Raw genomic sequence first — 57,671 nt, 5'->3', positions numbered from 1 at the left:
ATTTATAATTAGAGATAGTTTTTATTATCCACTATCATTATTCATTATTCACTATCAATTATCAATTAATGAAACACCTAAATAAGAAACCGGGTTTATTCCTCTAATTATTGTTTTTCAAACCACCAAATTTATTTGATAAACCCAGTTTATGCGTAAGTATTACTCTATCCAAATAAAATATTAAAAATCTCGATCTATTCTAATGAGTTATTGTTTTAATCCTATCTGCAAAAATCCACAAAACTCTCCGAAGGCTGAAATTTGTCAGAATTGCAATTCACCATTATTACTAATTCCTCAAGAAATAGAAACAAAGAAAATTATTCCGTCAGTAGATAATAATTCCACAATAACTAACCAGTCTCATTACCGCATCCTTAAACTTATTGGATATGGTGGTTTTGGTAGAACTTTTTTGGCAGTAGATGAAGCAAATACTCCAGAAAAAGTTTGTGTAATTAAACAGTTTTTTCCCCAGAATAAAAATTATCATCAAAATTATCCTCCATCCTCAGAAAAAATTTCTGGTAGTCGGGAACTTCAGGTAAAAACAACCTCTGAAAAAGCTGTTGAATTATTTCAGCAAGAAGCGCAACAATTAAAAACTTTAGGCAGTCATCCTCAAATTCCTAAGTTGTTCAAATATTTTCAGCAAGACGAACAACAATATCTCGTTCAAGAATATATTGAAGGTAAAAATCTTGCTCAAGAATTAGCCGAAAAAGGTGTCTTTACTGAGGCTAAAATTCGGGAATTATTAAATGATTTATTGCCAGTATTACAGTTTGTCCATAAATCTCAAGTTATTCATCGAGATATTAAGCCAGAGAATATTATTCGTCGCACTACAGGTAAACTTGTTTTAGTAGACTTTGGTGCTGCTAAGTTAGTAGAAAAAAAAGGTTTACCTCAAACAGGTACTATTATTGGTAGTGCTGCTTATACCGCTCCCGAACAACTTATGGGTAAAGCAGTTTTCGCCAGCGATCTTTATAGTTTGGGTGTGACTTGTATTCATCTTTTGACTCAAGTCTCACCCTTCGATCTATTTGATAGTAGAAATAGTAAATGGGTGTGGCGAGATTATTTAAAAGTGTCTGTTAGTGAGGAACTTGGTAGAATTTTAGACAAAATGTTGCAAGGTGCGACTAATCGGCGTTATCATTCTGCTGTTGCTATTATGAGACATCTGAACCCTCAGTCTACTTATATGGAGACTGTTTATTTTTCTACTTCTTCAACAGTTCCGAAAAAGTTAACTCTACAAGCAGAAATTCGACGAGAGTTGCAGGAAGTTTTAGCTTTTGAGTCGGTAAAAGTTCAGGTGAGTCGCGTCAAGAAAACCTTAACTATTGTGATTAGTAGAAAATCAGACAAAAAGGTTAATTATGCTCAAATTTTAAAGATAATTTCAGCTAAGTTGACTGATTTGAATTTGCCGAATATAGATAAGGTAAAATTGTTAGGTAGAGCTAAGGATAAGACTGTACCAGAGTGGCAAAAAATATTGAGAATTGATCGTAAAGCTAGATGGAAAAATAAAATTGTGAGGCTGCAAAAAACAGAGAATTTTATCAAGCTATCACAATTAAGAACTCAGAGTTTTTGGTTAGCTAGATTTAGGGAAAGATAATTTTGGTTAGATGCTTTGATGTTTGGTTTAGTTGGATTTATATTTGGTTATCGAATAATTATTTGGCATCCCCTAATAGCTGTGATAATTGCCTCAGCTTTTATGACAGTTAAACATCAAGTGGGAAAACAGAATAAATTAGCAACTAATAATTTATTTGCTACAGTGGCAACCGTATTTTTAATAGTAGGTTTGTTAGGTTTGAGATTTTGGATTGATGATATTTTTGGGTTACTTTTAGGTTGTTTATTTGTAGCTCTACCAATATTTTATGTTAGGGAGGAAATGGGAATTTAAAATTTATAATTTATAATTTTTAATTTATAAACTATGAAATCAGGAGTCAGGATGAATAACTTCGATCCCATTTCTTATTGTGCAAAAAACTGTAGGGCTTTGGTCTCCAAACCCCATTTTCCTTGCTCCTTCCTTCTTCCTTCCTCCCTCTTCCTTATTCCTTCAACTAAATGACAAACACACCCAAAAAATCTAGTTTAGTAATTCACATCACCAGTCCGAAGTTAGATTGAGCTATGAGTAATTTTCCCGAAAATATTCCCTGGCAAAGTTGGAATTTCAGACCAGAGCTATCAACTCATATACTTTCCTTCCTCCCTCTTCCTTATTCCTTCAACTAAATGACAAACACACCCAAAAAATCTAGTTTAGTAATTCACATCACCAGTCCGAAGTTAGATTGAGCTATGAGTAATTTTCCCGAAAAACAATACCAGAAATATTTTCATCTTCTGAAGCTCCCAGAAAAATATATGCTTGTTTTCCCATCATCAAATCTTTCCATCCATCCCTCCTCAGTGGAAAAACAACAACATTTTCATTTTCTCAAGCTACCTAAAAATTTCGCGCGTCAAAGGATTTTTGGTTGCATCCTCACAATTTTTGTGATATGATAAAAATTATTGGGGGTTGTTCGCCTATGCGCATGATTTTTTATTCAACTAAATTTCCTTGCTAAGAGACAATCAAGCATTCAGAAATTTTCCCCATGATCGATACCAGAAATATCTTCATCTTCTGAAGCTCCCAGAAAAATATATGCTTGTTTTTCCCATCATCAAATTTTTCCATCTATCCCTCCTCAGCAGAAAAACAGCAACATTTTCATTTTCTCAAGCTACCTAAAAATTTCGCGCGTCAAAGGATTTTCGGTTGTATCCTCACAATTTTTGTGATAGGATAAAAATTATTGGGGGTTGTTCGGCTGTAAGCATGATTTTTTATTCAACTTAGAGCGGGATAGAACTCAGTTCTGCTTTTCGGCTGTCGCCGACATGTTTACGGAGCATTGTCAGGAAAAGGCGGAGCAAGTGCGACAGCTATATCCCTCAGGTTATAGAAAGGAAAATCAATGTAAAAGATGCCAAATGAATTCTATAGACTCATATACTTTCCTTTTTCCTTCTTACCTCAAACAAATGACAAACACACCAAAAAAAATCTGATTTAGCAATTAATATTATCATTCCGAATTTAGGTTTAGCTATTAGTAATTTTCCTGAAAATATTTGCTCTAAAACTTGTAATTTCAGACTAGAGTTATAGACTCATATAATTTTCTTTTTTCTTCTTCCTTCTACCTTCAAACAAATGACAAATACAGCAAAAAAATATGGTTTAGCAATTCATACTACCAGTCCAGAATTAGGTTTAGCTATTAGTAACTTTACCGAAAATACTCGCTCTCAAACTTGGAATTTAGGGCGAGACCTATCGACTCACCTACATCAAAGAATACAAGAGTTTATGCCACCTCAAATTTGGCAAGATTTAAGCTTTATTGCTGTTGCTAAAGGTCCGGGAAGTTTCACAGGTACTCGTATTGGTGTAGTCACAGCTAGAACTTTAGCTCAACAGTTAAATATTCCACTATTTGCAATTTCAACTTTAGCAACTATAGCTTGGTCATATAAACATAAAAGTCAGCATTTATGTCTACAAATGACTGCTCAAAGAGAGCAATTATTTACCGCTATTTATCAGGTAGAAGAAATGGGTATCAATCATCTTTTAGAAGATACACTAATAAATCCCGCAGCATGGAAAAAAATATTAGAAAACTGGGAAACTTCTTATCAGTTAATTCAGGTTGAAAATAGTTTAGGAAAATCTGTTGTAAGTCTATTAGAATTAGCCCATTTAGAATGGGAAAAAGGAAACAGACCCCATTGGTCAGAAGCATTACCTTTTTATGGACAACATCCTGTAGAAAGATAATAGATTAATTGTCATGCTGCTGAAGTAAAAAAATCTAGGTTTTATACCAATTTGAAAAAATAATGTTACGAATAGTAAGGGGGAGAAAAACATTTTTCAGAAGATTTCTGTTTTCTAAAAAATGGTATTAAAGGCATTCATTATGACTACTGACTCCTAACTCCTAACTCCTAACTCCTAACTCCTAACTCCTAAAAAATTCCCTAGTTATTTGTAGGAAACATTTATCAAAATGGTATTAGGCAACAAGTAATACCAATTCCCATGCATTAATGCTATACTTGAGTGACACTTCAGTTATCAAGTAATTAACACAGGTAAAATAAATTATTACCTAATTATTAGTCAGTTAATGTTCATTATTCTTCTGTGTACGGACGCCCTTATGCAACGTCCCTTCCCCCCACCTCCCACACTCCCGTACGGACGCCCTTATGCAACGTCCCTCCTCCACCTAATCAAATATAGCAAGGTTTTTGATAAATGGTATAACAGTTCATTAATGGATAATCGATAATCGATAATTACCTCTGGTTAAAACCGTTATTGATTGAATAGAAGGAAATATCCTAGCACTTTTTTTCTCTTTAAAAGGAGAGACTTTATACCTTTATTTTTCGGTAAAAGATAACAGAGAATAATAATAGAAGTACTACTTAATCATTTGAGAAATTCTCAAAAATTGGAGTAGAAATATTAGAGTCGGGAAAGGCTTAATTTTTACATTTCTGCCAGATTAATTTAATTTTTCTTTGTTGTTCTGATGTTAACTGACCGTAAACTTGAATCATTTCTTCATGGGTATAGTCAATAATAATTGCACTTAATTGATTAGCACTTTTTGCTTGTAAGATTAAATATTTTAATTTTACTAATGCTGCTTTTTGCTTGATAACCATAAAGATAGGACTACCCATTAAGGTGGTGTATAGTAATGGTATAGGGAGTGTAGAAAAAAATGTATATTCTCACGCCTTAGCAAGCAGGACTACCAGGTATTTTACATTGGCACAAGCTAAAAAGCTATTGTAGTAAAGTTTTATATGGGTGGTTTTTGCTTTTTGCATTCCCCGTACCAGTATAGAGAGCAGAGAGAATAGATAATATCATCTCTACTTAAGATAGGTAGGTCAAATTATAACAGTTTTCACTAACATAAAATACACATTATAGGTACTATAAACTGTAAGGGTTTAGTAACTAAACCCCCAACTTAACAATCTTTATATCCCAATTGTTTAAGCTATCCTAATCTTTTTCCTTCTCAGAATCTCTCAATTTTTTATCTTGATTATTTGCCTCTATTTCTGCTTCAACTTTTTCTTTTTCCTCCATTTTTTCTTGCCAATCATTCAGTTGCTTAAAAAGTTTTTGGTTAATCTTAAATACTGGTTTTTCTGACATTATTTTTGCCTCATATTGAACAAAAGTCAAAATTAGATAGAATCTATTTTCACTGACCTCTATCTAAATTTATTATAGCTATGAAATAGTTTTCCATAGAGGTAGTATTATTCCTACCAAAGCACCTATAAGTAAAACTAGAGTAGTTAAAGAACTAATACCAAACCCTAGAGTTCGTTTCTCCGCCGCCTGATAATAACCCCAAGCAAATAATATACGCCCAAATACCCAAGTCGCACCGATACCAGCACCCCAAAGTGGACTAACAAACAGAGAAAAAAGCCACAAAGAAGGTAAAAATAAAATTAATTGTTCTAGAGTATTTTGCTGTACTCGTACTACTCGCTCAAAATTTTCGTCTCCCGTCATTTGAGGAGGCATAATTTTGTATTTAGCTCTAGCTCTACCAACATTGATAGTTACTACAAAATACATTAATAAAGTGGCAACTGTTACTAAACTCGGCCATAGAATTTCTGGTGTTTCTACCATAGCGATAACTTTTCAAAGATAATCTATTTGGTCAAATTTAGTCACATCATAGTTCTGATATTTAGTTTTGACAAGTAAATTATAGTTGCCGTTTTATTTTTCAGAAAAAATTCCCTATCAATACTCAAAATTTGAGCGGTAAAATAGGAATTCCTGCTATTATTTTTTAGGGATTATAGTTTTTTTGAATCTTTTAGTATTGAGCAACTATGATTTTAATAGTGGCAAAAAAACAAAATTATTCATTGGCAAAAATCAGTGATTTTATTTCCGAGATAAACACCTGATGATCTACTATTGGCTTACCCATAAAACCATCCGCCCCACTAAGTTCCATATAATGTTCACTATCCTTTGCAGTACCAATTGCCGTGACTAACATAATAGGCACTTTAGCTGTATGGGGATTTGCTTTTAACAATTTAGTAATTTCAATTCCATTGATTGGTTTGCCATTATAATAACTATTTTCCAGACAAATATCCATCAGAATAATGTCTGCTTTATTTGCTTTAACAATTTCTATGATTGTTTCTACATCTTCACTAAGTTGAGCAGCAAAACCACCCAATTTTGTCAAAACTTTTTCAAAGACTTTCCAGTTAAGTAGATTATCTTCAACCACCAAAACATTTGTCATCTTATCCTCCCTTGTTCTGATTTCTATGATTATTATTTTGCTACATTAATCAAGATTTTGCTACATTAACAATAAAATGTCTACATAATATAGTCGTAATTTTATTAAATAATGTTACAAAATTGTCTTTAAAATTAGATATTTGTAGCAAATATTTATCCAAACAGTATAAATTCAAGAATTGGCCGATGATAAAGTACCTATAATATTACAAAATGTAAACTACTATCAAGTTAACCTTTCAAAAAATAGAAAAGTGCAGGTATCCTATCAAATAATTGAAACAAAATTTGTTTGCTATAGCGCTACGCGCAAGTCAAAAGTCACTCATGCAAAGGTTAAAAGTAATCTCTGACTGAGTTTTTCCTGGGGAAATGCTCCGAAACAGAATTTAGCAATGTTCTAACCTATTTGCGTAGCGCTATATAAACAGAGTTATAATTTAGTTTTTCTTATCCCATCTTCCAGTTATTTTATACTTATTAAAAAAAACTATATATAATATTCATTTGTGTTATTAATCAGAATATAAAAGCCGAATAACTTTGATCGTAAATAATCAAGTTATTCAATTCTAATATCAAACTTCATATATTAGTTGACTAAGTAATTGCTAAAGTTAATGTTACTCACAAATTATAATTTGTGTTCAATTTTACGACAAATTGCCCATAGCATCGATCGCTATGCCGATGTATACACTTTTGTAATTTTAGGGAATAGGAAAATCAAAAAAATACTATACCTAATTAAGATTAGAACCGCCATATATTTATACTAAAAAATAAATTATCAGTAATTATTTAATTAAAAATCATCCGTATTAACACTTAACTATAGACTTTGTGTTGAGAGTATCTCAGTATATTAGTCATCCCAAAAATTTGCCTTACTCTCAAATTCTTTACCAAATCTTCATAAAAGCTAAGTTATTCCAGACTATAATCTAATTACCAGGGTGTAACATACATTATATCAAGTTTTTTCTGTCTTGGATATCTATTCCGCCGTGAATATTTGGCTGTAAATACAAATATAAATAATGTTTCATATCGGAGTAATTAAACTTACTATAATCATCTCAAAGATTTTTGCTTAACTACTCTTATTAATATCTTTTAAATCACAATCTAACATTTATGATTAAGATTTATCCCAGTTAATATAATAATTTATTTGCACAAAAATCAAGTCTTTTTAAGACATCTTGAAATTAGTTTATAATTGATTTCAGGGAGTATTATACAAATGTCAAACTATTTATCAACTAAAAATAATCGTAAATCTACTAAAGAAGAACAGCTACTTTATCAGCATTTACAACATTTAGCCCGCCACCAAGAACCTGAAGGCTCAATTGATAATTTTAAGACCCTATTTATTGATGCTTCAGAATACTTTATCCCAGAAATTTGGCAGGCAATGGAAACAATTATTGATGCCGATCCTGATGAAGAAGATTTTCATAATATTCTCAACAGAAGTTGCTACATATTAATTAACCGTTGGTTACAAACCCCACAACTGCAAAAATCAATTCCAGACTTAGTAAATCTTTTCCAGGTAAAACCAAATCGCCTGGCTACTTCTTGGACCTCTAAACGTATACGCACTCTGACTAGCAGTTTTACTGAAACTGAAAAATATTTGGCCTTACAACGTTTGGCTCGGATGTTTATCAGAGAAGTTGAAGAAAATACAAAAATTGAAGATAAGACCCTAGGAAAATTAATTAATAGATATCCATATCTATATGAAAATAGCTTTATTAATGAAGATACCAGTGATGAACAGCGAGAAGAAATTATAAAAATGAGACAAAAGGAGCAAGAAAAATATGAAGTAGATTTATCTAAATATATTACTTATCAAAGGTTGCCCAGAAAAAGCAATTCTGTCGAAAATCCTACTCTAATGAAAAACAAAGAATTAAATGATGCTATTCAGTATTTTACTGGAAAAGTTGATGGTGGTCAAACATTGCGAAACCAAGCTGAAAAGTTTCGTTGTTATTGTGACTTAACTTATTCTTATCGCAGTTTTAAAGATGGTTTATATGAATACTTAACTGATACAATTGACTATAGTTATGGCAAACGTAAATTTAATCATAAACTATATCATAATTTGCAAAATACCTTGTCTAAAAATAATAGTAATAAACCCAATGATTTTCTAATTTTAGGTACTTGTAAAAAGTTATTAAATTTTATAGTTATCGATAGTCTAGAACAACCTAAACATTTTGTTTTTTATGACTTAATTAATAATCTGGGGACGATAAGAGTTATTGGTATATTATTGAAAATTGTACTCTTTTGTCGCCAAGCCAAACCTTATTTAGAACAAAAGTTTTCCATTCTGTTTAAGCATTATCAAGGATCTACTTCTGGTAAGGTTTGGTGGTTAGTTAAATCTATGGAGACTCTCAATGTTGCTTTAAGCACTAATTGCGGAGGAATTAACCTGTGTTGCTTTTAATAAATACTGATTCAATTAAATATAGTAGACCTCTGGTGAAAAAGATATAGACTTTTGGCAAGAGTAGGGAACAGGGAATAGGGAATAGGGAATAGGGAATAGGGAATAGATTTTCACGCCAAAGATACAAAAAATGATGTTGTAAGTAACTTTTACAAGTCTAGCTTATGTTAAATTAAAGAGCAAGTTTATTTTCTGGAGATATCTAGTGAAAGTAACAGAGAAGGAAGAAATAAAAAGGAAGAAAGTTTAAAACAAGAAAAAAACGTGATGGTGGTGCATAGTAATGGTATAGGAAGTGTGGGAAGTGTGGGAAAAAAATATATATTATCACCATTACTATGCAGGACTACCAAAAACTTAAATTGAAGTAGATATTAGCAAACTGTTTACACAAATAGGTACTTATACAGCAGTTTCCGCGCGTTATGAGATAAATATATTGACGGTTAAGAATTGAGAATTGAGAATGCACGAGTTGATAAGTTATCCAGAGTATGACTACTACGAAGTTTACCAGAAATGTTTGCAGAGTCAGTTAGCTAGTTAAGAAATTGGCGATCGCGTAGGCTGCTGTCAGGTCTATCCCATAGAACCAATTTAAGGTATATTTAAAATTGCTGGGAACTTTACCTACTCATCAGTTATTAGTCATCATTTATATTCACTCAATATAATTTCTGATAATTCCTGCGTTGACAGCAACCTACAAACCTTAGTCTTCAGCAAATACAGGAAAAGATTCCATTTGCATTTCCTCTTCTCCTTCATGGTGTTCAGCAAATGAACCTTCTGGTTCTTTCAAGAAGAAAGCACAGACAAATGCTACAATTATTGACAGGACTCCAAGAACTTCAAAGAAAATCTTATTACCGATAGCACCTTCGGGTAACAAACTAAATAAAGTCAGATAAACCACTGCACCCACGTTACCATAAGCACCAACATTACCAGCAATTTGACCAGTCACTCGGCGTTTCACGAGGGGAACTATCGCAAAAGTAGAACCTTCAGCCGCTTGGACAAAGAAAGAACAACACATTGTGAGCAAAACAGCACCAGGTAACCACCAACTTTCACCTACATGACCAAATGTCAGATAACCAATTCCCATTCCAGCAGTCAATACTGTCATTGTTAACTTACGACTACCTAGCTTATCAGAGATTAAACCACCACCAGGACGAGATGCCAAATTCATAAAAGCATAACTAGCAGCAATCATTCCTGCCATTGCCTTACTTAGACCAAAAGTATTTTCAAAGAAAGCAGGGAGCATCGAAACTACTGCTAACTCAGAACCAAAATTCACAAAATAAGTTAATTCTAAAATTGCTACCTGAGAGAATTTATAGCGATCGCCAGGAGGATAGTGTTTTTCTCCAGCAATTAACTCTTTATTAGTTGCCCAACAGTTATAAGTTTGGAAAGCATACAAACCTAATAGTAGTAACCAGACAATATAAAGCTGACCTTGGGATAAGAAACCAACTTTACTCAACCGCCAAGCTAACAAACAGAGAACACCCGTTAAAGGAATATTCATCAAAATGAGGAAAAGGAAATCTTTTTGGGTAGTAACTTCTAAACCTCTAGCACGTTTCGGTTTTTGATATACTTTCCCAGGCGGTGTATCTTGAACATTAAAGAAATAAAACGCACCATAAAGTGCAGCAATGATACCTGTCAAAGCGATCGCTAACCGCCAATTTAAAACATCACCGGAACCAAAAGTTAACCAAGCAGCTATAGTGGGAAGTGTGAAGGCAGCGCCAGCAGAGCCAAAGTTACCCCAACCGCCATAAATACCTTCTGCCAAACCTATTTCTTTAGGTGGAAACCATTCAGCCACCATGCGGATACCAATAACAAAACCAGCACCGACAATACTTAATGCCAAACGGCTAATCACCAACTGGCTAAAGTTTTGAGCAAGAGCAAACCCAATACAGGGAATAGCTGCATACATCAGCAAGAGTGAATAGGTAATTCTTGGTCCGTATTTATCTAGTAACATTCCGATGATAATTCGGGCAGGTACTGTGAGTGCAACGTTACATATAGCAAGAGTTCTTATTTGAGAAGTTTCTAAACCTAAGTCTGCTTTTAATGATGTTGCTAATGGTGCTAAGTTAAACCAAACAACAAAAGAGAGAAAAAAGGCAAACCAAGTTAAATGAAGGATGCGGTAACGACCGCGAAAAGACCAGAGTTCTGTTAACATATTTTATGTAAATTATACTAGGTTATAGAAATCACGAGATTAATACTCGTATAGGGTAAAGAGCATTTATCAAAAAGAGGAGGAATATTACTTTTGATTATTTAGATTTGTTTGTAGTTAAACTTTAGCCTCTAAATATTTTTTGGTCTTGCATAAATGCGAGATGATTTTAATAGTTTTGTGGAATGGGCATCTTGCCCGTTCCTTATATTTTCTGACAGGCAGGATGCCCATCCCACTCACATTCATCCCTTAATTCAGCTTGTATAGAACCCATTTAGTATCAATGCCAGCGATATTGATTTTTGAGGAGTGGAGTCATCCATAGGATATAGGCGATATAGGAATTAAAGGTAAAAAAATATTCTAAGATCATCTCCGAATGATTAGGTATAAATAAAATATTTGGCGATCGAGAGGATATATTTTAATTTCTCCCCATCTCCCCATCTCCCCATCTCCTCTACTCCTCCACTCCTTCTTCAGCCATCCATTGATTAACTTGAAGTACACCATCGGGAGTGAGTATCACTAAAAATTCTGCAGTTGCTTTGCTAGCATCTTCTAGGTTCGTAGTAGTAAAGTTAGTCAATTTTTCTAAAGGAGTTTCTGCAATATATTTGGAAGCTGCTTTATTGACGTGCTGATATTCAGCAATATTTCCAGCAGAATTCATTGTAACTCGATAGACTAAATTTTCCGAAAAAGTAGGATATTGTTTCCAACTTGTGTCTATCTGGTTATATAGTACCGAGGTTAATTTGTCAAGGGTATCTGAATCAGTAATTTTTGGTTTTGCTTGAGTTTCTGGAACTGTCATAGTTACCTCAGTTACTACTGGAACAGTTTCTTCTGATACTGTATTCACTTTTGAAGTTGATGTAGCAACAGTAGTTTCAGCTTGTTGCTTTTCAGCATATTCTGCTAAGGAACGCTGCCAACTATTGACATAAAAGCCAGTAAATAATGTCAAGCCAATAACAGATATGATTTTCAGACCTAGAGACTTTGCCGTTTCAGAACCAGTATTTGAGGGATTAATTGTAGTAGACATTGTTAATATTATCCTTGTTATAAAACTTTTGACTTCTTTGTTGCTGTTGTGATTAATCAATTTGAAAGAATGAAAAAAATCAATTTCAGTATTTTAAGCCTATAAAATCTTATTTTTGACTTTTGACTTTTGACTTTTAACTTTCTAAAGGTTTAGCAGCAAAATTTTCAATTAACAAATTCCTTAATATTGGTTTGAGGTCTTCGCAAGGAATACCTTTTTGCACACAACTGCCAAGTTGAGCATCCTTACCAACTTTACCGCCCATGTACAAATCAACACCCTCAACCATTTTCCCATCTTTGCGAGCTTTCGTACCCATCAAACCAATTTCTGCAACCTGGGGTTGTCCGCAAGAGTTGGGGCAACCAGTCCAATGAATGCGTACTGGTTTTGGCATTGATAGTTCTGTTTCCAGTTCTTTAGCTATTGCCAAAGCGCGATTTTTAGTTTCAATTAGGGCAAAGTTGCAAAATTGCGCTCCTGTACAGGAAACTATAGCCCTAGTTAATGGTTGAGGATCGATAGAAAATTTTTCTAGGAGGGGTTCAGCTAGAAATGCTTCTAGTCGAGAGTCAGGAATATTAGAAATGATAACATTTTGTTCAACTGTCAGACGAATTTCTCCATTGCCATAAACTTCAGCTAAACGAGCGAGGTCAAACATATCGGCAGCATAAAATCTACCAACAGGAATATTTAACCCAACATAGTTTAACCCTGGTTGCTTTTGTTTATAAACGCCAATGTGGTCGCGCTTTTCCCAGATAATTTCGTCTTTGAGGGCTTCTGTTTCTAAAATTTGCCCCATTTGTTGCTCAACTTCTGAGCGGAATTTTGCAACTCCCCATTCATCAATGAGCCACATTAACCTTGATTTTTGTCGATTTCCCCGGAGTCCGTAATCACGATATACTTCTAATAGAGCGCGGCAAAGGACTACAACTTGATTCGGTTCTACCCAAGCATTTAGAGGAATAGCGGCTTCGCACCGTTTGGCTGAGAAAAAGCCACCCACCAGAACATTGAAACCAAATTTATCGTTTTTGTAGGCAGGAATAAAGGCAATATCATTAATTTCCGCATGAACTGAGTTATCAACACATCCAGCGATCGCTATATTGAATTTTCTTGGTAGATTAGTAAATTCAGGGTTGCCTTTGCTATTACCAGTAATCATATCTTGGACTTGCTGTACTAACTCACGGGTATCATAAAGTTCATTAGCATCAATACCAGCAACAGGGGAACCCGTGATATTTCGTACGTTATCCATACCAGATTGAACACTGGTTAAACCAACTCGTTCAAATTTATTGAAAATGTCTGGAATATCTTCAATTCTAATTCCTCGCAGTTGTAAATTTTGTCTGGTGGTAATGTCGGCGTTACCATCATCCCCGTAGCGTTGGACTACTTCTGCCAAGACTCGCATTTGTTGACTGGTGATAATTCCATTAGGCATACGCATCCTTAACATAAATTTGCCTGGAGTTACAGGTCGAAAGAATATACCCAACCATTTAAGTCTGTGGTTGCGGTCTGTTTCGTCTATTGCTTCCCAACCTATTCTGGCAAAATGTTCTATTTCTGTTTTTACTGCTAGACCATCTTTTTCTGCTTTGATTTTCTCAAACTTATTTAGTTTTGTTTGGCTTTCTATAGTGCCAGTCATCTATTTTTCCTTATTTACAGACTTTTATTTCTATGCCAAAACCTAATTTTAGGTCTAGTTTTTAGTTAATTATTTATTTTTTTGAGATGTTTACTAGGATGAAAAACTTTTTTAAGAGATTCTATGTTTTCTGAGCATATCTGTTTAACTAATTTTATTTGAATTTGTTGTTGACCAATTTAGAGGAAGGCAAATAAAGAATTCGTAGCTTATATTACAAAATATTTATTTTGATGCGGTTTATGTATTTAAAAAATGCGTTTATTGCATAATTTGACGAATATATCTAACGAGACTTTAGAAAAAACATGACTTACGGAGGCAAAGGAAGAAGGACAACAGAGGAATACTTACAGCGCTTTTCACATGAAACGCGACATGAATGCGCAGCATTCCGTAAGGAAAGCAATCTCAGTTATGCGAGATTGCTTCCTATCGTCGCAATGACTATTTTTCAAGATTGTATGAGCAAGAAAAAAACTTAAATTTCCTGTAGATATTCACCCTAACTTTTACAAGCTCCGATACCAGCGGACATGATATAAATTCTATTTGTGGAGTATTTGAGCAGCAAAAACTCAGTCATAAATCACTTTTGAATTTTGACTTTTAATATAAAATCCGGTTATACAGTAATCGCAAAATTACTTTCTCTTAATACAGATGTTCTATAGAAGCCCTAACCGTATCTCCAAAAAATAGGTCCTGGTGGAGAAGTAATTGATAAAAAATTGGTAATAATTGATTTAATGATTGGATTTGGGGAGATATCTAATACACCCCATCTCCCCATCTCCCCATCTCCCCCTCTACTTTTAAATAGAAATAGATCCCAAATGGGTTCTATATGGGCAAATTTAAAAATTCATGCTCTAAATCTTTTCTTTCTCCTGACTCCGTACGGACGCCCTTATGCAACGTCCCTACCTCCTGACTCCTAGAGCGATACAATAAGTATTTAACCGGATTCTATATAATTAGATATCTTTGAAAAATTCCTATCTACTTAAATAACTCTACCCCATCCCTGCCATCAATATCTTGCACATAAACCTTCACCTGCTCTTCTGTAGCAGTAGGTAATTTTTTACCTGTAAAATCTGGATGAATAGGCAATTCCCGATGACCCCTATCCACCAAAACAACTAATCTAATTACTTCTGGGCGACCATACTCCACAACTGCATTCAAAGCAGCTCGTACTGTTCGACCTTTATAAATCACATCATCAACTAACACCACAATCTTACCAGTAATATCCACAGGAATTTCTGTTTTAGCTGGTGTTCGTATTCCCACTTGATACAAGTCATCCCGATAAAAAGTAATATCCAATGCTCCGACAGGTACCTTAACTTGTTCTAGTAATTCAATTTGATTTGCCAAAATTTTTGCTAGTGGAACTCCTCTGGTATGAATACCTAATAATACCAGTTGAGATAAATCTCCTGACTTTTCAATTACTTGGGAAGCTAGACGAGTAACAGTACGTCGTAACTCCTCTGCTGATAAAATTTCTACTGTATTGCTCATTTATTCACCCACCACAAATACAAGTTAAAATTCAAAGTTCAAAAGTTATCTGTGAACCGATAACTGTAGGGACGTTGCATGCAACGTCCCTACAAACCGATAACTGATAACTGATAATCCCAACCATATTAAAAAGCAGTACCGAGTTAACCGTAATGCTCGATCGATCGTTTCTGCTGTAATTGGATGAGTGGCGTCTCCCAATAGTGGTTTATTTTTAACCACCCCCTTGTAAGAATTAGCACCACCCATTTGCACCTCTAATGTTGCAGCATAAGCGCACTCACTCCAACCAGCATTAGGACTTGGGTCTTTCACTGCATCCCTTTGACATATCCTCCAAACGTATAGAGGTTTGCCAGAGAGAAATGCTATAGTCAGCACATTTAACCTACAAGGTAGCCAGGTTAAAACGTCTTCTAGTTTGGCACTAAACCATCCTAGATCGGTATAAGGTGCTTCTTTATAGCCTACCATTGAGTCTAATGTACTGGCAGCTTTGTAAGCAAAGGCCAGAGGTACACTGCCAACATTAGGTATTATCGCCCCTACTAAAGCATAAAATAATGGTGCTATTACTCCATCTGTAGCATTTTCTGTTACTGTTTCCAAAACTGCACGAAATATTTCTGAAATTGATAAGTTTTCTGTATCTCTACCTACATACAAACTTAATGTTTGACGTGCTTGAATTAAATTACCATTTACAACAAGTTGAAGTACATCTTTAGCTGCGGTATTTAAACTTTTACCAGCAAAACAGCTAGCTAATAGAATGCTCTCTAATATTACTGTTAATAAAGGAAATTGGACAAAATTTATTCGTAAAGCTTGAACAATTAACCAACTAATAATTCCACTACCGAAAACAAGAGTGACTGCCAATAAAATACCTACCAATCTCAGTATAACTACAGGGAAGTTCTCTCTATGACGTTTACTGATTTGAAAAATCAGTTGAATGTAATGAGTAATTATCCAACCCATGGCTTTTACAGGATGTGGCCAACTCCAAGGATCGCCAATCAAATAATCTAGGTAAGCAGCTATAAAAACAACAATAAAGCTATAGTTATAAGTCACAGTAATTAAATAATTATAAATTTATTTTAGTGAATCATCATTGTCAATCATCTAAATGCTGATTAACTTTTACAACTTTACACTCAAGCTATCAAAAACTAAACAACAAAATTTGTTTCTTCTCCTACTACAGCTTGCCAACTACGGACATCGTAGTATAAGTCTTCTAGGGAAATATTGTAAAGAGCTTCAGAAAGTTTTTTATGGAGTCGATGCCATATACAATAAGTAACCCAGTCTTCTGCCTGGTTACTATCAGGAGCATATCGAGGCAAAGGTTCGATTGTTTCACCAACAGATTCTAGTATTTGTCCTAGAGATATTTGAGCTGGTAATTTAGCTAGTTGATATCCACCTTGAGCGCCACGAAATGATATAACTAAACCTGCACGACGCATATCTATTAATAACTTTTCAAGATAGGCTACAGGTAGGTCTTGACGTAGTGCTATTTCTTTGACAGATACTGGAGTATTACTTTGTTGTAAGCTTAAATCTAAAAGTGCCTTAACACTGTAATGTCCACGAGTAGTTAACTTCATTGTATTGTTATTAATTATAAAGAGGTTAGAGTAATTTATAGCTGTAACTATATCAAATGGCCATTCAACTAAACTCGTTAATAGTTAATAGTTGATAGTTCAATGCTGATATTACATACTATATAGATGATTACTGAGTGTAATAAATTCCTATTCTTAGATTATTGTCTAAAAAATTTAATCAAATATGTGAATTTTTTACATAATTAGTGTAATATAGTTTTACAAGCGAATATCAAGCTATTGTTTCTTGGAACTAAAAAAAGCTAAGACAAAAGTTGATAACTGTAGTAAAGTGTTATAGGACTGAAAACATGGGTAAAAAGAAAAATCCTGAACCCTTACAAGGGGAAGAATTACTTGAAAAAGTCAAAAACTTAGGTAACAAAAGTAAGGAAGATAAAGCTAGAGAATGTGGCTACTACACTGTTACTAAAAGTGGTGTTGAACGAGTCAACATGATGAAGTTTTTGAATGCCTTGATTGATGCTGAGGGTATTGAGTTAGATGGAAAACAAAATGGTAATGGACGTGGCGGACGTTCTGCTAGTTATAAGATTAGCGTGCAATCCAATGGTAATTTATTAATTGGTGCAGCTTATACTAAACAAATGGATTTACAGCCTGGAGATGAGTTTGAAATTTCCTTAGGACGTAAACATATTCATTTGCGTCAAGTAGAGGGAGATGCGGATGTCGATATTGAAGAAGAAGAGGATCTAGAAGACGAAATGGCAACGGCATGATGTTAAGTTAAAGCTAAATACTTCAAATATTTACTATTTACGCAAAAGTGAGATTGGAACCCCCGTCTGTTTCAGATCGGGGATGAAAACGAGCAAGCAAAAATTGCTTGAGCTGCTTTAGCTCTCCTGTCTTAATAATTACCGCAAGCAAGCCATAAGAAGCTTTTACACAATCAATCTTTGCTATTGGAAGTGAAATTTATGATGGTTATTAGCTTCCTCGCCGGAGTTGCCCCAGATTTGTTAACGCAGATATTCCACAGAAGACAACAGGCAAACGCCAGTCTCACTGTGGGATTAATTCTGGTGGAGGATGTTTTACAATCAAAATAGAGAAGAAGCTAAAAATACTCCTTTGAAATATACAAGCAAACGCTGGAGGTGTAGGTGCGTCACGAGGAACAAAGTTTCCCAACATACCCTCAAGAGGTCTTCAGTTAGATTGCTTTTCTGTTGAATGCGGCGTCAATTTTCCAAGTCCTAAGGGACAACTTTCGGTAGGTAATAAGTCTTTAATTTAACGGCATGATTAACTCAAAAACAAAAACTAAGAAACTGTGACAGAACCCAGTAATCTTTCCACAATTGTTTGAGGCAGTTTTCCCCCTCCTGTTATCAAGCGATGAGAAAGCACATAAGGAACAAGAAACTTCACATCATCAGGAATAGCATAATCTCTTCCAGAGAGAAAACCTAACGCTTGAGTCGCTCGGTGCAAAGCAACTGTTCCACGAGGACTAACACCTAGTGTAATTTCTTCATCTTCCCTTGTTGCTCTAACCAACCTGAGAATATACTTTTGCAAAGACTCATCTACTTTGACCAAACTGCACAAACGACGTAACTCTTGTACTTCCTCTAAAGTAATGCAAGCTTTTAGTTGACTAACCCCTGAACCCTCAGAGATTCTTTGTAGCATCTGAAGTTCTTCGGACTCTGTAGGATAGCCTAATGTCAGAGATAAAGTAAAACGATCCATTTGTGCTTCTGGTAATGGAAATGTCCCTTGATACTCAATTGGGTTCTGAGTTGCAATAACAAAAAATGGGTCAGGAACAGAACGTGAAACCCCATCTACAGTAACCTGTTTTTCCTCCATCACTTCCAAAAGAGCAGACTGAGTACGAGGTGTTGCACGATTAATTTCATCTGTTAATAGTACATTCGCAAACACCGGACCAGGTAGAAATTCAAATTCTCCACTGCGAGGGTTCCAAATATTAGTACCAGTAATATCAGTAGGTAATAAGTCAGGAGTACATTGAATTCGCTGAAACTTTCCTGCGATCGAATGAGCTAGAGATTTCGCTAGTAAGGTTTTACCTACACCTGGAACATCTTCTAAAAGAACATGACCTCCTGAAAGTAATCCTACTAATACTAATTTGATGGCATCTTCTTTACCAACAATAGTTTGGCTGAGATTTTGTTTCAGCTTTTCAATACTTTCTTTCATAAAATTATTATTTGCTGTATGTAATGATTACTTTCCACAAGGTGTTTTTATTGATATAATACTACCTAATATTATTGACTTAACACTTCTCGAATTATCAATTATACCACTTTTAAAAAATAATTATACAAAAATGGAACTCTCGGTCAGATATGCTTAAAAATAACTACTTAAATTCATTTTAGATAATTATCTAATCGCGTTTTTGCCTTTTTTTTAATATTTATCCCTTATTTCTTCTTGCTTCTTCCTTCTTTCGTAGGGACGCCCTTATGCAACGTCCCTACAATTTGTAACAAACACTTATCATGCTTGCTATGACAATTATATATTTTTGGTAACACTACTAAGGTAGTTACATCTTAGTCAGTTTTGTATACTACATTCTGGAAGTTCAGATATGTGAAATGTTGTACATTTTTGCTCTTTTTCCCTCTTTTTCCCTCTTTTTTTATATACTTTTCTTCACCTGTTCCCTATTCCCTGTTCCCTCTTCCATAACGCTCTACAATATTTTATGAAATTAGTATGATTAATATATAGCAATAGTTATGGGTTTCATCAATTTTGGCACAGTAAATATTGACTGAAAGACCTCATATATCCTGACTTCTAACTCATAAATTAAGATTCCCTAATTCATACCAAAAATTAATAGACTTTATAGCAAAAGTCGGGAACAGAGAACAAAAAAGAGAAAAAGGAAGGAAAAAGAATTTATTTTTACAATTACTGCGAGGTTTCATACTTAAAATAACCGCGCGATCGCGGTGCAAATCAGAAAAAGTATAAATAAAATTGTAATTAACTTCAGAATATAAAAGGAATAGGATTAATTCCCATCCCTTGAATTGAATTTGATCTGACTAAGATATTTTAGTAGTCACGAGAAGAGCGCTCTCTTCTACCGCCACCACCTCGTCGGTCTTCTCGTGGCCTGGCCTTATTAACCTTGAGATTACGTCCCATCCATTCTGCACCATCGAGTGCTGCAATTGCTGCTTCCTCTTCCTCTTCAGTCTCCATTTCTACAAAAGCAAAGCCTCGAGGGCGACCAGTTTCACGGTCACTAGGAACTTGAACTCGCTTAACCGCACCGTATTCAGCAAAGACTGTCTTTATATCCTCATCTGTTGCATCGTAGGAAAGGTTACCAATGTAAACCGACATAATTGACCTCCAAAATAGGAATTTTAGAAATTTAACGTAGAGAGATTTCGGAAGGCCAGCAATGCCAGATGAAATATCATCAAAAAGCTCATCACTCAAAACAAAAACTGAAACCTATACCTATTCTCAAACTAGATTCTATCATAGAGAGTTTTGGTTAATATTTATACAAAAAAAACTTTCTTCCCAGTGAAAATAGGCATTCAATAATGGATAATGGATAATGGATAATTGATAATTGATAATTACCTCTCCCTAAAAACGGATAGGATTGAATAAAAGGAAAATATTTTCTTGTTTCTCCTTGATCATGAGAGGCTTTATACCTTAATTATTCGGTAAAGTGTTTTAGATTTTAGCCGTATAAAAGTTCTATTAAACCTCTGGACTAAAATTCTCAGTGAAATCTTGCAACTCAAATTTAGGACTGCTATATTTTTTCATTTTTTCATAATTATCATAATCATGTTTGAGAAATAATTAATTCAAAATGAATCATAAATTAAAGTTATGCACAATTAACCCATTACCAAATTATTTTCCCTTGACATAATGCCATTTTTTTTACCTTATAAAAAACAAGGTTGACAGTAATATGTTCGACTGAGAATTAAAAGGGACTGTAGATTTTAATCTATCAAACCTATTTGAGCAATTTTTCCTACAAATTCTTAGAAGTTAGGAGTCAGTTCATTAATTATCCATTGGTAAGGTCTCCGTCGAGTTGGCGATGTATAGGAGTCAGGAGTTATAATTTAGCAATCAGGAGGCATGGCTTTTAACCATTCCTTTTTGACATTTTCTATCTGTTTTTTATGTATTTTTGATCTATTGACAACTATATAAGTATCTTTTAATCACCAATGTTAGACTGAATTTTTTCATTTGACATAAATCAAAAATTAAGTGATTAAAGAACTTAATTTATCTGTAACATTTTTTTGAAAAATGGTATTATAGTTTAGTATTGTGAGGTGATAAAGTAAGGGCAATAGCTATAACTACTGCTATACTAACTTTTAGTAGCACCTAAGAGGATGTTTGGAAAGTATTAATTTTGATTTAGTTCCCCCTAGCTCCCCTTGAAAATGGTGAAATACAACGGAAAGTCCCCCTGATTAAGGGAGACCATTGAGGGATAGATTACTTCTCAAACAACCTCTAAGAAATTTTTCTTTGGTTAACTAAGAAGAAACAAAGGAAGGCCAATTTATCCCATTGCTTGGGTCAGCAAATAACCAGGTCTATAGATAAGTAGGGAACTCTCAAAATTATACAGTTTGATTTGTCAGTATACTTCTAGCAATTCTACAATCTTCATGTATTTGAGCTTTCAGTAAATCTACAGAAGCAAATTTTTGTTCAGGTCGCAAAAACTCTATCAAATTTACAGTTAAAGTTTGACCATATAAATCTCGAGACCAGTCTAATAAGTGAACTTCTACAGTTGGGTGTAAACCATTTAATGTAGGGCGAAAACCGACATTCATCACTCCTAAGTAGGGTCGATCACCAGAAAATATTTCTTGGGGTTGCTTCTGAGCAGAAATATAGACTTCCACAGCATAAACCCCAAAATGAGGCAAAACTTTTTGTGGTGGTAGCTGGAGATTAGCTGTAGGAAATCCTAATGTTCTACCTAATTGTTGACCCTGGACTACTTGACCCACTAAACTGTAGGGGCGACCTAACAAACGATTTGATTTCTTCAGATCTCCTTCTTCTAAAGCTTGGCGAATTATAGAACTGCTAATACGTTCTCCATTTTCACAAGTATATAGAGGTACAATTGTTACACCTATATTATAATTAGCAGCGATCGCCTGTAAATCTTTTGCGTCTCCTGCCCTCTTGCATCCAAAACGGAAATCCCATCCTACACTTACTCTATATGCTTGTAAATGTTTTACCAGAATTTCTTCTACAAATTGAATAGGAGTTAAATCTGCTAATTCTTGATTGAATGGCAATAATACTACTTGGTCAACTCCGATCTGTTGGAAAAGAGCTAATTTTTCTGCTATTGGAGCCAACAATTTTTTTGGTTTTCCACTAAAAAACTCTTGGGGATGAGGATTAAAACTAACAACGGTGGAATAAATTTTTTGCCCTTGGTCATCATCATTATTGCCCAATTCACTTTGGCAATGCCATGATGAGAGTTTTAACTCTTGATGGAAAAATTGCAGCTTTTTGCCTTCATCTACTTCTGTAGCTGTTGCCAATTCTGATGGACAGACAGAAAGTAAGTTGGAGCTATTACTATTGTTTAAGTTTAAAATCGGTTCAACTACTTGCCAATGTCCTCGATGTAAACCATCAAAGTTTCCCAAGGCAACTGTAGTTGGAGTTAGAGCCGTAGCTAAAGAAGAAGTTATCCACACACCTTATATTTTCATTGATTTAGTCATCTTTTACCAGATTTAATCTGTTTTTTCTAAGTTTTTTGTTAGTTTACTAACAAAATTAAAATTAAGCAGAAATTTTAACTTCTTTTACAGTATTTACTTCTGAATTCTGTTCTTGACCATTACAAGGAGGTATTAATTGAATTGATAGACCTTCTCTTGCCATCAAACTATTAGGAAATTTCTCAGCCACTTGCTCTCCCACCTTATCTAAAAATTCATCATTGTGCATAGGATCGTGGTGAAAAATCACCAATTTTTTGACTTGAGCTGCTTTAGCAATTTTTACAGCTTCCTGCCAAGTGGAATGGCCCCAACCTATTTTACTAGACTTTTCCGAGTAATATTCTTCATCTGTATAGGTCGCGTCGTAGATTAAAACATCTGCTTGACGAGCCAAAAATAAAACATTTTCGTCAAGGCGGTCTGGGAAATGTTCTGTGTCTGAAACATAAGCAGCGGAATATCCTTGCCAATTTACACGGTATCCTACTGCTTCTCCTGGATGATTCAGCAAAGCATTTTCTATAAGTACATCATCAATTTCAATTGACTTACCTATTTCCAGATCAAAAAATTTGAGTTCTGCCCCCATAATTTGTAGAGGTACTGGAAAATTAGGGTTGAGCATTTGGTCATTAAGTCTTTGTTGAATAGTAGCTCCATTAGGAGCTACTGGCCCATATATAAGGAAACGATTACTTTTAACAAAGGCAGGTACAAAAAAGGGAAAACCTTGAATGTGGTCCCAGTGGGTGTGAGTGAATAACATATGGGCATCTATTGGCATTTGAGACAGAAGGGATTGACCCAGAACTCTTAGGCCAGTACCACCATCAAAAATGAAGCGATGTCCACCAACTCGCATTTCTAAACAAGGTGTGTTGCCTCCATATCTGACTGTTTCTGTGCCTGGGCAAGCAATACTGCCTCTTACGCCCCAAAATTGAATTGTGAATTGATGTTGTTTAACCGACATGAGTTTTATCGCAGAATTTCTTCAGTGAGTCCATCGAGGAGATTTTACTTATGAGTCAAATTTTTGCCACTAATATGGATCTGCCTAAGAATAAATATGTATACTTCAATAGTATTTTAACTGTTATCTTCCGTAATTTACTATCAGTAAATTTGAGGCAGTAATTTCACTCAGTTTAGTTTGATTAGGTACGGTAATAGTATCAGTTTGGGAATATTGAAAAGACCACATTTTGGGATAGTGGTTATGGTTCTAGTCTAACGCGTGCAAGAATAGGATTGGTAAGTATCTTGATGATAATTGGGTTAGTTTGGCGATTTTGGGCATCTCATAGGGCACGGCAGTCAAAAGTCACAAATCAGAAGTCAGAAGTGATATTTGAATTGCTTAAAGTATATATTGTACAGTAATTTGAGGTAAGAATCAAATATGAGAATTTGATTCCTAGTTGCCATATATATTTGATTTGACAACTAAAAAAATATTTATGGTGATTTTGATTAATATAGACCACTATCAGAAGGTCTTTCATTCATGGATAATGGATAATGGATAATTATCTCTGGTTAAAACCGTAACGGAATTGAATATAAGGACATATCCTAGCACTTTTCTCTTGGTAGAATGACTAAAAGTAATTATAGTTTTCTCACAGATTACCAAGTCACCCGATCGCTTAATTTATCTAACATTTTAGGTCCAATTCCAGATACTTGATCCAGGTCTGCTAAAGATTTAAAGGGTTTATTTTTTCTTGTTTGAATAATCCGTTCTGCTAATTTAGGTCCGACGCCAGGTAGTGTTTCTAATTCTTCCGCAGTAGCAGTATTTAGATTAATTTTCTTGTTAGTATCTATTACCGAAGTTTCAGTTTCTGTTAATCTATCCCCACATTCTTTTTTCTGTTTCTCAACTTTTTTGATCAACCAGGATGGTATACCCATAGTTGCTGTTTGATAAAGTCTTTGAAATTCACGGTCAAAATGAGCTGCTACTGTGGAATTTTCTATTACTAATAAAGTTTCATCATTGTTCTGGTTAGCTGCTTCCGTCCAATTATGAGAACCAGTAATTACAATGGAATTATCAATAATTCCAAATTTATGATGGAGGCGATCGCCAGGGGGTAAGTTAGGTACGCCTACTGTGGATATAGGTTTTTGCCAAGGGCGATTATCAGTTTCATATTTACATTTATTTGCTAGAGCAATTCCCATCATATCTAATCCTTCACTGTAGTAACGATAGGCAAAACTAGGGTCAATTAAACCTTGAATTAATACTCCTTTTAGGGATTGATTTTCTAGGTTATTAACTAACTTTTGTGATGAGAATACAAATAGGGATAAATTAATAGATGTTTGTGCTTTTTCTAATGTTTGATTTATTAAACCATTTACACTTTTTTGCCAATATTGACTATTAGAAATAGGAGAAAATTGTACTGCAACTTTTGTCTCACCAACTAATACTTCTCTTGTATCTCTAAATGTTTTTTTTACACCAAATTTACTATCTGGTTTACCTCCAGGACCATCTCCCCATAATAGATTAAATTCTTCTGTGAATATTTCAGCTAATTCAGAACTTTCTATTTTTAAAAGATTATTAGCATTTCCTCGACTCAGAGGTTCCGAAAAATCTCCATGAATACCACTGGTAGTAAAATTAGCCGAGGTGACAATAATAGTTTGACCATCCACAACTAAAAATTTGTGGTGCATCAGACCACTACCCTTAGAACCATCAGCAGTATCATCAATCAAGGGAACTCCTGCATTACTTAAAATTATTAGAGCATCCCTACGATTAATTTCATCTTGACTAATTTCCCCATCCATGTTAATATCAGTAATCTGAATAAATTCATCATAGCGGTCGCGCTCCCGTTCAGGAAGTTGAGCGACCTCAGATGGACTTAAACTTCCCCAGGGACGATTGTAGGTATTTTCAATAATAACTCGCACTTTGGCCCCTGCTTGATACCGTTCGACCAAAGCTTGAGCGATGGCTGGTAAACGTAACTCTTGAACCGCCACATCTACACTAGAAGTAGCATCAGCAATAGTATTAACAATTATTTCTTCAAGATTGTCTCCCAGTCGGGTTTGCTGACGTAGCGTTTCAGTATAGCTTGAAGCTTGGGATTGATTAAAGTAAGATTCAATTAAAGGGTCTTGTGGCAATGGGGATACAGGAGGAACTAACTGCTGAGGTTGATTCAGACAAGCAGTTAGGCTAAAAGCCAATAGTAAAACATAGCCAAAGCACAGTTTAATAGAAGAAAATAGCACTGATATTACCTATTACTTCATCTAAAAAAATTGGTAGTAAGTACACCTAGAGCAATTTTAGTGATAGCAGCTACCAGAGAAGTTAGAACATTCTCGCACCTCTCAAATTTAGTCGGTGCTGGGAATTTAATTTCTGACTTCTGACTTCTGACTTCTGACTTACACTATATAGGCTTCCTAACAAAGTATAATCTATAGTAAGCTACAGTGTGGGCTGTAGCTTAAATATTTCTCAATGTTAATTCTACTGAAATTTGAGCAAGAATGAATTTTGAGGATTGTGCCATAATCCCTGATAATTTAGAGTGATAGTTAACTTAAATATTCCTCTCTGTAGAGATGTTTTCTCTATTGTCCATTTGCTATGCTATTGGGAAGTAAGAATGATAGCCAAAACTGAGAGAACCTAGTGACAACTAACTTTGCTGTTTTATGCCGAAAAGAAAAAGGACTTTTCCGTGTGGCCATAAAGGATATGGGAGAAAATGCCATCGCTGTGAACAAGAGCAAATGGTACAGCAAAGAGTTGACAAAAAAATCGCGGAAAAGCGGGAAAAAAAGTTAGAGTGGGAAGCTTCCTTTGATGGTGATTTGATAGACTTAAAGGGTCTACCAGACTATGTAGTGGTTAAAGCTAGAACAATTATTTCTGGATTAAATAATAATCAAAGCTACCGGGAATTTGGAGGTAAACGACTTCGCCACAATCGTTTTATTGTGAGTATACCTGTTACGCGAAATTATAGAATGATTTGCCAAGATTATGGGACTTTTGTTGTACCACAGAAGGTGATGTCCCATGAAGATTATAATGTTTGTAAACCTAAATAATTAGAAAGTAGGGAAATTAAGCAGGGAAACTTTCCTGGTCTATTTCTTTAAATTGGATAATTTATTTTTTGCTATTCCTTGTAGGGGCGCTACGGGCAACTGAAAAGGTAAAAGGCAAAGCTATTGATTTAGTAAAGCTTTAAGTATTTTATTGTTGATTGGTTGGTTGTTTCCATGGTAGTGCATTAATCTACAGAAAATAGAGAGTAAGGAGTAGGTAGTAGGGAAAATAATTGATTATTTATCTCCGATAATTGATTTAATTATTTATTATTGGAGATGTATATTAGTAATTTTTCGGAATTGAAAACTTAAAGGTTAGAAATATAACTTCAGTCAAAAGTTAAATTATTGCTGTAACTATATTTGAGAAGAGCAAGAATGTCCGCCCCAGTAATTATGAGTGTTATATCAGAGAATATTTCAGAAGTTTAAAATATATAGCAATCCTAAATTGGTCTTCAATAATTAATAATTAATAATTACCTCTTATTATCAAGAAGAGGATTGACTAAAAGGATTTGTTTTTCTTCTCTTGGTCGATTGGATATGGCGAGGGAACCTCGCCATCTCTCGACCGCTTTTTTCTCCATGAATGGAGAGGCTTTATACCTTAATTTTTCGGTAACAAGTTTTAGAATAATTAAAAAGAGCTAAAAACCTGGAAAATTTTGAATCCTGACTCCTAACTAATCCTAAAATACTACAACCTAAATAGGATTACTATATATAGCATTGGCATTTATTGAAAATTGAATGCTCAGAGATAACATGAAAAATTAGAAGGTAATCTAAGAGTTTTTATTACAGATAACAATTAAAATCTAGTTTCACAACTTATATGGAAACACTATATATGGGAAATATTCAAATTTCTATAAATAATTAAAGAAAAATTAGTGATCTTGGTGATTTTTAAGCTAAAATAAATCTTGAACAAAAATAATAAAATTCTGGAATAAGAGCCACTCAGTCAGAAAAAGTAAAGTCGGAGTAATTCAATTTTATCTAAACAAAATTCAAAAATTGTTCTAGAATTATTGCCTGATTAAAATTTAATTTTTGGATATATTTAAAACTCAAAATCAAAAATGATTGGTATTCTCTGGATGTCTTAAAAGTTTTGAATATTAAGTTATGAAATATTTCTTCTGAGATATTCAGTTAAACTATTTTTCTCTAATTCTTAGCTCACATAAACTAACACTTTTTTAAGTATATTTCGACAAAATTAGCATAAGAAAAAAAACGGACAAAAGATGATGCAAATTTATCTAGACTATAGTGCTACAACACCAACAAGGCCAGAAGCGATCGCTCTTATGCAGCAAGTTTTTACCCAACAATGGGGTAATCCATCTAGCTTACATACATGGGGCCAAAGGTCGGCAACATTAGTGGAAAGGGCAAGAATAAAAGTAGCGAATCTTATTAATACAGTGCCAGAATCAATTATTTTTACTTCTGGGGGAACTGAAGCTGATAATATGGCAATAATGGGTGTAGCACGTTGCTATGGAAAACCTCAACATATAATTATTTCTAGTGTCGAACATTCTGCTATTTCAGAACCAGCAAGAATGTTAGAAAACTGGGGTTGGCAAGTGACAAGATTACCTGTTGATAGACAAGGAAGGGTAGATCCTCAAGAACTACAAGCTGCATTACAATCGAATACAGTTTTAGTTTCCATAATTTATGGCCAAAGTGAAGTTGGCACTCTCCAACCTATTACAGAATTAGGTAATATTTGTCGTTCTCATGGGGTTTTGTTTCATACTGATGCGGTTCAGGTGGTGGGGCGTTTACCATTAGATGTACAAACACTGCCAGTAGATTTGTTATCTTTATCTAGTCATAAAATTTATGGTCCTCAAGGTGCAGGGGCGCTTTATATAAGAAACGGTGTGGAGTTAGTCCCTTTATTGGGTGGTGGAGGCCAAGAGATGAAATTACGTTCTGGTACTCAAGCAGTGGCAGCGATCGCTGGTTTTGGTGTGGCTGCAGAATTAGCTAATGAAGAGATAGCTACAGAAACACCAAGGTTAAGTAGGTTACGCGATCGCTTATTTGCACATATGGCAGATAACCCTTATGTAATTTGTACTGGCGATCGATTATACAGATTACCTCATCATGTTAGTTTTTGTATTGTGCCTGGTGAAAATGAAATAGATGATAAGGTTACTGGTAAAACTCTAGTGCGACAATTGAACTTAGCTGGAATTGGTATTAGTGCAGGTTCAGCTTGTAATAGTGGCAAAATAGCTCCGAGTCCGATATTACTGGCAATGGGATATACTGAAGATGCTGCTATTAGGGGTATTCGTTTAACGTTGGGACGAGAAACAACGGAAGCTGATATTGATTGGACGGCGATGGTACTGAAGCAAATTTTAGCAAGACTTATGCCTAATACTAATTCTCAAAAGTTTGACTATGTATCTTTGTGATGGGGTCATTTCATTTATCAGTTACCAGTTATCAGTTATCAGTATCTTTATGCTTCAGCTAGAAGCTTGAAATACAGAATCTTCTTTTTTTTATCCTGTTATATAACATCAGATTGAATAGTTGTCCGAAGCGACGATAGTAAGCAATCTCAAGAGTTTCGCGAGATTGCTTCCTTCTTCTCCGTTCCAGTCGCAATGACTAATGACTTAAGTAGGGTTTTATGATATAGATCAGGAATTACGCACCAGACCACATATATAGCGCTTAAAACTATAGCGCTATAGTTTTTCAACTGTCATATATAGTACCTTTGCGTAAGTCCTGTAGATATTAAAATGTCTCAAGTCTCCTGCTTATAACAAAAGGTACTGATAACTGATGACTGATAACTGAATTCCCTACTCCATATTTTCAGGAAATTATAAAAATATTATATAATTTGAGTTTTAATTTTCAACAGGAACTAAGATCGACACAGAAGATTTACTAATGAGTTGTAGTCTCAAATTTAGGAGTAGATAAATTGAAAAGTCAACAACAAAGTTTACAAACATTAATATTAGCAACTGCGTTATCTGTAATATTGCTACTTGGCTTTAATTCGTTTGTAATTATTAACCCTGGTCAAGCAGGTGTTCTGAGTATTTTAGGTAAAGCTAGAGATGGAGCTTTGATAGAAGGAATTCACTTTAAACCTCCTCTTATTTCTGAAGTTGATATATATGATGTGACTGTGCAAAAGTTTGAAGTTCCTGGTCAAAGTTCTACAAAAGATTTACAACAATTATCTGCTAGTTTTGCGATTAACTTTCGTTTAGATCCATTGCAAGTAGTAAAAATTAGAAGAGAACAAGGCACTCTACAAAATTTGGTTGCTAAAGTAATTGCACCACAAACTCAAGAATCTTTTAAAATTGCTGCAGCTAGAAGAACTGTTGAAGAAGCTATTACAAAAAGAGTAGAATTAAAATCAGACTTTGATAATGCTTTGGGTTCTCGCTTGGATAAATATGGAATCATTGTGTTAGATACTAGCGTGATTGATTTAACTTTTTCTCCTGAATTTGCTAGAGCGGTTGAAGATAAGCAAATTGCTGAACAAAGAGCGCAAAGAGCAGTGTATATTGCTGAGGAAGCAGAACAAGAAGCTGAGGCAGAAATTAATCGTGCTAAGGGTAAAGCAGAAGCTCAGAAACTATTAGCTGAAACATTAAAAGCGCAAGGTGGTGAGTTGGTTTTACAAAAAGAAGCTATAGAAGCTTGGAAAAAAGGTGGTTCTCAAATGCCTAAAGTTTTAATTCTTGGCAGTGAAAAGTCTCAGAACGTTCCTTTTATTTTCAATCTCAGTAATATGGATGAAAATGAATAGTTAAAAGAAGGAAGAAGGAAGAAGGAAGAAGGGAGAAGGAGGAAGGAGGAAGGAATAATTAAGTATAAGAGAGTATTCAGTTGGGAATTTAATTTGAGCTGAATACTCTCAAATTTTCCAATAGACATCTGCAAAAATTAATCTCAAACTTTGACAATTCCTAGGCTAAAATAATGGCGAACTTCACCTCAACCAAACCTACAAATATAATTAAATTTAATCACATATCCCTTTTTGTTCAATTTTCCAATCAAGCCATTTTTTAATAACATTAAAAATGAAATTTTGTGCCTCAGACAATGACATTGGATTTTTCGGAGGTTGTTGTTTATTGCTACCATGTCTTGCTTCATAACCAATTGCATCTGGATGATTGGCAGTTTGTGTAAAATCAGAAACTGAAAATTTTTCCCTTGTCACCCATCCTTCTATTTTTTTACTTTTTTTACCGCCTACTTCATCTTTAATAATGTCGTAAATTTTGTATAGATTTATAAAATCATGTTCGTATGAAGTTAACAAATGAATAACTTTTTTCACTTGCTCATCTTCCTTTGTAAGTAACAACAAATCTTGAACATGATACTCAAAAGGTAAATACTGACCTTTGCCTTGAATTTCTACATCAATTAGAAGTCTAATTGGATCTACAATATTGCAGTGAGCTTTAAGATTGTGTTCACAAGTTTGTTTTCCAGTTTCATCAATTTCACAAACAACATCAGGTTGAAGAACAGGAAATCCTGAAAAATAAAGCATGGCAAGACCACTTATATTCTCTAGATTATCTTGACCCCACTTATATACTTGTTCCAAACTGTTCATTAATTCAAAACTTGAATGAACTAAATAATAACGACCATCTTCTTCTATCAAACTATACTCATTACATGAACTAAGAAATTTAGATAAATCTAAAAATTGAAATCCTGTAATTCTCAATAAAATTCTATATTTCATAAATTAATACATCCTACTAAACAGAAAATCATTCACTTGTAAGTTGAGTTAAGTGACAGGGCAACCCAGCAAAAATCTAGATATAGCTTTTACTTTTTTCTTGAGTTTGATTACTTCAATCCTATCTAGAAAGTATACTATTAATTCTAACTTCTGACTTGAATAAAATGTTGGGTTTCGTCACCTCAACCCAACCTACAAATACTTCTTAACTTCTGACTTATGACTTATGACTTCAATAAAGCGTATTCCTTTGTTGATAATTTCTCCCCAAATCTCTAATAGCTTCCTGCAAATTTTCTACCTGCATACAAGTACCTCCCAAAGCACCTGCCATTGTGGTAATATGTTCTTCCATTAAGGTACCACCAATATCATTACAACCCCATTTTAATGCTTCTTTTGCTCCATCCAAACCAAGTTTAACCCAACTCGGTTGATGATTAATAATCCAATTTCCTAAGAATATTCTCGACACTGCAGTTAACAATAAAACATCCAACAAAACAGGTTGGTCTCGCCCTACCCTCCGACGCAAAGGTGCAGGTGCTTCTTGTCCGACAAAAGGTAATAAAATAAACTCCGTTATTCTTGCTGGATAATCTTTTTCAATAGCAGTTTGTTGGAGAAAACGCAACCTTTCTAAATGTAAAATTTGCTGTTCGGGAGTTTCAATATGACCGCATAACATGGTACTTGTAGTTGGCATTCCCAAGCGATGCGCCGTACCTACTATTTCCAACCAAGTCGCTGTATCAATTTTTTCCGGGCAAATAACTCGCCTGACTGCATCATCCAAAACTTCGGCAGCAGTACCTGGCATCGATCCGACACCAGCATCCCGCAAAGCAGCAATTACATATTCATAACTCACCCCATCCTCCCTAGCAATAAATTGCACCTCCTGGGGAGAAAAAGCGTGTAAGTGCAAATGGGGAAATTCGTTTTTAATCTCTGTTACCAGTTGCAAATAATAAGGTAAAGATTTTCCGGCAACTTTAGCTTGAAGATTTAATCCTCCCTGCATACAAATTTCTGTTGCTCCACGTTGCACCGCATCATTAGCTTTTTGTAAAATTTGCTCAGTATCTAACCAAAATGCACCTGTGTCACCTTCATCTCGGCGAAATGCACAAAAACTACAATGTTGTTCGCAGATATTGGTGAAATTTATATTGCGGTTGACAACGTAAGTTACTGTATCGCCTACTTGTTTTTGTCGGAGTTTGTCTGCTGTTTTTTGGATAGCGGTTATTTCTGGTGGAAGTTGAGTTAAGGTAAGTTGGCTGAAATTAGGTTGAGTAGTTGGAGATAACAATAAAAGTGTCTCTGCTGGAGATAGGTCGTCACCTTCGAGAGCGCGATTTAAAATTGTCTCTAAGTTTAAATCTAGGTTTTGGTTTGTCAAATTGAAAGTAGTCATGTTTATTTGGTAATATCAAATCTCAATAATTAGTTATTGGGTAGTCATACATAGTAATAGTATGCAGCAAAAAGGAATACCTGGCACTGGAGCAAGATGCTCCCACTGCCGTGTTTCATAACAAACATTGTCGGACAATACACGATCATTAACAATGCACCACCACCAGTTATTGTAGGTCATTGCGACTGGAATGAAGTGAAAGGTTTGCGGAGCATTCCGGAACGGATAGCAATCTCATAGCTTAGGTGAGATTGCTTCCTATCGTCGCAATGACAAATTATATACAAAAGGTTAAAGTAAGAAAGTTTATAGCAGTTTTCATCAAAGTAGGGGCGAATGGCCATTAGCTACGCACAACTTTCCTATCGGAATGCTCCGCAAACGTTAACGCCCCTACAGGGTTTTAGTTGTGATCTGAACTCATCTGCAGAAAATGTCTTTTTAAATAATTGCAGTGTTTTTTTAATGGGTAGACGACTGTAGGGGCGATTCGCGTAATTAGGAGCATTCCGGAACGGAAAACGCATTTTTGCCGGTGCAACGTCCCTACTGTGGTTTACCCAAATGAAAAATGCTGTAAAGGGAGCAAGATGCTCCAACTACGATTATTCTTTCCTCACTTTTTCTGGTACTCCCACTGGAGATAAACCAGCGATCGCTTTTAAATTTTGAGACCTAATTAACTCTGTAAAATTAAAATTATTCCGCCCTTCAATTTTGGCTACATTTTCAATTCCTTGTAATAAATGATTAGCTGCTTCTGGTGCTTCATAACCCCTTCTAGTTGATATTCTAATTGCCATTTCATCTGCTGCTAATTCTGTTTCTGTACTATGATTACTCTGCCAAATTCTTGTCAAACCAACTACACTTAAACCACTAGCAACTAAAATTCCAAGTGCATCAGTTTCTGCTAATTGGGACATTATTCCTACTAACCCAACTCCCAAAATAACTTGATTTATATTTGGTTTAAACCATTGAATTTCACATAACCAACTTACAGTTCTTAACATAATTAAATCTCGTTGTTCTTTGGGTAAATTCATCCATAAATCAAAATTTAGATAGATCGTCCGATCGTTTTTCCATGGTACAGGAAAGGTTGTTTTAATAATTGTAGGTTGTTCTGGTTTTCCTACTATTTTTGTCATCATTCGCCCAGAAGCGGGCATAATATCTAATAAACGGCTAGTTTCAGAAAGTTCAGAACCCATATTTTTAACTCCTCCCAAAGTATTATAGCAATCAGGAATGAGATGTGAGAAAAAACTGTAGGGGTTTGGTCTCCAAACCCTCGCTAAGATGGGATTTGGAGACCAAACCCCGTTAGATAAAATATTACAAATTCTCACAAATTACAACTGATTGCTATATATAAAGTTTGATAATAAATTTGCTTAAAACAAAAGTACAACAGATTCTAACTATAGCAGTTACCAAAGTGTTTAGAATATTCTTCCGCTTCTCAAATTTAGTAACAATAACAATTTAACCTCTGTACGCTGCCAATTTAACAACTTTCCCTTATCTAACTTCTGACTTCTGAGTTCAATTTATTCCTCTAGCTTTTAGATTAGCTAAATTCAAGCTAAAATTCTCATATAGTAGGTAAATTTTTCCTCTAGTTTTGAGTTAAAATCTTGACAGAAGTAAAATTATATGATAAGAGAGTAAACAATGGAAGCTTTTAATCTAACTCCTCCCCAATGGACTGAATCGGCAATTCATAGCTTTGATTTCTTCTGTCCCAAATGTGGGGCAAGTACAATGGAAGCAAAGGCAGTATGGATTAATCGACGATCGCCTGTATATACAGAAAATAGTCGTCGCAAATGGCAAGAATTTTATCATTGTCATTGTAATACCAGTTGGTGGGCTTGGAGTAGCGATCGCCCACCTTCTAAGTATGCTAGTAGTGAGCAAGATGATGATATGGGTGATTTAGATTTAGATATAGACATTTAAGTCAAAATTCTAAACTAATAATTTCGGTATTACTGAATAAAAGTATTATTTTATAGGAATCAGGAGTATTTGAGGGTTTATTTTCTGTTTACTCCTGATACTTACTTAGGGCTTGCTGAAAAAGTCTTATGGGTAAGTGTAGGAGTCAGGAGGTAGGGACGTTTTGCTGCGCAACATTCCGGAACGGAAAACGCATTTTTGCCGGTGCAACGTCCGTACGGAGTCAGGAGAAGTGGGAATTATAGAGAAGGCAGGAGGAAGAATAGTAAGAGTGATTTTTCTGCCATAATCTATCCAAAATGCTCACAATTTCTGCCTTATCAACCAAAAAGCTGGTACTTTTTCCAGACCTAAAAAGGCTAAAACCTTTATCTGTAAATGCTTTGATATTTAATCAGCAAGCCCTACTTATACTTATTAATTCTGATTATATAAATGTCAAATTGGTTCGATAAAACTCAAGAATAATTGATAAAAACTATGACAAAATTAGATACTACTAATACAGAAAAATCCTTACTATTTAGGGAACTACAAACTAATTTGCGCGATCGCTGGCAAAATATAGATGTATCCGATCAGGGTGACTCGGATATTTTGGTTATCCCTTCTGTTACCTTAGATCAACGGGAGTTGGAAAAAGTACAGGGTGTTCACAACTATGAGGAACGACATCTGTTTTCCTTAATACGCTTGCGCAACCCCCGCACCCGATTAATTTATGTTACTTCTGACCCCCTACATCCTAGTATTATTGACTATTATTTACAACTGTTACCAGGAATTCCCTTTTCCCACGCTCGCGATCGCCTGCTCCTATTTGCCACTTATGATGCTTCTGCGAGACCTCTAACTGAGAAAATTTTGGAACGTCCCCGTCTTATTCAGCGGATTCGACAAGCGTTGCGTCGGGAAAAATCCTACATGGTTTGTTATAACTGTACCCCACTCGAACGAGAGTTATCTTTGCAGTTGGGTATCCCTCTGTTAGGATCGGACCCAGATTTGAGTTATTGGGGTACGAAAAGTGGCAGTAGACATATATTTGCTGAATGTAATATTCCTCATCCTGATGGTAGTGAGTTAGTTTGGAATATTGATGATTTAGCATTAGTAACAGCGCAGTTGTGGGAAAGGCAACCTCATCTCCAACGAATAGTGATTAAATTGAATGAGGGTTTTTCGGGCGAAGGTAATGCACTATTAGATTTGCAACCACTACAAAAAGTAGAGAAAAGTGATAGGGTGAAAGCTATAGTTAATAGTTTTGCTACACTGCGGTTTCAGTCTGTTGATGAAACTTGGGAAAATTTTAGTAAGCGCATTTTTGAGTTAGGAGCAATTGCAGAAGCTTTTATAGAAGGAGAGGTGAAGCGATCGCCTAGTGTGCAATGTCGAATTACCCCCAAAGGTGAAATTGAAATCACCTCCACCCATGACCAAATTTTGGGGGGACCTGATGGGCAAATTTTTCTGGGTTGTCGTTTTCCTGCTGATGAAACTTACCGATTAAATTTACAAGAGTTAGGTACAAAAGTAGGAAAAAGTTTAGCTGAAAAAGGTGCTTTAGATAAATTTGGAGTAGATTTTGTTGCTGTAAATAAGGGTACAAATGAATCCCAAAAATGGGATTTATTTGCGATTGAAATTAATTTGCGCCGAGGTGGTACGACTCATCCATTTATGACATTAAAGTTATTAACAAATGGAAGTTATGATTATGATACTGGTTTATTTTATAGTCAGCATGGGCGACCAAAATTTTACAAAGCTACGGATAATTTACAAAAAAGTCGTTATCGAGGTTTATTGCCTAATGATTTAATGGATATTATTGCTTTAAATAGATTACATTTTGATAGTGGTACTGAGACAGGAACGTTATTTCACATGATGGGTTGTTTATCACAATTTGGCAAATTAGGTTTAACAAGTATTGGTAATTCTCCTGAACAAGCAGAGGAAATTTATCAAAAAGTTATTGATGCTTTGGATAATGAAACAACAGGGGATAATAATAGCTGGGGATTACCCCCAACTAATTCGATTTCTTGGAATAGTAAGATTTAATATCAAATCTGGTAGTATCGGTATAAACAAATATAGAAACCGGGTTTTTATTAAATGCCCTACTATCTAACATCTACCTTTGATAAACCCGGTTTCTTATAACACTCCAAAGGAAGCGGATTTGATTTAATTTATGTAGTTGAAACCTTGGTATTATTTTGAGCTTTAATATCTCTTCTTCCCCAAGGTTTCAAAAAGGAAATAATAAAGATAAAAATCAGACTCACAATTTGAATTGATGCACCAATAACTATAGCTTTAGCATCAAACATAAATAGAGGATTACTCAAAGCTTGTAATCTTTCCGTATCAGAAATAGCTGTCATTGCATTAGTCCAAGGTCCTAACCAAAATGTTCCAGAAGTAATTAATATACTGGTAAGAATCCACTTAGTAATTACCCAATAAAATTTAAAAAATCCCCAAATTGTTAACCAGCAAAGTAAGGCTCCAGTCAGTAAAGTTATATTAGCAGCAGGAATAACTACCCAGTCATCTAATAATTTGACAATTGAATTAATTGCGTAAAGTTCATCACCGTTATTTCTGTTAAAATTATTGATGACCATAATTAGCATAGAAAGGACAGTGCCAAACCAAATTGCTCCAGAAATAACATGAGCAGATATGAGCCAACTTTTTTGGTTTCCTGTTAGTCTAATTCCTGGTTTCTGACTTTTTTTCTCTTTAGGTAAGACAGACTGATTAGTCATATTTTAGTTCCTAATTGTTTCTATTTATGATAGTATTAAAATTATAGTTTAACTTAAAAATTGTATTCTGTTGTTGAATAAGACAAATATATTATAATTATAGGAGGTAGTTGAGAGTTAATTATTTATGACGTTTACTAGGCAACCTCAGCCTAAATTATTAGAACAGGAATTTCCCAGTCAAGCAATATCACTATATGATGGTTCTGCTGAATTAATTGATGGAGAAAATACCATTCGAGGTGAAGCTTTGATTCAGATTTCTTGGTATCCTTTTCCATTTGTTAGTGTGAAATTTGTATATTATGGTGAAGGTCTCAGTGATGATATAGAATTAAATTTAGATAATACAGAGCTGAAATTAGCTGAGATAAATTTAGTTCCTAGAATGAAAGTTGTAATAACAAAAGGATTAGCTGATGGAACTGGGAAAAGAGAACGTTTTGGCTATTTAAAGGAGCCTTTGATACAAGGGAGAACAGATAATTTATCATCAGTTACTTTTCAGATAGCTAATTTTTTATTTGTCAATTTTTCTAACGATAATTTTGAATATGATGACGAAGGAAATGAAACAGAAATAGAACGAGAGTTCTGGTTGCCAGACAGTTTTGGCGCTCAAGTTATCTTTGAGTATGGTGGTTGGCATATTGTTTTAGCAAGATTAGATGATCCTTTTGATTTTGAAAAAAGATTGGAAGCTGAAGGAGGATATGGGATTTCTCATATCTGCAAAATTAAACGTTTAGATAGTAAAAATTTTGATTTAAGGGAAAGCTATGAAGTTATTAATGCCTTTATTTATTACATTTCTTTTCTTAGAGGAATTTGGATAGCACCTCTTTACATTTTAGGCTTTGATGCAGAGGGAAATCAGGTATTAGAAGAATGGCGTACTCCAACTATTAAAGCTGATTCCTGGCAATCTCCTTATTATTCCTGGGGTTGGGATGAGTGTGCAGAAGTTGTTGATGCTTTCCCTGGATTTATGAAGAAGTGGCAAGATGAAACATGGCAAGAAGTAATTCAAAATTCTATTCAGTGGTATATAGAAGGCTATAAGCATACAAATGGATATAATAGTTCTATTATTTTAGTACATTCTGCTTTAGAAAAAATAGCATGGACACATTTAAACAGTAACAACTATATTAGCTCTGTTGGATTTCAAAAATTATCCTCTGACGACAAAATTAGACTGTTACTTAAAACTCTTAATATTTCTCTTATTCCAGTTAATGATAATTGGGAAATTATTAAACTAGCTAAGGCATATAATTGGGGAACTGATGAACTGGGTAGTATTAGCATAATTATGCAGGTGAGAAATTTACTGATTCATCCCAAAATAAATAAGAAAGAAAACAAAATTAAACTAACAGAAAGTATGATGGAGGAAGTTTTTGTTGTTGCTCATAACTACTTATTAAAATGCTTACTGAAACTCTTTGATTATCCTTATGGAATAGATACATATAAACACAAGCTAGACAAAACAAAACTTTTCTCAAACGACTGACTAAGAATAATATTGAACAAGGGCGAATGCCATTCGCCCCTACAGATGGGGTTTTCAAGGTGAATTTGTGTAATTCCTGGTATACTTAATTTTCACTTTATTCTCCATCAAATCTATTCAAATTAATTTATAATTTTAACTTTTAACCCTTAATTTTTCACCTAAATTATGCTCAAAAAAACCAAATCAATAATTAGTCTAATTCTCAGCTTATTTTCCCTAACTCCTACTATCGCCCCCACCTTAGCAGCACCACCGCGCACTCCAGACAAAGAAGAAACTTGCGAAATTTTAGTCATCGGTGGCGGGTTATCAGGAGCGGCAACTGCCTACGAATCACTATTAGTAGGACGCACCGTTTGCATAACCGAAATCACCGACTGGGTAGGTGGTCAAATTTCCTCCCAAGGTACTTCCGCTCTCGACGAACGTGGCACCCAACGCAGTCTCCTATTTTACCCCCGTGGTTATCTAGAATTACGGGAACGCATTGAGGAAAAATACGGTAGATTAAATCCCGGCACTTGTTGGGTAAGTGTCTCCTGTTTTATGCCTTACGATGGTCACGGTATTCTATTTGAGATGTTAGAGGATGCTGCCAAAAAAGGGGGCGGCACATTAAAATGGTTTCCCAATACTATTGTCAAAGAGTTAGATATTTCTAATAATCAAATTAATAGAGCGATCGCCATCCAACATCAACCAGCAGCAAACACCCCACCTATAAACACCGAACCCCTATCTCAAATTATCGAAGATGCTTACCGCTACCAAAACTCAGCAAGATTTGACAAAACCATAATTCAGTTTGTACCCCAACCATCCCCAGAAAAAACAGGTGGTGCAGACTGGTATGTTGTGGAAGCAACAGAAACAGGAGAAATTATTGCCCTAGCAGATGTTCCCTACCGTCTTGGTATCGATCCCCAAACTTATGTTGACCCCTCATCCCCTGTTGACAGGAGAGACTCCTACTGTACCCAAGGTTTTACCTACACCTTCGCGATGCAGGCGACCGAAACACCTCAAATTCATGTGGAACCGCCATTTTATTCTAAGTACGCTCCCTATTATAGTTATGAATTATCAAGACTAGCTAATTTCAACTTAGTTTTCACTTATCGGCAAATTTGGTCAATGCAACCAGACGCACCCCAACCAGCTAACTACAGAGAACGAACTATCTTTCCCGGTGATATTTCCATGCAAAACTGGACTTGGGGTAATGACTACCGCCCTGGAAACCGCGATGATAACTTGATTTATAGTCGAGGACAACTACAAGCTACAGGTCAACTGCAACCGGGGGGTTGGATGGGTGGTTTGCGTGCCGAAACTCTCCGTCGAGGTGAGGAAAATGCTCTCGGTTATTTTCATTGGTTAGTTGAGGGTACCACTGACTCTCAGTTAGGAGAAGGAGTGAAGAAAAAATATCCAAATCATCTTTTATTGACTGGGTTTGATGCGCCAATGGGAACAGCTCACGGGTTGTCAAAATATCCTTATATGCGAGAGGGGCGACGCATTATTGGTCGTGTCGGGAAAACTCACCCAAGAGGTTTTACAGTAGGAGAAGTTGATATTGCTAAAAAGAATTTTCGGGATAATTTTTATCTCCAAAATTTACCCCCAGATATGTTGCATTATTTGTGGGGAAGTGTAGCTGCTTTTGTACCTCCAGATGCACAAATTAATTCAATGAAAGAAATGCCTCAACGAGCAAGGGCAACGATTTTTCCTGATAGTGTGGGAATTGGTCATTATGCTATAGATTTTCATCCTTGCATGACAAAAAGTCCGGCAGAAGCACCAGGCAATACTGAACGAGCAGGTATTAGGCGAGGTCAGGGTTCTGCCTATCCTTTTCAAATTCCTTTACGAGCAATGATCCCTCAAAAAATTGATAATTTATTAGTAGCTGGAAAGAGTATTGCGACAAGTTATATTGCTGCTGCTGCTTATCGAGTTCATTCTTTTGAATGGTCTGCTGGAGCTGCTGCTGGTACAACAATTGATTTTGCTTTAAAAAGGGGTATTTTTCCTTATGAATTAATTGATGATATGCCTTCTAAAGAATGGGAATTAGAAATATTACAGAGTCGTTTGCAGGAAAATGGCAATCCCACAGCTTTTCCTGAAACTTCTATTTTTAATAATACTTGGAATGAATGGAAATAGAATTAAAGATGAGGTATTTGTGTTGGGTGGAAAATATAGTAGAAGTCAAATGCTTCAGCTATTCTATAGCAATCCTGAATAGGTTGTAAGATTTTACCGTAGGGGTTTGGTCTCCAAACCCACACAAGGGATTTGGAAACCAAACCCCTACCATTTTTTCTCACAAATTAACCACAGATGATATAAGTCTTAATAGTCATGGCAACTGCTCTAATATTCTATCCACTTAAAAATTTATACGGTTCAGGTTTAGACCAATAGACCTCTGAAAAAATTAATCTCTAGAATAAATTTAATAAAGAGTTTTTAGGAGAGGTTAAGATAGGCTTCAGCATTAATTTTTGCTTCCTGTTCCCTACTATATACTCCCCTAAAATTTTTATTAACTCAAGTTGCAAATTCCTGTATTTAGACTTTTTTTGAAGTATATCTGACTTAAAAACCTAAAGTGTTGCAACTTGAACTAAGGAAACTAACTTAGGCTTAGATGTGCTAGAAACAAAACTATCATAGTTATATCTATATCTTGGTTTTTTAATGGCGACAGAAAATGTGTGATTACAAGTTCTATTAATTGAAACTTGTCTAAATTTAGAAATTTTGCATTTAGTTTGTAACATTTTTCTACCTAATAAATATTGATTACAATTACCTATCAATCCTAAGCTTTAGCTTTTTTGTTTCCCTGAAATTACTCTAGTATTAATAAACCTAACATCTCTTAGTTAAATTTTTAATAAATTCAGGTTAAGATTCAGTAAAAAGGGGGATTTATAGTTAATAATCATATCCTCTTGGGATGATTAGTAATAAATAACTAGGTGAGAGTTAGAAGAATGATATTTAAACTATTTATTCTGACTCCTGACTCCTGTCTCCTGACTCCTGATTTGTATTTTCTACTGAGGCATTTGAGTCGGCAAAGTAATAGTAAATTCTGTTCCATGTTCAGAATTAGAAATTACTTCAATTTTTCCACCATGTTGTTTAAGAATTTGGTAGCAATTTGTTAGTCCTAAACCTGTACCCTGACCAACAGGTTTTGTTGTAAAAAATGGGTCAAATAATTTGTCTAAAATATTTGCTGGTATTACCGGACCGTTATTCCAAAAACTTACTTTTACTTGATCGATATCTATGTTTTCAGTCTGAATTTTTAGAGTAGGAACAAAATCTATTTGACTTACTTGCAATTGAAATTCTGGTTCGTTAATGGCATCAATAGCATTACCAAGTATATCTATAAAGACTTGATTGATATTAGCTGGATAGCACTCAACTAAAGATAAATCTCCATAGTTTTTAATTAATTTGATTGAGTCAAGTTTATGATTTAAAATTACCAGAGTATTTTCAATACCTTGATTAAGATTAATAGATTTAACATCTGACTCATCCAAGTGAGAAAAATTTCTTAAAGACTTAACAATTTGTCGAACCCTTTCTGCACCATTGTTCATAGAAGATAAAATTTTCCACAAATCTTGAGTTAAAAAATCTAAGTCAATTTCTTCTAGATAATCTTCAATTTCTGGGTTGACTTGAGGATAATGCTGCTGATATAAATCTACTAACTCTAATAAACTCTCAGCATATTCTTCAACATATCTAGTATTGCCATAAATAAAGTTAATTGGATTATTAATTTCATGGGCAACTCCAGCAACCATTTTCCCTAAACTAGACATTTTTTCTGTTCGGATAAGTTGGGATTGAGTTTCTTGAAGTTGCTCTAGTGTTTTAGTCAGTTCAATAGTCCGTTCTTCCACGCGATTTTCTAAAGTTTTTTGAGACATTTCTAGCTGATGAGTATATTCTCCTACCCACAAAATAAGTTTATTTAAAGAAATAGCTAATAACCCAACTTCATCTTTTGTATTCACAGTAGCTTGTAGGTAAAAATTAGATTCTTTAGTAACTCTTTGAGCAACTTCAGTCACTTGTTTTAAAGGATTAGCAATTACATTACTGATGTAAATTGCTAAAAATGTTGCCGTACCAACGGAAATAAGAATACTAATAAAAATAATTCTTCTTTGTAACTTAATTACCTCATTAAAACTAGAGTGAGCTTGAAAATATTGCTCATCTGCTAGTTTGATAATAGAGATTAGTTTTCCCGATAAACGCTCCAATTTTAGATCTATTTGAGTAGCTTCCCTGTCAGTTAATGAAACAATAATTGCCTGTTGCGCTTGAGGCACTTCCTCTCGTTTTAAATTAGGTGGGTCAATTTTTTCCCATAGGGATTTAATTCTATCTACATAATCGTTTGTGACTGTTGTATAAGATTTTAATAGTTCTTCATATTCCCTAATTTCTACAGCTAAATCGTTAGGATTAGTATCTATAAAAATAGCAATTTCTTCTAAATTTTTCCTGGCTCTACTAACATATCCTAAAAATTTTGCTTTCTCAAAATCAAACCAAATATTTCTAGTTAATGTTGGAACTAAATTTTGAGGATGGGAAGTCATCCCCAACACAGATTTTTCCAAATCATTTAGAATTTTACTTTGTTTGTCTGCAATATTTAATGTTTTTAGCGCCTGCTTTTCATAATATTCCGAAATTATTAACCCTATAGTAATTCCAATTACTGCAACGCCAATCGCTATGGCATAGCTATAACCAAATTTTTGAGCAATACTCAGACGCTTTAATACATTACTTATCCTATTAATCTTAAATTTGCATAGCAGTTTCCAAATTCTATTTTTATTTGGCTGTGGCATCTTATTTATTAGAGAAGAATTAACTTCTATATATTGGGAATAGTCATTTTCTTCAGATTGCATAAAAACTTGTATTTTTATTAGCTATTTTACTTTCAGCAACTAGGGGCAGGTTTTGAGGATTAAATCGCTGTTATATCAAGGCGTTTGTCTAAACCCGCCCCACATTTTTTTTTACTTTTAATTAAACCTACCTACCAGCGCGTCTAGCTTGAAAATGTGGGTAAATTTGACTCAATAAAGACCTCTCCCCTAACCCCTCTTCTGCAAGGAAAAGGGATAAATACTCCCCCTTCCTTAGTAGGGAAGGAGGTTGGGGGGTTAGGTTCTTTTTATCCACAATTTTAGTCTAGACGCCCTACTACTTGTTTACTTTACTAACAACGAAAATTTAGCACCCTGAAATGTCAAATATTTTTATGTATTTTTTAATCTCAAAAATTAGGTCTTTTCAACTAGAAAACATCGAACTTATTTCTCTTATTTTATGTTACTTATTACCAGTTCTATCTAAATATTATTCTGAAATTATATCGCCTTCTCCAATCGCTTGATAAACATCACGAATTAAATCGTAATCTTTATCATTAGCAGCTACTAATTTAGAACCTTTATATTTTTTTGTATATTCTCCCTTTGCTAAAGCAGTTATTAATTTATCTTGATTATTAACAATAAGATTTTTATACTCTTCAATTGCTTGAGAATCTAATTTATTACTAACAATAATTACGTCACTAGGTAACAAATCAGTTTTAGCTAAAATTGGAAAATCATTTTCTGATGCACTCTCAGTGTCGAGAAAATATTGATAATCAACAGCAGATCCTCCCCAAGCATCAACTTTTCCTTGTTTAAAATTTTCCAGACTGCCATCATCTCCCAACATCATAATTTTTAGATCGGACTGAGGATCTAATCCTGCTTCCATCAAAAGTTTTGTCGGTCCGAGATGACCACTCGTAGAACCAATATCTGACAATGCTAAAGTTTTACCTTTTAGTTGAGCAGCAGATTTAATTGGACTACCAGCAGGAACGGCAATTACAGCACGATAATTAGGGCGAGTCACTGCCACCAGAGGTATTGCATTTGTCCGACTATTAATAACAACATATTCTGAAGGTCCTGCTAATAACAAATCAACTTGATTTAACTGTAAAGCAGCGGCGGCCATGGCAAAACTCTCAACTGGAAAAAACTCAATTTTTGTTGCTAATACTTCTTCTAAAGCAGCACGAAATGCTTCATAATCACGTTTTAATTTTCTTTCTTCAACAACATCCGTTACTGCAAATCGAAGTTTTTCTGGTTTATTCTCTATTTTCGAGTTATTAGTCGTTGCAGAACAACTGGTAATAAATAGTAAAGTATACCCAATAAAATTACGCCGTTTCATGCTTTTTTTCCTCTCGAAATTTAGCTGAATTACTGAGTTACATAACAAATAATATTGATGCCCCTGTTAAACTTTTTCCTATTCTCTAAAACTTAGAATTTTTTACCTGAATCAGACCTAATAATTTTTGTGTTTAACTTACTCTAGAAATGAGAGTTACTCAAATTACAAGTAAATTGTGAATAATGGATTTTTTAATCTTAAATGTTGCAATATAAAATTAATTATAGATTGCTTTCCTAACGGAATGCTCCGCAAACACTATCGTTTGCTATCGCAAAGCTGCGCTAAACGCAATGACAATTATATGGCATAATTTTAGCTGAAACAGTCTAATAACGATAGATTATTGTGAAATTAAATCACCTTCTCCAATCTCCTTATAAACATCACGAATCAAATCGTAATCAGCATCATTAGCAACTACAAGTTCAGAAGTATTATATTTTTTTGTAGATTTTCCCTCTGCCAAAGCTGCAACTAATTGTTCTTGATTATTAACAATAAGATTTTTATACTCTTCAACTACCTGAGAATTTAGTTTATTACTAACAATAATTACATCACTAGGTAACAAAGCAGTTTTAGCTATGATCGGAAAATCATTTTCTGATGCGTTCTCCGTTCTGAGGAGAAAATCATAGTCTGAAGTAGATCCTCCCCACGCATCAACCTTTCCTTGTTTAAAACTTTCTAGACTACCATCATCTCCCAACATCATAATTTTCAGATCGGACTTAGGATCTAATCCTGCTTCCATCAGTAGTTTCGTTACCCCCAGATGACCACCTGTAGAACCGATATATGACATCGCTATAGTTTTACCTTCCAGTTGGGCAACAGATTTAATGGGACTATCAGCATTAACTACAATTACAGAATAATAATTAGGGCGAGTCACTGCAATTAAAGGTATTGCATTTGTCCGAGCATTAATAACAACATATTCCGATGGCCCAGCTAATACCAAATCTACTTGATTCAACTGTAAAGCTGCTGTAGCTGTGATATAACTCTCAACTGGAAAAAACTCAATTTTTGTTCCTAATACTTCTTCCAGAACAGCACGAAATGGCTCATAATCAGGTAACTTTTCCTCACCAACAACATCTGTTACTGCAAACCGTAGTATTTCTGGTTTGTTTGCTATTTCCGAGTTATTAGTATTATTTGTTGTTGCCGAACAACTGGTAATAAATAGTAAAATGTACCCAATAAAATTACGCCGTTTCATATCTTGGTTTGTGAGTCTAATTTAGCTGAATTAGTTAATTACATAATAACATTATTTATCTAGAATATATGTTTTTTTAACCAACCCTTAACCTGATGAAAAACTCTCTTTAAATATTACTTAATTTTTTTAGGATATTATAAGCAAGAAAAATTTTAAAATTTACCGAAATACATGGAACCAATTCAACTACAAATTCTTCATGCTGCTGACCAAGAAGCAGGTATTCAAGCAATAGAAGATGCGGTTAATTTTTCTGCAGTTATGAATGCTCTAGAGGATGATTTTGAGAATACTTTAAAATTATCTTCTGGAGACATTTATATTTCTGGACCATTCTTTAATGCTAGTGATAGTAATGAACTTTATGGTGAAGCAGGAATTGGTGATATTTTAATCAATAATGCTCTTGGGTTTCAAGCAGTTGCTTTTGGTAACCATGAATTTAACCAAGGAACAGGAACCATTGCTAACCTACTTGCAGCAAACCCTGAAATTACAGGACTAGGAATTGGTAACGAAGGTTTTCTAGGTACTCAGTTCCCCTATCTCAGCACTAACCTTGACTTCAGTCCTGATGAAAACCTTGCTGGTTTTGTTGTAGCAGACGGTGGAGCGCCCCAACCTAATACAATTTCCGGTAGCGTTGTCATTGAAGTAGATGGGGAAGAAATAGGTATTGTCGGCGCAACGACCCCTGCTTTACCTTCCATTTCTTCTCCTGGTGATGTTGTTGTCTCCCCATCAGACACTGATGATATTGCAGCTTTATCTGAAATTATCCAAGAAACAGTAGATGAATTAACTGCCACAGGTATTAATAAAGTAATTCTGCTAGCACACATGCAGCAGATTAGTATTGAAGAAGAATTAGCAGAACTTCTGGAAGGTGTTGATGTTATCATCGCAGGTGGTTCCAATACTCTCCTGGCCACAGAAGACGACATCCTTCGGGATGGAGACCAACGTCAAGGTCAATATCCCCTGGAATTTACATCTGCTAGCAACGAACCTGTATTAGTTGTCAATACCGACGGTAACTACAGATATGTTGGTCGCCTCATCGCTGACTTTGATGAAAATGGTATTATTACCAGTTTCGATGAAGATTTAAGTGGTGCTTATGCTACTGATGATGAAGGAGTTGACCGAGCTTTTGGGCAAGATGTCGATCCAGAAGATGAAGCATATCCCACAGTGGTAGCTGTAACAAATGCTATTAATGCCAATATTTCTGACAGAGACGGTAATATTTTCGGTTCCACAGATGTATTCCTCAACGGTACAAGAGGAAATGTCCGCACAGAAGAAACTAATTTAGGAAATCTTACGGCGGATGCAAATTTATTTATTGCCCAAGAATATGAATCTGATGTAGTAGTTTCCATTAAAAATGGTGGCGGTATCCGCGACAACATAGGTCAGTCATTTATTCCTGCTGGCGGTACTTCCGATGACTTAGTGCAGTTACCACCTGCTGGAAATGAATTTGTAGGTAAACAAGAAGGGCAAATTTCTCAGCTAGACATTGAGAATACCCTCCGCTTCAATAACGAACTAACTCTCCTAACAGTTACAGCAGAAGAACTCAAACAAATTCTCGAACACGGTGTAGCAGCAACTACAGATACTTCAACTCCTGGTCAGTTTCCCCAGGTGGGAGGTCTTACTTTCAGTTTTGATGCCACTCAACAAGCCATCGAATTTAATGAAGATGTTACAGCTATTGAAACAGATGGAGAGCGCATCAGGAGTCTGGCAATTACAGATGAAAATGGAGCGATCGCCGATGTTGTAGTTCGCGATGGAGAAATAGTTGGAAACCCAGACCGAGAAATTCGCCTGGTGACTCTCAACTTCCTTGCAGGTGGAGGCGATAATTATCCTTTCCCACTGTTTGGCGAAAATTCAGTTGAGTTGGTAAATGAACCTCTTCCAACAGGTGCAACTAACAACGCTAGCTTCACTGATAACGGTTCTGAACAAGATGCACTAGCTGAGTTTCTGTCAGAAAACTTCCCCATTGGTGGTACAACTTTTCGCAGGACAGACGTTGGTCCAGAGCAAGACAGAAGGATTCAAAATTTGTCTGAGCGTCAGGATACAGTCTTAACTATTCGAGGTGGTCGTACTAACGATCGCCTCACTGGTACTGCTCTTGAAGATACTCTTAGTGGTGGTCGTGGTTCTGACCGCTTGTTTGGTCGTGGTAGTAACGATATATTAAATGGTGGCCCAGGTTTCGACCGCTTATTTGGTGGTCCTGGTGACGATACTCTCAGGGGTGGTCCAGGACGCGATCGCCTCAATAGTGGTCCTGGAGATGACGTGATGACTGGCGGTGCTAGTATTGACCGTTTTATCTTTAACACAAATCGAGCTTATAGTCAAGATGATTTAGGTCAGGATACGATTACTGATTTTGATGTGGAGCGGGATATTATTCTCCTAGACAGAACAACTTTCACTGCTATTCCTGGAGATGCAGCTAATTTTAACGAAATATTTGGTACTGTCACCAGTGATGCTGATGCTGCTATTAACGATGTGGCGATCGTTTACAATACCAATAATGGTAATCTATTCTATAACCAGAATGGTAATGGTGCAGGGTTAGGTACTGGCGGTTTATTCGTCACTCTGGATGCTGGACTTACACTTGACGCTGATAATTTTGTGTTTAGAGGGTAGGTTGTAGCTTCAGTACATAATAGAAATCAACCCGTAGGGGTGGGTTCATCAGTTAATTGTGATACCCAACAACAAATCATCTAAACCCACCCCAAAACATCATCAAAATTAATGGTAAAACCTGCCCCTACAATTTTATTGATTCGACGGGGAAATGTTTTTGAAGGGTTGCTCAAAATACCCGTTACAAAAATAACTTTTGACTTATGAATTATGACTTCTGGCTTCGCTCAAGGCCACATAACAATATTTCTCCTTTATAAAATAGATATTGCCACTTTTCATCTTTATTTTTATCTCTACAAATCAATTAATTTTCCTCTCCTCAAAAAAAAGCTTTCGGGATTCATTTAAGTGATTTCACTTAACCACTACAAAAAAGTAAGCCATTTAACGTATATTTAGATAATTTTCATCAGTATTCTCACTATTTTATTAATTTTATTGTAATAATAATAAATCTGTGAAAATACATATTTATATTTTTTTCGTAAAGATATACCTTTATATATTGCGCTTTTTATAAAATTAGTGCATGATGGTAAATGAAAGGTAAGCAAGCAGAATTAAAAAATAAATCTTCAGATTTACACTTTATATTCTAGAAGTTAAAAGTTACAACAAACCAACAAGGAGAATAATTAAGATGAAAAGCGTATTATCTACTGTATTAGCTGCTTCTGTAATGAGCATTGGGTTGGTTGGTATATCCACTACAGATGCTCTTGCTAACAATGGGAATGGGAATGGCAATGGCAATGGCAATGGCAATGGTAACCAAAACAACACCGAAACTTCAACTGCCGAAGCTGAAACTAACATTTTTTGTACTGATTTAGATTTCTCTGGCATATCCACTTATACTGGTTGCGAACGTTTTGATGGTAATGACTCTAATCAACAAGACGATGTAGCAAGTCTGTTTGAAAGTGATGCAACGATTAATCCTGGAGCCAGTCATGATGCTTACAAGATAGATATTAGTGGAGAAAATTTTACTATAAACAATCCTTTTACAGGATCAACTAATTTCTACGAACTAGAACTTACACAAGATAATGCAGGAACAGTCACATTTTTGCAAGACGTTAACTATGAGTTTGCTCTTGTTCTAAAAACAAGCACAAATTGGAGTGCATACGAGTTCGATGGCATCAAAGCAGGTGACATTTTAAACATCAATACTCTGGGTGTCTCCACCAATAAGGGACAAGGCAGAGCTTTCTCTCATGTGTCTTTCTACGTTTCCGATACACACGCTGCTCTCAACGACGATATTAATTCTAACCCAAAAGTTCGCGTACCAGAACCTAGCAGCATTGCAGCTTTAGCATTCATCGGTGGTGGAATGTTCCTTTCCCGTCGTCGTCAGTCTCACTAAGAAATTGTTTTGAACTATAATTGCATCTACTATAAATTCTAAAGTTGGAAAAAATGATATTCCCATAACTGGCATTCTCCTAAAAGCTAAACAGGAGAGTTCCAGCATTTTTTTGTTTGTATATTCATAGTATTTCTGGGTTTTGTTGTATCAATAGGTGATATCAAATCTAGATAATTACTATAGCCTAGTCATTGCGACTGGAATAGAGTGGAGGGAAGCAATCTCAGGGTTCGAGATTGCTTCCTGTCGTTGCAATGACGACTATTCAATGGGATTCTATATGAAAGGGTAATATCAAATCTGGATAATTACTATCGCCTAGTCATTGCGACTGCAAGGGAGTGGAAGGTTTGCGGAGCATTCCAGAACGGATAGCAATCTCAGGGGTAACGCGAGATTATTTCCTATCGTCGCAATGACAAGTTTTCAGCCAGATTATATCTGAGCAGACAGAAGTCGGGTAGATGTAGGTTATATGATGTTCGGTTGAATAGTTATAATTAGGATATAGATGGAAGAGATATCTCAAACCCCTGAGATTGCTTCCTTCCACTCCGTTCCAGTCGCAATGACTTTATAGTTAGTATTTATCCGAACATAATATTAGTAGTGTGAGCCTCTTTGCTGTGCCTATTCCCTATTCCCTATTCCCTATTCCCTAGCGCGTAGCGCCATAACACCAAAAAACCCAATTTCCTCCTTGAAACTGGGCTTTAATTACCACACTAAATATTATTCAGAAATTAACGGCAAACAACATAAAAACCAAACAATTTAAAATCAGAAATAGATTTCAACAATACCTACTAATATCCTCCCCACAATCATCCGCCAGAAAACTTAAAGCTCTAAATCTTAATCCGATAAATTGGTCGTACAAAGGATTAAGTTTACACATAGGAGGAATATGGAAAAGTAGATGTCCGAATAGTTTTATATCTCTCTCAAAAGGACATTGAGCTGGAATTAATTTACATAACCAATGTGCCATTTTTGGATTGTTTACTTCTACACCATCAAGATATTTTCTAATTGGTTGTAGTAGCCTATCTAAATAGTTATGATCGCCATGAGAAACTTCTGGAGAAATACTTGTAATAGAACTCATAATTCAGATAATCCTATATAAATTCAACTCTATCAATGATATTTCTACTTTAACTTTGATGTCACCAATTGCATAGTTAAATTGGCCGATTTTGATAAATTTTCACAATAACTTTAATTTTTTACCCTACTATTGTGAAGATTCGATTAAGTATTTTAATTTGTGTTTCAAATCACAGGCTTTTATTAAAAAAATTTGTTAGTATAGATATGAAACAATTCAAACTTAAAAAAATAATTATTATCTGTAAAATTTAGTAAACTATTCAGTAAATCTACATAAAAAAATAGTTATAGAAAAAGTTAATTTTAGTAAATTGTTATCTACTATACTGAAATTTAATTCTATTATATTATTTCCGGATAATCAGTGATAAAAAAGTTTTTGTTTGTAGTAAAGCTTGAGCAATTTCTACAGTTCAGGCTAGCAGCTCTACTACAAGCTTTAATTGGAAAAATATGTGATTTCGATCGCAATAATATAGGGACTTTCCATCGAAAGTCCCTACAGAGAAAAAAAAGGTTGATTAATTTGTTAGAGATATCTAAGTAGTTAGGTCTAATTAAATGTTGAAAAAATTGTAGGGGCAGGTTTAACCCAAAAGGTTGACATAAGCACAATTTAGTGTATTAAACCCACCCTAGTGACATGTGACACGTCTAAAATGTTGAAAAAATTGTAGGGGCGGGTTTCATCAGAAATTTTCATGCTTACTCTAAGATTTACATAAACCCGCCCCGCCCGACGGTGGTTTATATCATTGGGGGGCAGGTTTGAAATTAATGAATAATAAATAATGGATAATGAATAATGAAAGATTTCCATACTCCCTTACTATCTCTCGGTTTTAACAAGAGGTCATTATTAATTATTAATTATTAATTATTATTAATTATCGTTGCCAATAAGGTCGTCCTTTCCAGAAAACTCCTACAGCTAAACTTATTAATGAAGCTCTAGATGCAGTTAGCAATATAGAAGGCAAAGGTAATAAAGATTTTAATAATAAACCAATAAATAAACAGAAAACTAGCGCCCAAAGACTAGAATTATTCAGTAACCATTCTTTTTGCCACCATTCCAATAAATAAACCGCTAATGCTCCCATTCCTATTGCTACCCCTATGGGTATTAAAACCCCAAAAAATGGAGATGAAAATAACATATTCAATGGTTTGAGAATCACAAAGAAATAAGTTAAGCTGAGGATTAATAATACTTCTGAAGTTACTACTGTCAAAGTAGTTATTAAACTTACTAAAAATAGTTCTGGCCAAGGTAGATTTTTTAAACGTTGCCAAATATTATTCATTAGTTGATAATTCCTGGGATAAGAAAAATCAGGTCAACCTTTAATTATACCAAATAATTAGCAAAACTTGTAGTATTTTGACACACCTCAAATATGACAATAGTAGGGGCGATTTCCTGCAGAATGCTTTGCTACGCACATGAAACGCAAAGGCGTTTGCGACAGCACTCGGAACGAAATCGCCCCTACTCCCTCTTTTTTAGAGATGTCTACCCCTACTCCCTCTTTATCTGGAGATATCTAATTAATTAATTAATTATTGCTCTGCTGATTAAATATCAAAGCCTTTATAAATTAAGATTTTAGCCTTTTTAGGTCTGGAAAAAGTACGAACTTTTAGGTCAAAAAGATTCAAAAATTTAGGATTTTGGGTTGACTCATGGCTGAAAAATCAAGGGATAATTTTTCTGACTACCTCCTCGCTCCCATACCCATTCCTCCTGACTCTGTACGGACGTTGCACAGGCAAAAATGCGTTTTCCGTTCCGGAATGCTCCGCTTTCCATGTTGCGCAGCAAAACGTCCCTACCTCCTGACTCCTACTCTCACCCATAAGACTTCAGCAAACCCTAATTACCAGTTTCTTCTTGAATACGAATCAACTCAGCTTGAATTTTTTCTCGCAAAGTTGGATCGGTTTTTTGAGTCATTGTAATTCGATTAAACCTAGAAACTGTCAAATCATTTCCTTCAATAATTTTTTTAGCTTGATTGCAGTAACTAACAGCAATTACCTTAACATTTTGTGGTAAAGTATTAACACTACTTTTCTGATTACAAATTATTGGTGGAACAGAACCACTGGGAGTTTGTTTTTGAAATTCATTTTTAATTTCTCTATATACTCCTATTCTTAAGTTCTCAATTTGTAAGACTGAAAAAGCATACTTTGTTATTTCTTCAGCAGTTACTGCTTGATCTGTGAAAGATTCTTGAGCATAGACTGCTGTATCAAATATAGGAGTTAATGATGATGGGTTTGACACTCTAGGTACTACACCCATCATTAAGCCCAATGTAGACAAAGTTGCAACTAATAAAGACCGGGATATTAGTCTCTGGGGGTATAGTTGGATATTACAAACTATAGCTTTGATGTTCATACTTCTGAGCAAAAATAAAAATTAAACTACCATTAGTATTTAGAATTATTTTAATCCAATAAAGTTCCCACTGAATCCCACTGAATAGGGGTATTTAATGAAAGTAGAGAAAATTAAAGTGACTTAATATATACTATATTGTCTTTAGTTTCTGCTAAAAAAATTAATTGGTAGGAGTGTTATAGTTGATTTAATAAGTATATTTGAAATATTTTATTTTTTAGAGTTTTGCTTTAATAGCTAAGATAAACTGGTAAAATATTTAACAAGTGCTAATTCTAGATACTGAAAATCAATAAATTTTATAACCCAAGAGTGAACATATGGTAATTGAGGGCCATCATAAAACGACACAAGACAATTTTTGATTATCAGCTTCAATTTTCTACTTTGTTCCCTATTCCCTATATTTAGGGTTTGCTGATTAAATCTAAAAGCATTGACAGATAAAGGTAAGTACCTTTTTAAGTCTTGAAAAAGTACCTGGTTTTGAGCTGCTTCATGCACGGTTCCCGAAAAATCAAAAAGTTAGGATTTTGGGTTGACTATAGCAGAAAAATCAACGGATAATTTTTCCGACTGCCTCCTCTAAATTCCTCCTGACTCCTGACTCTGTACGGACGTTGCACAGGCAAAAATGCGTTTTCCGTTCCGGAATGCTCCGCTTTCCATGTCGCGCAGCGATACGTCCCTACCTCCTGACTCCTACCACTTATACTTTTTCAGCCAACCCTATCTAGCAATTATAAATTAGGTTTCAAAAAACAAAAAATAAATAAATAACTCCGAAACTTCTACCTATTCCCTATTCCCTCTCTCCACTAGGAAATTTATTTTGCACAACTACTTATAATTAATTGAATTGTTGGTATTTAATTTTTAAATCATAATGACTGATACTGTATTAGATGTTCGTAACCTCAAAGTTCAATTTACAACTGAAGAAAAACTGGTAAAAGCTGTTGATGGTATATCCTTTACTGTAAAGAAAGGACAAACTCTAGGAATTGTTGGAGAGTCAGGTTCTGGAAAATCTGTCACATCTCTAGCAACTATGGGTTTATTACTAGCAAAATCTTGCCAAATTAGTGGTGAAATTTGGTTTAATAATTCCGAAGAAAATGAACAAACCTCTGAACCAATAAATTTATTACAATTACTGGAACAAGAAAAACAACAATACCGGGGTGGGAAAATTTCCATGATTTTCCAAGAACCCATGAGTTCTCTTAACCCAGTTTACACCATAGGATTTCAGTTAACAGAAGCTATTAGATTTCATCAAAATGTTTCAGCAGCAGAAGCACGACGTCAAGCAGCATCCCTACTTCAAGAAGTAAAACTTCTCCCCAGTGATGAGATATTGCGACAAAAATCTCTGGAGGAAATAACAGAGGATAGTCAAAATTTAGGACAGAAAAAATCTCAACGGGAGTTAGCAACAATAGTAAATGGTTCAGGTAAGTCTGCTGTTAGTCAAGTAGAAGGGTTAAGCGACCGCCAAATTATGCTGCAAGTTAACCAAAAAAAGCTAGCAATGTTAGACCGTTATCCCCACGAACTTTCTGGCGGTCAAATTCAAAGGGTAATGATAGCTATGGCGATTTCTTGTAACCCTACTTTATTAATTGCAGATGAACCGACAACAGCTTTAGATGTTACAGTGCAGGCAAAAATTTTAGACTTGCTGCGGGAATTAGGAGAAACCAGAGGAATGTCTATTATATTTATCTCCCACGACTTGGGGGTAATTTCCGAAGTAGCTAATACTGTAGCAGTAATGTATCAAGGAAAAATAGTTGAATATGGTGAAATTGAGCAAATATTTTCTCAACCACAGCATCCTTATACAAAAGGTTTATTAGCTTGTCGTCCTCCCTTACATGGAAAAGTTTTGCGTCTACCTACTGTTTCTGATTTCATGGAAGAGGTAACAAATTCTAGTGGAGAAATAGAAATTCGGGAAAAAAACACAGCAGTAACACAACCACAAAATATAGATTTTGCAAAAGAAACAGCACCTCAAACAACTGAAAATCCCATCTTGCAAGTTAATCATTTACGAGTCGGGTTCCCAGTCAAAGGAATTTTCGGTCAAACTCAACGTCTCTTGATGGCAGTTAATGATGTTTCTTTTGCTGTTTCTCCCGGTGAAACTCTGGGTTTAGTGGGAGAGTCTGGTTGTGGTAAAAGTACCTTAGCAAGAGCAATACTCCAATTAATTCCAGTGACAAGTGGAGAGGTATTTTTTGAGGGTCAAGAAATTACAAACCACCATGCAGGTAAGTCGGGAATTAAGCAATTTTTGGAGTCCCTGAAAAATTCTCAACCAAAAAATGGCAAAAATCGTAATCAAGAAAAATATGAGCAAATGTTGCGGAGGTTGCGACGAGATATGCAAATTATTTTTCAAGACCCCTTTGGTTCCCTTGACCCCCGTTTAACTGTTGGTGCAGCAGTTATGGAACCAATGTTAATTCATGGTGTAGGTAATAGTTATAAAATTAGACGCGATCGCGCAGCACATTTATTAGAAAGAGTGGGATTAACTGCTGACTCGTTAAGTCGTTATCCTTATGCTTTTTCTGGAGGTCAACGTCAACGAATTTGTATTGCTCGTGCTTTAGCATTGAATCCTAAGTTAATTATTTGTGATGAGTCAGTTTCTGCTTTAGATGTCTCGGTGCAAGCGCAAGTGCTGAATTTATTAAAAGAATTGCAAGATGAATTTGGGTTGACGTATATTTTTATTTCCCACGATCTGAGTGTGGTGAAATTTATGAGCGATCGGATCATGGTGATGAACCAAGGCAAAATTGAAGAAATTGGTCTTGCGGAACAAGTTTATGAGCAACCACAACGAGAATATACGCGCCAACTTATTGCTTCTATTCCTACAGGAAATTTAGAGTAGTCTACAACTTTGTAGACTTTGACAATAATCTAAATTTTCGGCGTTGCTATTTAAGAGCAAAAAAAAACCTCCACCAATCACGGCGGAGGTTATCCATCAGGGTGCATCTACCTTTTCTCTTTCCCATCTTTGTCTCTTGACTCCGGAAAGAATCAATTTAATTTTCTAGTTACTATTTTGTCGCAAAAAAAAACCCCCACCAATCACGGCGGAGGTTATCCATCAGGGTGCATCTACCTTTTCTCTTTCCC

At 35.0% G+C, this 57,671-nt stretch carries 41 protein-coding genes; 16 read left to right on the top strand and 25 right to left on the bottom strand.

Features of this window, described 5'->3' with window-relative positions; genetic code table 11:
* Positions 1 to 205: 205 nt before the first annotated feature.
* The 3 genes from ACP6PK_RS03095 (at position 206) to tsaB (ending at position 3,871) form a co-directional block, all read left to right on the top strand.
* Positions 206 to 1,636 (top strand): protein kinase domain-containing protein, encoded by a 1,431-nt coding sequence (locus tag ACP6PK_RS03095; protein WP_426557664.1) that lies wholly within the window; start codon positions 206 to 208, stop codon positions 1,634 to 1,636.
* 18 nt (positions 1,637 to 1,654) lie between these two features.
* Positions 1,655 to 1,933 carry a hypothetical protein gene (locus ACP6PK_RS03090; protein WP_426557662.1) on the top strand — a complete coding sequence of 93 codons (279 nt, stop codon included), beginning with the start codon at positions 1,655 to 1,657 and terminating at the stop codon, positions 1,931 to 1,933.
* Between the two features lie 1,311 nt (positions 1,934 to 3,244).
* Positions 3,245 to 3,871, top strand: a complete 627-nt coding sequence (tsaB, locus tag ACP6PK_RS03085; RefSeq protein ID WP_426557660.1) for a tRNA (adenosine(37)-N6)-threonylcarbamoyltransferase complex dimerization subunit type 1 TsaB — start codon at positions 3,245 to 3,247, stop codon at positions 3,869 to 3,871.
* A 713-nt stretch (positions 3,872 to 4,584) separates the two neighbouring features.
* Here the strand turns inward: tsaB and ACP6PK_RS03080 are convergent.
* The 4 genes from ACP6PK_RS03080 to ACP6PK_RS03065 all read right to left on the bottom strand — a co-directional run bounded on the left by ACP6PK_RS03080 (position 4,585) and on the right by ACP6PK_RS03065 (position 6,407).
* Positions 4,585 to 4,770 (bottom strand): hypothetical protein, encoded by a 186-nt coding sequence (locus ACP6PK_RS03080; RefSeq protein ID WP_426557658.1) that lies wholly within the window; start codon positions 4,768 to 4,770, stop codon positions 4,585 to 4,587.
* Between the two features lie 349 nt (positions 4,771 to 5,119).
* Positions 5,120 to 5,275: a hypothetical protein gene (locus ACP6PK_RS03075; protein WP_168186269.1), complete on the bottom strand. Its 156-nt coding sequence runs from the start codon at positions 5,273 to 5,275 to the stop codon at positions 5,120 to 5,122.
* A gap of 78 nt (positions 5,276 to 5,353) precedes the next feature.
* Positions 5,354 to 5,767, bottom strand: a complete 414-nt coding sequence (locus ACP6PK_RS03070; protein ID WP_094670948.1) for an MAPEG family protein — start codon at positions 5,765 to 5,767, stop codon at positions 5,354 to 5,356.
* Positions 5,768 to 6,005: 238 nt separating this feature from the next.
* A complete protein-coding gene (locus ACP6PK_RS03065) occupies positions 6,006 to 6,407 on the bottom strand; it encodes a response regulator (RefSeq protein WP_426557656.1) in 402 nt (133 codons plus the stop codon).
* A gap of 1,248 nt (positions 6,408 to 7,655) precedes the next feature.
* Between ACP6PK_RS03065 and ACP6PK_RS03060 the strand changes: the two genes are divergently transcribed.
* A complete protein-coding gene (locus ACP6PK_RS03060; RefSeq protein ID WP_426557654.1) occupies positions 7,656 to 8,888 on the top strand; it encodes a hypothetical protein in 1,233 nt (410 codons plus the stop codon).
* A 715-nt stretch (positions 8,889 to 9,603) separates the two neighbouring features.
* Here the strand turns inward: ACP6PK_RS03060 and ACP6PK_RS03055 are convergent.
* The 6 genes from ACP6PK_RS03055 to ACP6PK_RS03030 all read right to left on the bottom strand — a co-directional run bounded on the left by ACP6PK_RS03055 (position 9,604) and on the right by ACP6PK_RS03030 (position 16,999).
* Complete coding sequence (locus tag ACP6PK_RS03055) at positions 9,604 to 11,112, bottom strand: MFS transporter (protein WP_426557652.1); 1,509 nt, start codon at positions 11,110 to 11,112, stop codon at positions 9,604 to 9,606.
* 463 nt (positions 11,113 to 11,575) lie between these two features.
* Positions 11,576 to 12,166 (bottom strand): hypothetical protein, encoded by a 591-nt coding sequence (locus tag ACP6PK_RS03050; protein WP_426557650.1) that lies wholly within the window; start codon positions 12,164 to 12,166, stop codon positions 11,576 to 11,578.
* Between the two features lie 136 nt (positions 12,167 to 12,302).
* Entirely contained in the window at positions 12,303 to 13,841 is a 1,539-nt protein-coding gene (locus ACP6PK_RS03045; RefSeq protein WP_426557648.1) for a ferredoxin--nitrite reductase, read from the bottom strand.
* Positions 13,842 to 14,843: 1,002 nt separating this feature from the next.
* Complete coding sequence (gene pyrR / locus ACP6PK_RS03040) at positions 14,844 to 15,374, bottom strand: bifunctional pyr operon transcriptional regulator/uracil phosphoribosyltransferase PyrR (protein ID WP_094670962.1); 531 nt, start codon at positions 15,372 to 15,374, stop codon at positions 14,844 to 14,846.
* 45 nt (positions 15,375 to 15,419) lie between these two features.
* Positions 15,420 to 16,457: an adenosylcobinamide-phosphate synthase CbiB gene (gene cbiB, locus ACP6PK_RS03035; RefSeq protein ID WP_426557645.1), complete on the bottom strand. Its 1,038-nt coding sequence runs from the start codon at positions 16,455 to 16,457 to the stop codon at positions 15,420 to 15,422.
* Between the two features lie 98 nt (positions 16,458 to 16,555).
* Positions 16,556 to 16,999, bottom strand: a complete 444-nt coding sequence (locus ACP6PK_RS03030; protein ID WP_094670966.1) for an Rrf2 family transcriptional regulator — start codon at positions 16,997 to 16,999, stop codon at positions 16,556 to 16,558.
* Positions 17,000 to 17,313: 314 nt separating this feature from the next.
* Between ACP6PK_RS03030 and ACP6PK_RS03025 the strand changes: the two genes are divergently transcribed.
* Together ACP6PK_RS03025 and ACP6PK_RS03020 are read left to right on the top strand one after the other, a co-directional pair.
* On the top strand, positions 17,314 to 17,745 hold the full coding sequence (locus tag ACP6PK_RS03025; RefSeq protein WP_426557643.1) for an AbrB family transcriptional regulator: 432 nt from the start codon (positions 17,314 to 17,316) through the stop codon (positions 17,743 to 17,745).
* Positions 17,746 to 17,946: 201 nt separating this feature from the next.
* Positions 17,947 to 18,078, top strand: a complete 132-nt coding sequence (locus ACP6PK_RS03020) for a hypothetical protein (RefSeq protein ID WP_426557641.1) — start codon at positions 17,947 to 17,949, stop codon at positions 18,076 to 18,078.
* Positions 18,079 to 18,292: 214 nt separating this feature from the next.
* On the opposite strand, the gene ACP6PK_RS03015 is transcribed toward ACP6PK_RS03020, so the two are convergent.
* The 5 genes from ACP6PK_RS03015 to ACP6PK_RS02995 form a co-directional block, all read right to left on the bottom strand.
* The gene (locus tag ACP6PK_RS03015) at positions 18,293 to 19,201 is read right to left on the bottom strand and encodes an AAA family ATPase (RefSeq protein ID WP_426557639.1); all 909 of its coding nucleotides are present in this window, start codon (positions 19,199 to 19,201) and stop codon (positions 18,293 to 18,295) included.
* Between the two features lie 876 nt (positions 19,202 to 20,077).
* Positions 20,078 to 20,371 (bottom strand): RNA recognition motif domain-containing protein, encoded by a 294-nt coding sequence (locus tag ACP6PK_RS03010; RefSeq protein WP_426557637.1) that lies wholly within the window; start codon positions 20,369 to 20,371, stop codon positions 20,078 to 20,080.
* A gap of 1,271 nt (positions 20,372 to 21,642) precedes the next feature.
* Positions 21,643 to 22,755 carry a bifunctional riboflavin kinase/FAD synthetase gene (locus tag ACP6PK_RS03005; RefSeq protein WP_094671800.1) on the bottom strand — a complete coding sequence of 371 codons (1,113 nt, stop codon included), beginning with the start codon at positions 22,753 to 22,755 and terminating at the stop codon, positions 21,643 to 21,645.
* Between the two features lie 88 nt (positions 22,756 to 22,843).
* A complete protein-coding gene (locus ACP6PK_RS03000) occupies positions 22,844 to 23,758 on the bottom strand; it encodes an MBL fold metallo-hydrolase (protein WP_094671801.1) in 915 nt (304 codons plus the stop codon).
* A 656-nt stretch (positions 23,759 to 24,414) separates the two neighbouring features.
* The gene (locus ACP6PK_RS02995; protein ID WP_094671802.1) at positions 24,415 to 26,052 is read right to left on the bottom strand and encodes a DUF655 domain-containing protein; all 1,638 of its coding nucleotides are present in this window, start codon (positions 26,050 to 26,052) and stop codon (positions 24,415 to 24,417) included.
* Between the two features lie 432 nt (positions 26,053 to 26,484).
* Between ACP6PK_RS02995 and ACP6PK_RS02990 the strand changes: the two genes are divergently transcribed.
* From ACP6PK_RS02990 to ACP6PK_RS02980, 3 genes are all read left to right on the top strand, one after another.
* Positions 26,485 to 26,883, top strand: a complete 399-nt coding sequence (locus ACP6PK_RS02990) for a DUF7682 family zinc-binding protein (protein WP_094671803.1) — start codon at positions 26,485 to 26,487, stop codon at positions 26,881 to 26,883.
* Between the two features lie 1,262 nt (positions 26,884 to 28,145).
* Complete coding sequence (locus ACP6PK_RS02985) at positions 28,146 to 29,336, top strand: cysteine desulfurase family protein (RefSeq protein WP_094678269.1); 1,191 nt, start codon at positions 28,146 to 28,148, stop codon at positions 29,334 to 29,336.
* A gap of 557 nt (positions 29,337 to 29,893) precedes the next feature.
* Positions 29,894 to 30,706, top strand: coding sequence for a prohibitin family protein (locus ACP6PK_RS02980; protein WP_426557685.1), 813 nt, complete (start codon positions 29,894 to 29,896; stop codon positions 30,704 to 30,706).
* A 216-nt stretch (positions 30,707 to 30,922) separates the two neighbouring features.
* Here ACP6PK_RS02980 and ACP6PK_RS02975 read toward each other — a convergent pair whose 3' ends face one another.
* The 3 genes from ACP6PK_RS02975 to ACP6PK_RS02965 form a co-directional block, all read right to left on the bottom strand.
* Entirely contained in the window at positions 30,923 to 31,666 is a 744-nt protein-coding gene (locus ACP6PK_RS02975) for a hypothetical protein (RefSeq protein WP_426557634.1), read from the bottom strand.
* 235 nt (positions 31,667 to 31,901) lie between these two features.
* Complete coding sequence (gene cofH / locus ACP6PK_RS02970) at positions 31,902 to 33,089, bottom strand: 7,8-didemethyl-8-hydroxy-5-deazariboflavin synthase subunit CofH (protein ID WP_426557632.1); 1,188 nt, start codon at positions 33,087 to 33,089, stop codon at positions 31,902 to 31,904.
* A 608-nt stretch (positions 33,090 to 33,697) separates the two neighbouring features.
* Positions 33,698 to 34,309 carry a DUF3318 domain-containing protein gene (locus ACP6PK_RS02965; protein ID WP_426557630.1) on the bottom strand — a complete coding sequence of 204 codons (612 nt, stop codon included), beginning with the start codon at positions 34,307 to 34,309 and terminating at the stop codon, positions 33,698 to 33,700.
* Positions 34,310 to 34,772: 463 nt separating this feature from the next.
* Here ACP6PK_RS02965 and ACP6PK_RS02960 point away from each other — a divergent pair, with 463 nt between their 5' ends.
* Both ACP6PK_RS02960 and ACP6PK_RS02955 read left to right on the top strand, forming a co-directional pair.
* On the top strand, positions 34,773 to 35,060 hold the full coding sequence (locus tag ACP6PK_RS02960; protein ID WP_094678279.1) for a hypothetical protein: 288 nt from the start codon (positions 34,773 to 34,775) through the stop codon (positions 35,058 to 35,060).
* A 480-nt stretch (positions 35,061 to 35,540) separates the two neighbouring features.
* Complete coding sequence (locus ACP6PK_RS02955) at positions 35,541 to 37,130, top strand: peptide ligase PGM1-related protein (protein ID WP_426557628.1); 1,590 nt, start codon at positions 35,541 to 35,543, stop codon at positions 37,128 to 37,130.
* 131 nt (positions 37,131 to 37,261) lie between these two features.
* Here the strand turns inward: ACP6PK_RS02955 and ACP6PK_RS02950 are convergent, their stop codons facing one another.
* Positions 37,262 to 37,843, bottom strand: coding sequence for a hypothetical protein (locus ACP6PK_RS02950; protein ID WP_426557626.1), 582 nt, complete (start codon positions 37,841 to 37,843; stop codon positions 37,262 to 37,264).
* Between the two features lie 127 nt (positions 37,844 to 37,970).
* On the opposite strand from ACP6PK_RS02950, the gene ACP6PK_RS02945 reads away from it, so the two are divergent.
* Complete coding sequence (locus ACP6PK_RS02945) at positions 37,971 to 39,362, top strand: YopA family protein (RefSeq protein ID WP_094678283.1); 1,392 nt, start codon at positions 37,971 to 37,973, stop codon at positions 39,360 to 39,362.
* Between the two features lie 168 nt (positions 39,363 to 39,530).
* Positions 39,531 to 41,540, top strand: coding sequence for an FAD-dependent oxidoreductase (locus ACP6PK_RS02940; RefSeq protein ID WP_426557624.1), 2,010 nt, complete (start codon positions 39,531 to 39,533; stop codon positions 41,538 to 41,540).
* Between the two features lie 899 nt (positions 41,541 to 42,439).
* Here ACP6PK_RS02940 and ACP6PK_RS02935 read toward each other — a convergent pair.
* The 3 genes from ACP6PK_RS02935 to ACP6PK_RS02925 form a co-directional block, all read right to left on the bottom strand.
* Positions 42,440 to 44,338 carry a sensor histidine kinase gene (locus tag ACP6PK_RS02935; RefSeq protein ID WP_426557622.1) on the bottom strand — a complete coding sequence of 633 codons (1,899 nt, stop codon included), beginning with the start codon at positions 44,336 to 44,338 and terminating at the stop codon, positions 42,440 to 42,442.
* 454 nt (positions 44,339 to 44,792) lie between these two features.
* Complete coding sequence (phnD, locus tag ACP6PK_RS02930) at positions 44,793 to 45,674, bottom strand: phosphate/phosphite/phosphonate ABC transporter substrate-binding protein (RefSeq protein WP_426557620.1); 882 nt, start codon at positions 45,672 to 45,674, stop codon at positions 44,793 to 44,795.
* Between the two features lie 346 nt (positions 45,675 to 46,020).
* Positions 46,021 to 46,908 carry a phosphate/phosphite/phosphonate ABC transporter substrate-binding protein gene (locus tag ACP6PK_RS02925; protein WP_426557618.1) on the bottom strand — a complete coding sequence of 296 codons (888 nt, stop codon included), beginning with the start codon at positions 46,906 to 46,908 and terminating at the stop codon, positions 46,021 to 46,023.
* Between the two features lie 174 nt (positions 46,909 to 47,082).
* On the opposite strand from ACP6PK_RS02925, the gene ACP6PK_RS02920 reads away from it, so the two are divergent.
* Positions 47,083 to 49,599, top strand: a complete 2,517-nt coding sequence (locus ACP6PK_RS02920) for a 5'-nucleotidase C-terminal domain-containing protein (protein ID WP_426557616.1) — start codon at positions 47,083 to 47,085, stop codon at positions 49,597 to 49,599.
* Between the two features lie 646 nt (positions 49,600 to 50,245).
* Positions 50,246 to 50,980: a PEP-CTERM sorting domain-containing protein gene (locus ACP6PK_RS02915; protein ID WP_426557614.1), complete on the top strand. Its 735-nt coding sequence runs from the start codon at positions 50,246 to 50,248 to the stop codon at positions 50,978 to 50,980.
* A gap of 796 nt (positions 50,981 to 51,776) precedes the next feature.
* On the opposite strand, the gene ACP6PK_RS02910 is transcribed toward ACP6PK_RS02915, so the two are convergent.
* From ACP6PK_RS02910 to ACP6PK_RS02900, 3 genes are all read right to left on the bottom strand, one after another.
* Positions 51,777 to 52,091: a Mo-dependent nitrogenase C-terminal domain-containing protein gene (locus ACP6PK_RS02910; RefSeq protein ID WP_426557612.1), complete on the bottom strand. Its 315-nt coding sequence runs from the start codon at positions 52,089 to 52,091 to the stop codon at positions 51,777 to 51,779.
* A gap of 892 nt (positions 52,092 to 52,983) precedes the next feature.
* The gene (locus tag ACP6PK_RS02905; protein ID WP_426557610.1) at positions 52,984 to 53,403 is read right to left on the bottom strand and encodes a peptide chain release factor 1; all 420 of its coding nucleotides are present in this window, start codon (positions 53,401 to 53,403) and stop codon (positions 52,984 to 52,986) included.
* 569 nt (positions 53,404 to 53,972) lie between these two features.
* Positions 53,973 to 54,506 carry a DUF4168 domain-containing protein gene (locus ACP6PK_RS02900; RefSeq protein ID WP_426557608.1) on the bottom strand — a complete coding sequence of 178 codons (534 nt, stop codon included), beginning with the start codon at positions 54,504 to 54,506 and terminating at the stop codon, positions 53,973 to 53,975.
* Positions 54,507 to 55,395: 889 nt separating this feature from the next.
* On the opposite strand from ACP6PK_RS02900, the gene ACP6PK_RS02895 reads away from it, so the two are divergent.
* A complete protein-coding gene (locus tag ACP6PK_RS02895; RefSeq protein WP_426557606.1) occupies positions 55,396 to 57,420 on the top strand; it encodes an ABC transporter ATP-binding protein in 2,025 nt (674 codons plus the stop codon).
* Positions 57,421 to 57,671: the final 251 nt, after the last annotated feature.

The sequence above is a fragment of the Dapis hubbardiae BLCC-M172 genome (genome assembly GCF_050016015.1).
In the GTDB taxonomy this organism is placed as follows: Bacteria; Cyanobacteriota; Cyanobacteriia; order Cyanobacteriales; family Microcoleaceae; genus Trichodesmium.
This window is presented reverse-complemented; position numbering and strand designations above follow the sequence as displayed.

Excerpts from the sequence above, each read along its gene's own strand:
- ACP6PK_RS02960 (WP_094678279.1), top strand. The coding sequence starts at position 34,773 with ATGGAAGCTTTTAATCTAACTCCTCCCCAATGGACTGAATCGGCAATT.
- ACP6PK_RS02900 (WP_426557608.1), bottom strand. The coding sequence starts at position 54,506 with ATGAACATCAAAGCTATAGTTTGTAATATCCAACTATACCCCCAGAGA.
- ACP6PK_RS03000 (WP_094671801.1), bottom strand. The coding sequence starts at position 23,758 with ATGTCGGTTAAACAACATCAATTCACAATTCAATTTTGGGGCGTAAGA.
- ACP6PK_RS02905 (WP_426557610.1), bottom strand. The coding sequence starts at position 53,403 with ATGAATAATATTTGGCAACGTTTAAAAAATCTACCTTGGCCAGAACTA.
- ACP6PK_RS02975 (WP_426557634.1), bottom strand. The coding sequence starts at position 31,666 with ATGAAATATAGAATTTTATTGAGAATTACAGGATTTCAATTTTTAGAT.
- ACP6PK_RS02920 (WP_426557616.1), top strand. The coding sequence starts at position 47,083 with ATGGAACCAATTCAACTACAAATTCTTCATGCTGCTGACCAAGAAGCA.
- ACP6PK_RS03030 (WP_094670966.1), bottom strand. The coding sequence starts at position 16,999 with ATGAAGTTAACTACTCGTGGACATTACAGTGTTAAGGCACTTTTAGAT.
- ACP6PK_RS03095 (WP_426557664.1), top strand. The coding sequence starts at position 206 with ATGAGTTATTGTTTTAATCCTATCTGCAAAAATCCACAAAACTCTCCG.
- ACP6PK_RS03050 (WP_426557650.1), bottom strand. The coding sequence starts at position 12,166 with ATGTCTACTACAATTAATCCCTCAAATACTGGTTCTGAAACGGCAAAG.
- ACP6PK_RS02935 (WP_426557622.1), bottom strand. The coding sequence starts at position 44,338 with ATGCAATCTGAAGAAAATGACTATTCCCAATATATAGAAGTTAATTCT.
- ACP6PK_RS03025 (WP_426557643.1), top strand. The coding sequence starts at position 17,314 with ATGGGTAAAAAGAAAAATCCTGAACCCTTACAAGGGGAAGAATTACTT.
- ACP6PK_RS03065 (WP_426557656.1), bottom strand. The coding sequence starts at position 6,407 with ATGACAAATGTTTTGGTGGTTGAAGATAATCTACTTAACTGGAAAGTC.
- ACP6PK_RS03075 (WP_168186269.1), bottom strand. The coding sequence starts at position 5,275 with ATGTCAGAAAAACCAGTATTTAAGATTAACCAAAAACTTTTTAAGCAA.
- ACP6PK_RS02915 (WP_426557614.1), top strand. The coding sequence starts at position 50,246 with ATGAAAAGCGTATTATCTACTGTATTAGCTGCTTCTGTAATGAGCATT.
- ACP6PK_RS03015 (WP_426557639.1), bottom strand. The coding sequence starts at position 19,201 with ATGAAAGAAAGTATTGAAAAGCTGAAACAAAATCTCAGCCAAACTATT.
- ACP6PK_RS02945 (WP_094678283.1), top strand. The coding sequence starts at position 37,971 with ATGACGTTTACTAGGCAACCTCAGCCTAAATTATTAGAACAGGAATTT.
- ACP6PK_RS03060 (WP_426557654.1), top strand. The coding sequence starts at position 7,656 with ATGTCAAACTATTTATCAACTAAAAATAATCGTAAATCTACTAAAGAA.
- ACP6PK_RS02925 (WP_426557618.1), bottom strand. The coding sequence starts at position 46,908 with ATGAAACGGCGTAATTTTATTGGGTACATTTTACTATTTATTACCAGT.
- ACP6PK_RS02985 (WP_094678269.1), top strand. The coding sequence starts at position 28,146 with ATGCAAATTTATCTAGACTATAGTGCTACAACACCAACAAGGCCAGAA.
- tsaB (WP_426557660.1), top strand. The coding sequence starts at position 3,245 with ATGACAAATACAGCAAAAAAATATGGTTTAGCAATTCATACTACCAGT.
- ACP6PK_RS03055 (WP_426557652.1), bottom strand. The coding sequence starts at position 11,112 with ATGTTAACAGAACTCTGGTCTTTTCGCGGTCGTTACCGCATCCTTCAT.
- ACP6PK_RS03070 (WP_094670948.1), bottom strand. The coding sequence starts at position 5,767 with ATGGTAGAAACACCAGAAATTCTATGGCCGAGTTTAGTAACAGTTGCC.
- ACP6PK_RS03080 (WP_426557658.1), bottom strand. The coding sequence starts at position 4,770 with ATGGTTATCAAGCAAAAAGCAGCATTAGTAAAATTAAAATATTTAATC.
- ACP6PK_RS02950 (WP_426557626.1), bottom strand. The coding sequence starts at position 37,843 with ATGACTAATCAGTCTGTCTTACCTAAAGAGAAAAAAAGTCAGAAACCA.
- ACP6PK_RS03045 (WP_426557648.1), bottom strand. The coding sequence starts at position 13,841 with ATGACTGGCACTATAGAAAGCCAAACAAAACTAAATAAGTTTGAGAAA.
- ACP6PK_RS02910 (WP_426557612.1), bottom strand. The coding sequence starts at position 52,091 with ATGAGTTCTATTACAAGTATTTCTCCAGAAGTTTCTCATGGCGATCAT.
- ACP6PK_RS03090 (WP_426557662.1), top strand. The coding sequence starts at position 1,655 with ATGTTTGGTTTAGTTGGATTTATATTTGGTTATCGAATAATTATTTGG.
- pyrR (WP_094670962.1), bottom strand. The coding sequence starts at position 15,374 with ATGAGCAATACAGTAGAAATTTTATCAGCAGAGGAGTTACGACGTACT.
- ACP6PK_RS02940 (WP_426557624.1), top strand. The coding sequence starts at position 39,531 with ATGCTCAAAAAAACCAAATCAATAATTAGTCTAATTCTCAGCTTATTT.
- cofH (WP_426557632.1), bottom strand. The coding sequence starts at position 33,089 with ATGACTACTTTCAATTTGACAAACCAAAACCTAGATTTAAACTTAGAG.
- ACP6PK_RS02965 (WP_426557630.1), bottom strand. The coding sequence starts at position 34,309 with ATGGGTTCTGAACTTTCTGAAACTAGCCGTTTATTAGATATTATGCCC.
- ACP6PK_RS02895 (WP_426557606.1), top strand. The coding sequence starts at position 55,396 with ATGACTGATACTGTATTAGATGTTCGTAACCTCAAAGTTCAATTTACA.
- ACP6PK_RS03020 (WP_426557641.1), top strand. The coding sequence starts at position 17,947 with ATGATGGTTATTAGCTTCCTCGCCGGAGTTGCCCCAGATTTGTTAACG.
- phnD (WP_426557620.1), bottom strand. The coding sequence starts at position 45,674 with ATGAAACGGCGTAATTTTATTGGGTATACTTTACTATTTATTACCAGT.
- ACP6PK_RS03010 (WP_426557637.1), bottom strand. The coding sequence starts at position 20,371 with ATGTCGGTTTACATTGGTAACCTTTCCTACGATGCAACAGATGAGGAT.
- ACP6PK_RS02990 (WP_094671803.1), top strand. The coding sequence starts at position 26,485 with ATGCCGAAAAGAAAAAGGACTTTTCCGTGTGGCCATAAAGGATATGGG.
- ACP6PK_RS02955 (WP_426557628.1), top strand. The coding sequence starts at position 35,541 with ATGACAAAATTAGATACTACTAATACAGAAAAATCCTTACTATTTAGG.